Consider the following 55,977-nt stretch of genomic DNA (forward strand, 5'->3'; position numbering starts at 1 on the left):
GCGCTGCGGATCCTCCGTCGGCGGCCGGGAGTGGATACGGAACTCGAGACGCTGCTGGGACTGTACGAATCCGTGCGCTTCGGAGGCGTGCAGGCCGACGAGAGCGGGCGTGCGACCGCGCGCCGGTGCCTCGCGATCGTCGAGGAGGCGTGGAGGTGAGGCGCTGGATCGTGTTGATCGTCCTCTGGATCGTGCTCGGCGTTCCGGTCGCTCTGCTGCTCGATTTCCTCGGCGTCCCGCTCCCTTTCGGCATCGCCTGGATCCTCGTCTTCGCGGCCGCGCTCCTCATCGCGCAGCAGAGCTTCCTCGACGAGTCCGGCCCCTGGCCCCCTCCCGCCCCGGAGCAGTTCGCCCGCGGGTCCGACGTGTCCCGGCTCGCCTGGGCCATCGACGCGCGCACGGGGGTCGTGGGGATGCCGCTGCGCCGCCGGATCTCCGTGCTCGCGGACCGACGACTGCGCGAGCACGGCCTGTCCCTCGAGCAGGTCGACGCCGCAGCGGTCGATGCGATCCTCGGTCCCGGAGCGCACGCGGCACTCATCGTCACCGAGATGCGCAGTGCCGACCTCGAACGGGTCCTGCGTGCCCTGGAATCCCCGCCCGTCCCGTCGACCCCGGAGAGAGCATGAACATCGATCAGACCAGCGACGGCGACATCGCCGCCATCACCCGCACCGCAGCCCGGGTGCTCGACGGCGTGCGCACCGCGGTCGTCGGGATGGACGAACCGCTCACGCTCGCCCTGGCCACGATCCTCGCCGGCGGTCATGTGCTCTTCGAGGACGTCCCCGGTCTGGGCAAGACGCTCGCCGCACGCAGCCTCGCGGCGGCGCTCGGGCTGGAGTTCCGCCGGCTGCAGTGCACGCCGGACATGCTTCCGGGAGATGTCACAGGATCCTTCGTGTACGCGCCGGACTCCGGGGATTTCCGTTTCCGTCCCGGACCGATCTTCACGGGCCTGCTCCTTGCGGACGAGATCAACCGCACCACCCCGAAGACCCAGTCCGCGATGCTCGAGGCGATGGCGGAGCGGCAGGTGACCGTCGAAGGCCATCGATATCCGCTGCCCGAACCCTTCCACGTGATCGCGACGTCGAATCCCATCGAATACGAGGGCACGTACGCGCTGCCCGAAGCCCAGCTGGACCGCTTCATGGTGCGCCTGGCCGTGGGCTATCCCGAACCCGAGGACGAGGCGGGGATCGTCGAACAGCGCATCCGGCGCCAGCGCGAGCACACGGACGTGGACGCTGTGATCGACGCGACGGAGTTGATCGCGCTGCAGGCGGCGGTCGAGCGGATCCACGTCGACGACGACCTGATCCGCTACGCGGTGCACCTCGTCCGGGGCACGCGCACCGCGACGAACGTGGCGGTCGGCGCCTCTCCGCGCGGGTCCCAGGCGCTGATCCTGCTGGCACGGGCCGTGGCGGCCATCGAGGGACGCGGATACGTGCGTCCCGACGACGTCAAGCGCATTGCGATCCCCGTGCTCGCGCACCGGCTGACCCTGACCCCTCAGGCATGGGCGCAGGGTGTCGATCCGGCGGGCGTCGTCAGCGCGGTCGTGAACACGACGCCCGTGCCGCCCACGGTGGCCGAAGCGGTCGCGCTCCGCCCATGACCGAGACCCGCTCGACGCTGCGCGCCCCGCTGTCGTGGCAGCGCACACCGGTTCTCGCCGCGGCGTTCTGCGGTGCCGTGCTCCTGGCCGGCGCGGGGCTCGTATTCGGCCGCCCCGATGTGATCGCCGCAGGGCTCCCGCTCGCACTCGCCGGGGTGTGGGCGCTGCTCCGGCCGCCGCGCGCATCCTCTGCCGAGATCATCCTGAGCCTGGACGCCGCGGCGGACGCGGACTCGGTCGCGGGCGTGGTCGACGTCACCACGGACGCGGAGTGGGCGCAGCTCGCGGTCGATCAGGGCGGCGAGCGCACCGGCGAGGTGGAGACGAGCGCCGGAGAGGCGGCGCGCACCCGTAACCGCATCCTGCACTCCGGTCCGTCCGAGGCGCTCGCCGTCACGGCCCGCGCACTGCACCACGACGCCGCCTGGGCGAGCGCGCCGACACCCCGCGTGTCCGCGGTGTGGGCCGCGTCCCCTCGCGCCAGGCGGATCGCCGAGCTCCCGCTCTCGCCGCGGCTGATCGGGCTGCACGGCGGTCATGACGGGCAGCGCGGGGGCAGCGGTGGAGACTTCCGCGACATCCACCCGTTCGCGCCGGGCGATGAGCTGCGCCGGGTGGACTGGCGGGCGACGGCACGGATGGCGCGGCGCCCTGGCGATCTGCTGGTGCGCCGGACCAACGCGCTGAGCGACAGCGCGGTGGTGATCGCACTCGACACCGCCGACGATCTCGGCGCGGTGGTCGCGACGTGGGGGAGCGGCGCGACGGCGCGCAGCGGACCCACCTCGATGGACCTCGGACGGGAGGCGGCACTTTCGGTCGCGGCCTCCGCGATCGGGGCCGGCGACCGCGTCGCGTTCCACGCGCTCTCGCCCGGCGGCCGCACGCTGCGCAGCGGATCCGGAGCCCGCCATCTCGAACGGCTGCGCGGCGTGATCGCCGGCACCGGCGCGGACGGCGACGGCACGCGGTACCGGCGCACGCCGCCCGTGCCCCCTGGGTCGATCGTGTTCGTGCTGTCGACGTTCTTCGACGGGGCTGCGGCCGATCTGGCGCTGCGGTGGAGCGCCGGAGGGCAGGCGGTCGTCGCGATCGACGTGCTTCCGACGCCGCGCACGCAGCGGCTCAGCGCCGCGCAGAGCCTCGCGATGCGGACCCTCCTGCTCGAGCGCGCCGGTGTGCTCGACGACCTGAGGGGCGCGGGGGTCGAGGTGGTCTCCTGGGATGCGGACGATCCGACGGCCGCGCTGCGGATCGCGGCGCGCATCGCGCGGCGCGATCGAGGACGCCGGGTGCCCAGATGAGAGGCCCGCACGAGCTGACCGCGCCGGGGTCGGTGCCGGCGCCGGTGCTCCGCATCGGTGCGGCCGTCGTCATCCTCGGCGGTGTGCTGCTGCTGAACCCGTATCCGATGTGGTGGTGGGTCGCCGGTGCCGCATCCCTGCTCTCCGTCTTCCTCCCGCGGTCGATGGGCTCGTGGCTCGGCATCGCCTGCATGGCCCTGGGAGTCGTCCTGACCGAACCGTCGACGGGACACACCGCGCTGGCCGTGCTGCTGATCCACGCCGCGCACGTGATCGCCTCGTGGGCCTGGGCGGTGCCATGGCGCTCGCGGATCCGGCCGGCGGTTCTGCTGCCCGGCGTTCGCCGGCTGCTGGTGATCCAGGCCATCGCGCAGGCGGTCGCGGCGCTCATGGCGCTCGCGGTGCCGCCGCTGCACGGGCCGGGCTTCGCCTGGCTGGCGCCGCTCGGCGCCGCCGTGCTGACGGGAGTCAGCGCGGTCGCTCTGCGGGTCTCGCTGGGGCCTGATCCGGGGCAGCGGACCGCGTCGCGCACCGCGGTCGGCTCCGATGCGGGGCCCTCCGCGAGCACCCCCGGAGCCAATGTCGGTGGCCGCTCCTAGACTTGACGGGTGCCGATCGTACCCGTAACCAGCCCCGGAAGACTCAGCGTCCGAGGCGCTCGTGTCCACAATCTCCGCAACGTCGACCTCGAGATCCCGCGTGATTCCCTGGTGGTCTTCACCGGCCTCTCCGGATCCGGGAAGTCGAGCCTCGCCTTCGACACGATCTTCGCCGAGGGGCAGCGCCGCTACGTCGAGTCCCTCAGCGCCTACGCCCGTCAGTTCCTCGGCCAGGTCGACCGCCCAGACGTCGACTTCATCGAGGGCCTGAGCCCTGCGGTGTCGATCGATCAGAAATCAACCAACCGCAACCCGCGTTCCACGGTCGGCACGATCACCGAGATCTACGACTACATGCGCCTGCTCTGGGCGCGCATCGGCGTGCCGCACTGCCCGCAGTGCGGTGAGCGGATCCAGCGTCAGACCGTGCAGCAGATCGCCGATCAGCTCATGGAGCTGCCCGAGCGCACCCGCTACCAGATCGTCGCACCCGTCGTGAGCCAGAAGAAGGGCGAGTTCGTCGATCTCTTCCGTGAACTCGGCGCCAAGGGCTACGCGCGCGCGATCGTCGACGGAGAGCTCGTGCAGCTCGCCGAGCCGCCGGTGCTGAAGAAGAGCTACAAGCACGACATCGGCGTGGTCGTGGACCGCCTCGTCGCCGCCCCCGACATCCTGGGCCGCGTCACCGACTCCGTCGAGACCGCGCTCGGCCTTGCCGGCGGCGTCATCCAGGTGAACTTCGTGGACGGGGAGGGGGACGACGCCTGGCAGTCGTTCTCCGAGAAGCTGGCCTGCCCCAACGGGCACGCGATCACGCTCACCGAGATCGAGCCGCGGACGTTCTCCTTCAACGCGCCGTTCGGCGCGTGCCCCGCCTGCTCGGGCCTCGGGACCAGGATGTCGGTCGATGCCGACCTCATGCTCGGCGACGAGTCGCTGTCGATCCGCGAGGGCGCCATCATCCCCTGGACGACCCAGGGCAAGGGGCTGTTCCAGTACTACGAGCGCCTGCTCGAGGGGCTCGCCGCGGATCTCGACTTCTCGCTCGACACGCCCTGGCAGGATCTGCACTCCGATGTGCGGGAGGCGGTGCTGCACGGCGAGAACTACAAGGTCACCGTGAAGTGGAAGAACCGGTACGGGCGCGAGATGCGGTACTCGTCCGGCTTCGAGGGCGTGGTGCCGTACATCGAGCGCCAGTACCAGCAGGCGGAGAGCGACACCCAGCGCAGCCGCTGGGGCGAGTACCTGCGCGAGGTGCCCTGCCCGGTCTGCGACGGCGACCGGCTCAAGCCCGAGGTGCTCGCCGTACAGGTGCACGGCCACTCGATCGCCGAGGTCTCGCACAAGAGCCTCGCCGAGGCGCAGGAGTTCATGCAGCTCCTGGAGCTGACCCCGCGCGAGGCGAAGATCGCGGCGCAGGTGCTGCGCGAGATCCGCCTGAGGCTCGACTTCCTGCTGCAGGTCGGCCTGTCGTACCTGAACCTGAGCCGCTCGGCCGGTTCCCTCTCCGGCGGGGAGGCGCAGCGCATCCGTCTTGCGACGCAGATCGGATCCGGACTCACCGGCGTGCTCTACGTGCTCGACGAGCCGTCGATCGGCCTGCACCAGCGCGACAACCGCCGACTCATCGAGACGCTGCTGACGCTCCGCGACCTGGGCAACACGCTCATCGTGGTCGAGCACGACGAGGAGACGATCGAGGCGGCCGACTGGGTGGTCGACATCGGCCCCGGCGCCGGTGTGAACGGCGGTCTGGTCGTGCACTCCGGTCCGTACGACGCGCTGCTCCGCGAGAAGGCCTCGATGACCAGCGACTACCTCGCCGGCCGCCGGGAGATCGTCACGCCGAAGAAGCGTCGCCGGATCGACCGCAAGCGCATGCTCAGCGTGGTCGGTGCGAAGGAGAACAACCTCCGCAACGTCACGGCGGACTTCCCGCTCGGGGTGCTGACGGCGGTCACGGGTGTCAGCGGATCCGGGAAGTCGTCGCTCGTGAACGACATCCTCTACCGCGTGCTCGCCTCGCGGCTGAACGGGGCGCGGACGGTTCCCGGCAAGCACGTCAGGGTCACCGGGCTCGACAACCTGGACAAGGTCGTGCACGTCGACCAGGCGCCGATCGGTCGCACCCCGCGGTCGAACCCTGCCACCTACACGGGCGTGTTCGACCGCATCCGCACGCTGTTCAGCGAGACGCCAGAGGCCAAGGTGCGCGGCTACCAGCCTGGGCGGTTCAGCTTCAACGTCAAGGGCGGGCGCTGCGAGGCGTGCTCCGGCGACGGCACGATCAAGATCGAGATGAACTTCCTGCCCGACGTCTACGTCGACTGCGAGGTCTGCCACGGCAAGCGGTACAACCGCGACACGCTCGCCGTACACTACAAGGGCAAGAACATCGCCGAGGTGCTCGAGATGCCCATCGAGGAGGCCGCGGAGTTCTTCGAGCCGATCCAGGCGATCCACCGCTATATGAAGACGCTCGTCGACGTGGGCCTCGGCTACGTGCGGCTCGGCCAGTCGGCGACGACGCTCTCCGGCGGCGAGGCGCAGCGCGTCAAGCTCGCCACCGAGCTCCAGCGCCGCAGCAACGGCCGCTCGATCTACGTGCTCGACGAGCCGACGACGGGTCTGCATTTCGAGGACGTGCGCAAACTCCTCGAGGTGCTGAACGGGCTCGTGGACAAGGGCAACACGGTCATCGTGATCGAGCACAACCTCGACGTCATCAAGTCGGCGGACTGGGTCATCGATCTCGGACCCGAGGGCGGATCCGGTGGCGGGCAGATCATCGCGACCGGCACACCGGAACAGGTCGCGCGCAACGCCGACAGTCACACGGGTGCGTTCCTCGCGGAGGTCCTCGACGCCGCCATCGCCGCAGGACGCCCCGGAGCGCGGCGGGTGCTCGAGCGCAAGGCGGGTTGATGGCAGAACAACTCCCGTACAAGCCGAGACCGGGGGAGATCCCGACCGACCCCGGCGTGTACCGGTTCCGTGACGCGCAGGGGCGGGTGCTGTACGTCGGCAAGGCGAAGAACCTCCGTCAGCGGCTGTCGAACTACTTCGCGCCGCTGCGGACCCTGCACGAGCGCACCCGGCGGATGGTCACGACGGCCGCTTCCGTGGAGTGGACCGTGGTGCCCACGGACGTCGATTCGCTGCAGCTCGAGTACATGTGGATCAAGGAGTTCGATCCGCCGTTCAATGTGCGCTACAAGGACGACAAGTCCTACCCGTTCATGGCGATCACACTCTCCGACGAGGCGCCGAGGGTGATCGTCACCCGCAACCGACGGATCCCCGGGGCCAAGTACTTCGGGCCGTATCCCAAGGTGTGGGCGGTGCACGACACCATCGACCTGATGATCAAGGTGTTCCCGATCCGCACGTGCAGCGACGCCAGCTATCGCAAGGCGATGCAGACCGGGCGCCCGTGCTTCCCCGGCCAGATCGGGAAGTGCGGCGGACCGTGCTCCATGAAGGTGTCGATCGCCGAGCACCGCGCCATGGTCGACGACTTCATCGCGTTCATGGAGGGCGGGGATGAGCGGTTCACCCGGGACCTCACGCGGCGCATGCACGAGGCATCGGCGGCGATGGACTACGAGAGCGCGGCGAAGTACCGCGACCAGCTCGCGTCGATCGACGCGGTGCTGGGCCGAAGCGCCCTGGTGCTCCCGCAGGACGAGGACGCGGATCTGTTCGGCATCGCGGAGGACGAGCTGTCCGCCGCGATCCAGCATTTCGTGATCCGCGGAGGACGCGTGCGCGGTGTGCGGGCGTCGACGCTCGACAAGGAGATCGACATCTCGGGCGCCGAGCTCGTGGACCAGATCCTGCAGCGCACGTACGGCGAGGCGAGCGGGGAGCAGGTGCCCCGGCGGGTGCTGGTGCCGGCGCTGCCGGACGACGCCGCGGAGCTCGAGGAGTGGCTGCGCGCACGACGCGGCAAGAAGGTCGAGATCGCGGTCGCCCAGCGCGGTCAGCGGGCGGAGCTCATGCGCAACGCCACGCTGAACGCGCAGCAGGCGCTGATCCGCCACAAGACGCGGCGCTCCAGCGACTACTCGACGCGCACGCAGGCGCTCACCGACCTTCAGGACGCGCTCGGCCTCGACGACGCGCCGCTGCGGATCGAGTGCTTCGACATCTCGCATCTCGGCGGCACGAACGTGGTGGCCTCGATGGTCGTGTTCGAGGACGGCCTGCCGCGCAAGGACCAGTACCGGTCGTTCAACATCGCCGAGACCAGCGACGACACCGACTCGATGTACCAGGTGCTGCGTCGCCGTCTCGCACACATCGACGCGCCGGAGGAGGTCGAGGCGACGACGGTGATCGCCGAGGCCGGCGACGCTCTCGGAGACGCAGAGGATCTGGTCGTGACGGAGCGCCGCAAGCCGCGCTTCGCGTACCCGCCGCAGCTGCTCATCGTCGATGGCGGCAAGCCGCAGGTCGAGGCGGCGGCGCGTGCGCTCCGCGACGCCGGTCGCACCGGGATCGGCCTGTGCGGCATCGCCAAGCGGCTGGAGGAGCTCTGGCTGCCGGGGGAGGAGTACCCCGTCATCCTGCCCCGCACGAGCGAGGCCCTGTACCTCGTCCAGCGTCTGCGCGACGAGGCGCACCGGTTCGCGATCACCCATCAGCGCAAGCGCCGCAAGCGCGACATCGCCTCGATCCTCGGAGAGGTCCCCGGCCTCGGCGCGGCACGGATCAAGACGCTGCTGCGGCACTTCGGATCGGTCGCCGCATTGCGACGCGCGGGTTCCGCGGAGATCCAGGAAGTGCAGGGGATCGGGCCGGCCCTCGCGGAGGCGATCCGCGCCCACCTCGCCGGACCTTCGGCGACTCTCGGATCCACGGACGGCTTCGATTCCGTGCTCGTCGGCGCGGGATCCGATTCCGATGCCTCACTGGCCCCGCCTACTGGCTAGGCTGGACGCGAGCGAGGAGGAGAGCAGATGAGCGCCGACCAGGGTGAGTTCCTGATCGTCACCGGAATGTCGGGCGCCGGGCGCTCGACCGTCGCGAACGCTCTCGAGGACCTGGGCTGGTACGTGGTCGACAACCTACCGCCGCAGATGCTCCGGCCCCTGCTCGATCTCGCGAACCTCGGCGGTGCGGCGCTGCCCAAGGTGGCCGCCGTCGTGGACGTGCGGGGGCGCGATCTCTTCGACGGCTTCCCTGGCGTGGCGCGTGCGCTCCGTGAGCACGGATCCGTGCAGGTGGTGTTCCTCGATGCGGTCGATGACGTGCTGGTGCGACGGTTCGAGTCCGTCCGACGCCCGCACCCGTTGCAGGGCGACGGCACCCTGCTCGACGGGATCCGCACGGAACGGACCAGGGTCGCGCCGCTGCGCGAGGCCGCCGACATCATCATCGACACGTCGAGCCTGAACGTGCACCAGCTGGCCACCAAGGTCAACGAGGTGTTCGCGGAGGAGGGGGCCGCGCGCCACAAGCTCACGGTCATGAGCTTCGGCTTCAAGTACGGCCTGCCCTCGGACGCCGACCTCGTGGCCGACATGCGCTTCCTGCCCAACCCGTTCTGGATCGACGAGCTGCGCGGTTCCACCGGCCTCGATTCCGAGGTCCGCGACTACGTCCTCACCCGCGACGGCGCGCAGGAGTTCCTCGACGCGTACACGGCTGCACTGCGCCCGGTGCTCGAGGGCTACCAGCGCGAGAACAAGAGCCACTCGATGGTGGCCATCGGCTGCACGGGCGGAAAGCACCGTTCGGTCGCGATGGTCGAAGAGCTCGCGGCGCGTCTGGGACAGATCCCGGGCGTCGCGGTGACCGTCCGTCACCGCGATCTCGGGCGAGAGTGAGGCCGGCCCGGCCGGTGGTGAGCGCCGCGGCCGGGTAAGCTGATCCCTTGTGCCGAGATCCGGCGCCGCCCGTGAGAAGGAGACCCGTGGCACTCACCACCGACGTCAAGGCCGAGCTCGTCAGCATCCGGAACGCACCCCCCTCGGTGCGCGTCGCGGAGGTGACGGCGGTGCTGAGGTTCGCCGGGGGGCTGCACCAGATCGCCAACCGCATCGCGGTCGAGGCCGAGGTGGATGCGGAGCTGCTCGCACGTCGCGTCGCCCGCGACCTCGCGGAGCTGTTCGGGGTCCGTCCCGAGATCGCCCCGATCCAGGGCGCATCCAGCCACGACGGCGCCAAGTTCGCCGTGCGCGTGATCGCGGCCGGCGAGACCCTCGCCCGCCAGACCGGTCTGCTCGACCAGCGCCGCCGGCCCGTACGCGGCCTGCCGAACCGTCTCACCACCGGATCCAGGGAAGAGCTCGCCGGCCTGTGGCGCGGCGCGTTCCTCGCCGCCGGCTCGCTCAGCGAACCCGGCCGGTCCGCCGTCCTCGAGGTGGCCTGCCCGTCCTCCGAAGCCGCCATGGCGCTCGTCGGCGCCGCGCACCGGATCGGCATCGCCGCGAAGGCGCGCGAGGTCCGCGGCATGCCCCGCGTCGTGATCCGCGAGCCCGAGGGCATCCGCGCCGTGCTCGCCCTGATGGGCGCGTCCAAGACCGCCGCCGCATGGGAGGAGATGCGCCAGCGCCGCGAGGTGCGCGCGGGCGTCAACCGTCTCGTGAACTTCGACGACGCCAACCTCCGCCGCTCCGCGCAGGCCGCGGTCGCCGCCTGCGCCCGCGTCGAGCGCGCACTGGAGATCCTCGGCGAGGATGTGCCGGAGCACCTGCGCACCGCCGGCGCTCTGCGCCTCGCGCACCGCGACGCCAGCCTCGACGAACTCGGCCACCACGCCGACCCGCCCCTCACGAAGGACGCCGTCGCAGGCCGCATCCGCCGCCTTCTCGCGATGGCCGACAAGCGCGCGCAGACCGAGGGCATTCCCGGCACCGAGGCCGCGGTTCCCGCCGGTCTCGACGTCTGAGACGCCGTATCGAGGGCCTGCGTTCCGGTCTGTGGAAACACGCCCGGACGCAGGCCCTCGATGCCGTCACATCCGGAAGGATCCGGACAATCCGCGCGTTGCCGTCATTAGGATGAAAGACGTCCGCCCCGTGCGCACCACCGCGCTTCGGGGGACCGGCAAGCGCCGCGAGCGCGGCGCGGATTGGATGAAATCGACATGGCGATCTACACGCTGCCCGACCTTCCGTACGATTTCGCGGCCCTCGAGCCGCACATCAGCGGCAAGATCATGGAGCTGCACCATGACAAGCACCACGCCGCCTACGTCGCCGGAGCGAACGCGGCGCTGGAGCAGCTGGCGGAGGCCCGTGAGACCGGGAACTTCGCCAATGTGAACCGGCTCGAGAAGGACCTCGCGTTCCACCTCGGCGGCCACGTCAACCACTCGATCTTCTGGACCAACCTGTCGCCGAACGGCGGCGGTCAGCCCGAGGGCGAGCTGAAGGCGGCCATCGACGAGTTCTTCGGCTCGTTCGAGAAGTTCCAGGCGCACTTCACCGCCGCGGCCATGGGCATCCAGGGCTCCGGCTGGGCAGTGCTGAGCTGGGACCCGATCGGTGCCCGCCTGATCATCCAGCAGCTGTTCGACCAGCAGGGCAACACCGCGCAGGGCACGGTTCCGCTGTTCCAGCTGGACATGTGGGAGCACGCCTTCTACCTGGACTACCTGAACGTCAAGGCCGATTACGTCAAGGCCGCGTGGAACATCGCGAACTGGGAGAACGTCGCCCAGCGCTTCGCCGCCGCGCGCGAGAAGACCAACGGACTGCTGGTACTGTCGTAAAAGATGGGCGTCCTGATGGGCGAAAGTCCCATCAGGACGCCGTTGTCCGTGCAATCCGCAAGAATCACGCCCTTCCTTGAGTAAGAACCAGGAGACTTTCGTGTCTGTCAAGATCGGTATCAACGGCTTCGGCCGAATCGGACGCAACTACTTCCGCGCAGCCCTCGAGCAGGGTGCCGACCTCGAGATCGTCGCGGTCAACGACCTCACCGACAACAAGACCCTCGCGCACCTGCTGAAGTACGACTCCGTCGGCGGCGTGCTGAAGGCGGACGTGAGCTACGACGACGAGAGCATCACCGTCGACGGCCACCACATCAAGGCGTTCGCCGAGCGCGACCCCGCGAACCTGCCGTGGGGCGAGCTGGGCGTCGACATCGTCATCGAGTCGACCGGGTTCTTCACCAAGGCCGAGCTCGCGAAGAAGCACATCGAGGCCGGCGCCAAGAAGGTGCTGATCTCCGCTCCCGCGACCGGCGACGACGCGACCATCGTCATGGGCGTCAACGAGGAGACCTACAACCCGGAGACCGACCACATCATCTCCAACGCCTCCTGCACGACCAACTGCCTCGCGCCGCTGGCCAAGGTGTTCAACGACGAGTTCGGCATCGTCCGCGGCTTCATGATGACCGCGCACGCCTACACCGCCGACCAGAACCTGCAGGACGGCCCGCACGGCGACCTGCGCCGCGCCCGCGCCGCCGCGATCAACATCGTCCCCGCCTCCACCGGCGCCGCCAAGGCCATCGGCCTCGTGCTGCCGGAGCTCAACGGCAAGCTCAGCGGATCCTCCTACCGCGTGCCCGTCCCCACCGGCTCGATCGTCGACCTGACGCTCATCACGGACCGCGAGGACCTGACGGCCGACGAGGTCAACGCCGCGTACGCGAAGGCCGCCGCCGAGGGTCGCCTCAACGGCTACCTGCAGTACAACGAGGACCAGATCGTCTCGAGCGACATCCAGGGCAACCCCTTCTCGTCGATCTTCGACTCGACCCTCACCAACGTCTCCGGCAACCTGGTCAAGGTCTCCAGCTGGTACGACAACGAGTGGGGCTACTCGAACCGTCTCGTCGACCTCACCGAGTACGTGGCCGAGCGGCTCTAAGCTCATATCCATGACTCTGCGCACCCTCGAATCCCTGAAGGAATCGGTCGGTTCGCTCGACGGAAGACGCGTCATCGTCCGTTGTGACCTCAACGTCCCCTTGCGGGACGGGGTCATCACGGACGATGGCCGTGTTCGAGCGTCGGTGCCGACCCTCAAAGCCCTCATCGACCAGGGGGCCCGCGTGATCGTGTGCTCCCACCTCGGTCGTCCTGAGGGCGCCCCCGACCCGCAGTACAGCCTGGCGCCCGTCGCGGCGCGCCTGGGCGAGCTGCTCGGGCAGCCGGTCGCGTTCGCGGCCGACACCGTCGGCGCCTCGGCGCAGGATGCCGTGGCGGCTCTGCAGCCCGGTGGCGTCGTCGTGCTCGAGAACCTCCGCTTCAACCCGGGGGAGACCTCGAAGGACGACGCAGAGCGCCGCGCCTTCGCGGAGCAGCTCGCCGCCCTCGGCGACGCGTTCGTCTCCGACGGGTTCGGCGTCGTGCACCGCAAGCAGGCCAGCGTCTACGACCTCGCGCAGATCCTGCCGTCCGCGGCCGGTCTGCTCATCGAAGCCGAGCTGAAGGTCCTCGACCGCCTCACCGAGAACCCCGAGCGCCCCTACACGGTGGTGCTCGGTGGATCGAAGGTCTCCGACAAGCTCGGCGTGATCTCGCACCTGCTGCCTCGGGTCGACCGCCTCCTCGTCGGCGGCGGCATGCTGTTCACGTTCCTCGCGGCCCAGGGCCACGCGGTCGCCGCCAGCCTGCTGGAGAAGGATCAGCTCGACACCGTGCGCGGGTACATCGCAGAAGCGGCCGAGCGCGGCGTGGAGCTCGTGCTCCCCACTGACGTGGTTGTCGCGGCGTCGTTCTCCGCGGATGCGGCCCACGAGGTCGCCGCCGCCGACGCGATCGAGGCGACGTCCTTCGGCGCCTCGGGCATCGGGCTCGACATCGGACCCGACAGTGCGGCACGCTTCGCGGATGCGATCCGCGGATCCAAGACCGTGTTCTGGAACGGGCCCATGGGCGTGTTCGAGTTCCCCGCGTTCGCCGCCGGCACCAAGGCCGTCGCGGAGGCGCTGACCGAGACCGACGGCCTGAGCGTCGTCGGTGGCGGAGACTCCGCTGCAGCCGTGCGTCAGCTCGGTTTCGCGGATGACCAGTTCGGTCACATCTCGACGGGCGGGGGCGCGAGCCTCGAGTTCCTCGAGGGCAAGAAGCTTCCCGGACTGGAGGTCCTCGGATGGGCATGAACAGCAGAACCCCGCTGATCGCGGGCAATTGGAAGATGAACCTCGACCACCTGCAGGCGGTCGCGTTCGTGCAGAAGCTGCACTGGACGCTCAAGGACGCGAAGCACGAGGACGGAACGGTCGAGGTGGCGGTGTTCCCGCCGTTCACCGATCTGCGCAGCGTGCAGACGCTGATCGACGCGGACAAGATCCCGTTCGCGTTCGGCGCGCAGGACCTGTCGCAGCACGACTCCGGCGCGTACACCGGTGAGATCTCCGGCGCGTTCCTGGCCAAGCTCGACGCGAGCTACGTCATCATCGGCCACTCGGAGCGGCGCGAGTACCACGCCGAGAGCGACGAGATCGTGGCGGCCAAGACCAAGGCCGCGCTCAAGCACGGCCTGGTGCCGGTCGTCTGCGTCGGCGAGACGGCGGAGGACCTGGAGAAGTTCGGCGCGAGCGCGGTTCCCGCCGGTCAGCTCGAGACGGCGCTGCAGGGTCTCGACGCGAAGGCGGACATCGTCGTCGCGTACGAGCCTGTCTGGGCCATCGGCTCGGGTCAGGCCGCGACCCCGCAGCAGGCGCAGGACGTCTGCGCGGTCCTGCGCGGTGTGATCGCCAAGGTTCTCGGCGACGAGGCGGCAGCACGCACCCGGATCCTCTACGGCGGATCGGTGAAGTCGACGAACATCGCCGGGTTCATGCGCGAGCCCGATGTGGACGGTGCGCTGGTCGGCGGGGCGAGCCTGGTCGTCGACGAGTTCGCCGCGATCGTGCGTTATCAGAAGCACGTCGGAGTGTGACACGCGTCCCCGGCCGAAGGGGCGGGGACGTCTCGACGTATAATTGACCGTTACCCGGGATCCCGCACGCCCGTGCGGGCCCGAGCGAAAGGCCGATCCGTGGATATTCTCCAGTTCATCCTGCAGGTGCTGCTGGGCATCACCAGCGTCCTGCTGACCCTTCTGATCCTGCTCCACAAGGGGCGCGGCGGAGGCCTCTCCGACATGTTCGGCGGCGGCATGTCCTCCGCCGTCGGGTCCAGCGGTCTTGCCGAGCGGAACCTCAACCGGTTCACGGTCGTGCTCGCGCTGACCTGGTTCGTCGCGGTCGTGGGACTCGGCCTGATCACGAAGTTCGAGGCGATCTGATGGCGACCGGCGGCAACGCGATCCGAGGGACGAGGGTCGGCTCCGGCCCGATGGGCGAGCAGGACCACGGCTACCACGCCGACCGCATCGCGATCTCGTACTGGGACGGACTCGGCAACGAGACCGTGCGGTACTTCGCGGCGGGCCTGCCCGAGGAGGAGATCCCGGACATCATCGACCACCCGCACTCCGGCCTGCCGGCCGGACGCGACAAGGAGAACCCGCCGGAGATCGCGAAGGCGGAGCCCTACAAGACGCACCTCGCGTACGTGAAGGAGCGCCGCACCGACGAGGAGGCCGAGCAGCTGCTCGGCGACGCGCTCGCACAGCTGCGCGAGCGTCGCGGCCAGTCCTGACGACTCCCGCGTCTGCACGACGAGAGCCCCTGCTTCGGCGGGGGCTCTCGTCGTATCCGCGAGATGCGAACGCCGGCCTCAGAGGTACGCGACGAAGGCCTCGGGCCGGGTCACGTTCGCGGGGAGTCCGATGAAGAGCGGTGCGACCTGGGCCGGCGTGTAGCCTGCGATCCCGCACCCCACCGGAGTGAGCAGGAACCGCAGTGCGGGATGCGCGGACGCGTACGCCACGAACGTCGCCGCCTCGGCGGCGAGGACATCGAGGCCGCTCATGGTGTCGATCGCGTACGTCTGGCCGTGATGACCGTGGCCCTCGCCCCAGACGGCGCCGAAGCTCTCGTATGCGATGAGCGCCGCACCGCCGCCGTGGAGCCCCTCGGCGTTCGACCCGAAAACGAAGACCTGGTCCGGTTCGAGCGACGCGATGCGCGACGGAGTGATCTCCATGCCCGTTCCCTTCGACGCTGCGACTCTACGCCGTGGACGGGGGTGCGCAATGGTGCCGGAGAAGGAAGAAAAACGTGGAGGGGCTGACGAGAATCGAACTCGCATCATCTGTTTGGAAGACAGAGGCTTTACCACTAAGCTACAGCCCCGGACCGCTCGCGGAGCGAGGGACCGGCCCGCGATGGAACGCTGCGGGACTTCCACGAGCATACCTGACTGACGGGGGTGCTCTGTTCCGTTAGACTCGTGAAGGCCGTTCCCGCGCGCGCGGGTTCCTACCCGGGGCGTAGCTCAGCTTGGTAGAGCGCCCGCTTTGGGAGCGGGAGGTCGCAGGTTCAAATCCTGTCGCCCCGACAGCAGTGACGAGAGCGATCCGACGGATCGCTCGCTTCACTGCCCTCAGACCTCACAACCGCGTCGCGACACACGCGGGACATTCACAAGGAGAGCACACCAGCATGGCGAACAGCACCGTCGAGAAGCTTGCCCCGACCCGGGTCAAGCTGCACATCACGGTCACCCCCGAGGACCTCAAGCCCAGCATCGCGCACGCTTACGAGCACATCGCGCAGGACGTGCAGATCCCCGGCTTCCGCAAGGGCAAGGTGCCCGCGCCGATCATCGACCAGCGCGTCGGCCGCGGCGCCGTCATCGAGCACGCCGTCAACGAGGGTCTGGACACCTTCTTCCGCGAGGCGTCGCTCGAGCACAACCTCCGCATCGTCGGCCGTCCCTCGGCCGAGGTCATCGAGTGGCCGAACGAGAAGGACTTCTCCGGCGACCTCAAGGTCGAGGTCGAGGTCGATGTCCGTCCCGAGATCGAGGTCCCGTCGCTCGACGGCATCACCGTGACCGTCGACGCCATCGAGGCCGATGAGGCAGCCCTGGACGCAGAGCTCGACCGCCTGCGCGCCCGCTTCGGCACCCTGGTCCCCGTCGACCGTCCCGCGAAGGCGGGCGACTTCGTCGAGCTCGACCTCGTCGCCGCGATCGACGGCGCAGAGATCGACCGCGCGGAGGGCGTCTCCTACGAGGTCGGCTCCGGCGAGCTGCTCGAGGGCATCGACGACGCGATCGACTCGCTCACCGCCGGTGAGGACACCACCTTCCGCTCGAAGCTGGTCGGTGGCGACCACGCGGGCGAGGACGCCGAGGTCTCCGTCACGGTCAAGGCCGTCAAGGAGCGCGAGCTGCCCGAGGCGGACGACGACTTCGCGCAGATCGCGAGCGAGTTCGACACGATCGCGGAGCTGCGCGACAGCCTGCGCGAGTCGGTCGAGCAGCAGGGCGTGTTCACCCAGGCCTCCTCGGCACGCGACAAGCTCGTCGAGACCCTGCTCGAGAAGGTCGAGATCCCGGTTCCGCCGCAGCTCATCGAGGACGAGGTGCACAACCACCTCGAGGGCGAGGGCCGCCTGGAGGACGACGAGCACCGCGCCGAGGTCACCGAGGCGAGCACCAAGCAGTTCCGCACCCAGGTGCTGCTCGACTCGATCGCCGAGGACGCGAACGTCCAGGTCTCGCAGGACGAGCTCAGCCAGTACCTGATCCAGTCCGCCGCGCAGTACGGCATGGCTCCGCAGGACTTCGTCGAGGCGCTGCAGTCCCAGAACCAGCTGCCCGTCCTGGTCGGCGAGGTCGCCCGCAACAAGGCTCTCGCGGTCGCCCTGGGCAAGGTCACCGTCGTCGACTCCAACGGCAAGGCCGTGGACCTGACCGGTTTCATCGCCACCGACGACGAGGCCGAGGATGCGGCCGAGGCCCCGGCCGAGGAGAAGCCCGCCAAGAAGGCTCCGGCCAAGAAGGCTCCGGCCAAGAAGGCCGCGGAGGCCGACGAGGCTGCCGTCGCCGAGGCCCCCGCCGAGGAGAAGCCCGCCGCCAAGAAGCCGGCCGCGCGCAAGGCCCCGGCCAAGAAGGCCGCCGACAAGGCTGCTGACGCCGAGTAAGCATCGGATCCACGATCCGGAAGAGGGCGGGTGCATCATGCACCCGCCCTCTTCGCATCCATCGCGCACGAGACAGAGGACAGACATGAATGACTGGCAGGAGCGGATCGACGCCGTCTGGGAAGCCGCCGCGGGCGGTCTCGTCGACGACGAGGTGATCACGCGGATCGATGCGATCGCGGCCGAGCGAGGCCCGGATGACGCCGAGGCCGCCTTCGAACGCGCCGGCGCCCGCGACTCCGCGGGGCGGCCGGACGAGGCGGTGCCGCTCTATCGCCGCTCGCTCGGGCTCGGGCTCGACGACGACCGCCGCGCCCAGGCGACGATCCAGCTGGCGAGCTCGCTGCGCAACCTCGGCGACGTGCAGGGCGCGCTCGAGCTCATCGAGGCGGAGCGCGACGCCCACCCCGACTCGGTCTACCGCGACGCGATCGCGGCGATGCATGCGCTCGCGCTGGCCAGCGCCGGTCATCCGGAGCGCGGGCTGGGCGTCGCGATCCTGGCCCTCGTGCCGCACATGCCCCGTTACCACCGGTCCATGACCGCGTACGCCCATGAGATCGCGGGCGACGACGCCTGATATGCCGACGGCGAACACGGCCGGGCGCGCGCGTTGTCGCCGGTAGATTCGAAACACCGAACACGGAAGCAGGAGCGGAAATGGCTGAACCCCTGGTCGCGACGAGCGTCTTCGACAGGCTGCTCAGGGATCGCATCATCTGGCTGGGATCCGAGGTGCGGGACGAGAACGCCAACGAGATCTGCGCCAAGATCCTTCTTCTCGCCGCCGAGGACCCAGAGAAGGACATCTACCTCTACATCAACTCGCCCGGCGGGTCCATCACCGCGGGCATGGCGATCTACGACACGATGCAGTTCGTGCCGAACGACATCGTCACGGTCGGCATCGGCATGGCGGCCTCGATGGGACAGCTGCTGCTGACCAGCGGCACCAAGGGCAAGCGCTACATCACGCCGAACGCGCGCGTGCTGCTGCACCAGCCGCACGGCGGCTTCGGCGGCACGTCCAGCGACATCCAGACGCAGGCGCAGCTCATCCTGTCGATGAAGCAGCGTCTCGCCGAGATCACCGCCTCGCAGACCGGCAAGACGGTGGAGCAGATCAACGAGGACGGCGACCGGGACCGCTGGTTCACCGCCGCCGAGGCACTCGACTACGGCTTCGTCGACCACATGCGCGAGCACGCCAGTGACGTGCACGGCGGCGGCGGCACGGGCGCGGACAAGTAAGGGCTGGAGAGGACACCCATGTACACACCCACGTTCCGGTCCGCCGGCGACCTGCCCTCGAGCCGCTACGTCCTTCCTCAGTTCGAGGAGCGCACCGCTTATGGCTTCAAGCGCCAGGACCCCTACAACAAGCTGTTCGAAGATCGCGTGATCTTCCTCGGCGTCCAGGTCGACGACGCATCCGCCGATGATGTGATGGCGCAGCTGCTGGTCCTGGAGAGCCAGGACTCCGAGCGCGACATCACGATGTACATCAACTCGCCCGGCGGATCCTTCACGGCGATGACCGCGATCTACGACACGATGCAGTACGTCGCGCCGCAGATCCAGACGGTCGTGCTGGGTCAGGCCGCTTCGGCGGCCTCGGTCCTGCTCGCCGCAGGCGCGCCCGGCAAGCGTCTCGCCCTGCCGAACGCACGCGTGCTGATGCACCAGCCCGCGATGGGCGAGGCCGGCCAGGGTCAGGCTTCGGACATCGAGATCCAGGCCGCGGAGATCCTGCGCATGCGCACCTGGCTCGAGGAGACGATGGCCAAGCACACCGGGCAGCCGGTCGCGAAGGTCCACCGCGACATCGATCGCGACAACATCCTCTCCGCCGAGCAGGCGAAGGAGTACGGCATCGTCGATCAGGTGCTGACGAGCCGCAAGCGCCAGTCGCTGAGCTGACCTGCTGCATCCTCGAGAGGGCGGCCCGGATCCGATTCCGGGCCGCCCTCTCGCGTCCCCGCTCCGGTTGCGCGGGTGAGCGATGGCGTTTGCTCATATGAGCACATTCGTGCGCGTGCGTGTGGTGAAGGGTACTCTCGGAGCATGCCCCGATCCGCCATCGACGATGACGAGCTGCTCGCCGTCCGCGTGGCGGAGCTGTACTACGACGAGGACAAGACTCAGGACGAGATCGGCGGCCTGCTCGGGATCTCGCGCTGGAAGGTCGGTCGACTTCTGCAGCAGGCCCGCATCGACGGGATCGTGCGGATCGAGATCGTGCACCCGCGCGCTCGCAAGCTCGGCATCGAGCGAGAGCTGCGCGAGCGCTTCGGGCTCGCCGACGCGGTCGTGGTGCCGAACGGGCCGAGCGACACCGAGACCCTCGGCCGAGTCGCGCAGGGCGCCGCGGATCATCTCGCGGCCCTCCGCCCGGTGCCGAAGACCCTTGCCGTGAGCTGGGGGCGCACGCTCACGGCGATCGCCGACCGAATGGCCGAGGGGTGGGCTCGCGGCGTCACCGTGGTGCAGATGAACGGCGGAGTGAGCGTGAACCGCCGTCCAGGAGGCGCCGCCTCGCTGGCGGCGACGATCGCGCAGCGCGCTGCGGGGCATGTCGCGCTGCTGCCCAGCCCCGCGATCCTGGAACGACTCGAGACCAAGCAGGCGATCGAGCGGGACCGCACCGTCGCGGGCGTGCTCGATCAGGCCGCGCAGGCGGACGCGTACCTCTTCACGGCGGGCGTCTGCGATGCCGGATCCGCGCACGTCGAGAACGGCTATCTGAGCGTCCGGGACATCGACGAGCTGGCCCGCCGCGGCGCGGTCGGCGATGTGCTGGGCCGCTACATCGACGCGGACGGCAACGTCGTCGATCCCGAGCTCGACGCCCGCACGGTCGGGCTGAGCCTCGAGCGGCTGCGCGAGGCGCGCACCGCCGTCTTCGTCACGGCCGGAGAGGCGAAGCACGACATCGCCCGCACGGTCGTGACCGCGAACCTCTGCACGATGGTGGTCACCGACGAGGCGACCGCCCGGACCCTCTTGGAGGACCAGTGACGACGACCGAACTCGCACGGCGCACCGCGCTGGAGGTGCTCGGCGGCGAACCCGACGACCTCACGCTGCGCCGATTCCTGCACGGGCTCCCCGGCGTGGACGCGGTGGGCCTGGAGCAGCGTTCCGCCGCGCTCGGCACGCGCTCGATCAAGACGACGTCGAAGGCCTGGGCCCTCGACACGATCGTGCGCCTCATCGACCTGACGACCCTCGAGGGCGCCGACACCCCGGGCAAGGTGCGCTCGCTGGTGTCCAAGGCCAAGCTGCCAGACGCCTCCGATCCGTCCTGCCCCTCGGTCGCCGCGGTCTGCGTGTACGGCGACATGGTGCCGTACGCGGTCGAGGCGCTCGGCGCCCGACACGGCGACCCCGACGACGGCGGCATCTCCGTCGCCGCCGTCGCGACCGCGTTCCCGAGCGGGCGGGCGTCGTTGGCAGTGAAGCTCGCCGACACCCGCGACGCGGTGGAGGCCGGCGCCGATGAGATCGACATGGTCATCGACCGCGGTGCGTTCCTCTCCGGGCGCTACGGACAGGTGTTCGAGCAGATCGTCGCGGTCAAGGACGCCTGCCGCCGGGGGGACGGCACGTCCGCCTCGCTCAAGATCATCCTCGAGACGGGCGAGCTGAACACCTACGACAACATCAAGCGCGCCTCGTGGCTCGGCATGCTGGCGGGAGGCGACTTCATCAAGACGTCCACCGGCAAGGTCGCGCCCGCCGCCACGCTGCCGGTCACGCTGCTCATGCTCGAGGCCGTGCGCGACTGGCACCGGCTCACCGGCGAGAAGATCGGCGTGAAGCCGGCCGGTGGGATCCGCTCCTCGAAGGACGCGGTCAAGTACCTGGTTCACGTCGCCGAGACGGTCGGGGAGGAGTGGCTGCAGCCGCACCTGTTCCGCTTCGGCGCCTCCAGCCTGCTCAACGACGTGCTGCTGCAGCGGCAGAAGCTGACCACCGGCCACTACTCCGGCCCCGACTACGTCACGATCGACTGACGGAGGACCACGCATGGGATTCCTGGATTACGCACCCGCGCCCGAGTCGCGGAGCATCCTCAACCTGAAGGACGAGTACGGGCTGTTCATCGACGGCGAGTTCGTCGAGGGCCGCGGCGCCTCGTTCGCCACGATCTCGCCCGCGGACGAGTCGCGCATCGCCACGATCGCGCACGCCTCGGATGAGGATGTCGACCTCGCCGTCGCCGCCGCGCGCCGCGCCCACACCAAAGTGTGGTCGAAGATGAGCGGCCGCGACCGCGGCAAGTACCTGTTCCGGATCGCGCGCCTCGTGCAGGAGCGCGCCCGCGAGCTCGCCGTGGCGGAGAGCCTCGACAACGGCAAGCCGATCAAGGAGTCCCGCGACGTGGACGTGCCTCTCGTCGCCTCGTGGTTCTTCTACTACGCCGGCTGGGCGGACAAGCTCGACTACGCCGGTGCCGGACCGAACCCGTCGGCGCATGGCGTGGCGGCGCAGGTCATCCCGTGGAACTTCCCGCTGCTCATGCTCGCGTGGAAGGTCGCGCCGGCCCTCGCCGCCGGCAACACGGTGGTGCTGAAGCCCGCCGAGACCACGTCGCTCACGGCGCTGATCTTCGCCGAGATCCTGCAGCAGGCCGATCTTCCGGCCGGCGTGGTGAACATCATCACGGGCGCCGGGGCCACCGGCGCGGCGCTGGTGCGCCACCCCGACGTCGACAAGGTCGCGTTCACGGGGTCGACCGCGGTAGGCCGCGAGATCGCCCGCACCGTCGCCGGCACGGGCAAGGCGCTCACCCTCGAGCTCGGCGGCAAGGCCGCGAACATCGTGTTCGACGACGCCCCGATCGACCAGGCCGTCGAGGGCATCGTCAACGGCATCTTCTTCAACCAGGGCCACGTCTGCTGCGCCGGCAGCCGCCTGCTCGTGCAGGAATCGATCCACGACGAGGTCATCGACCGGCTGAAGTCCCGCCTGTCGACCCTGCGGCTCGGCGACCCGCTCGACAAGAACACCGATATCGGCGCGATCAACTCGGCCGAGCAGCTGGCGCGGATCCGCGAGCTCAGCCAGGTCGGCGAGGACGAGGGCGCGCAGCGCTGGACCGCCGACTGCGTGATCCCGGAGAAGGGGTTCTGGTTCGCCCCGACGATCTTCACCGGCGTCGAGGCGTCGCACCGCATCGCCCGCGAGGAGGTGTTCGGCCCCGTGCTGTCCGTACTGACCTTCCGTACCCCGGCCGAAGCGATCGCGAAGGCGAACAACACGCCGTACGGCCTGTCCGCCGGGGTCTGGAGCGACAAGGGCTCTCGGATCCTCGCCGTCGCCGACCGCCTGCGTGCGGGTGTCGTGTGGGCCAACACATTCAACCGGTTCGATCCGTCCAGCCCGTTCGGCGGCTACAAGGAGTCCGGCTACGGGCGTGAGGGCGGCAAGCAGGGTCTGGCGGCCTATCTGCGTCCCGCGGCGGTCGCCCCGAGGGCGCTGGGCCAGAACGAGACCAAGACCGAAGCCAAGGCGCTGAAGAAGGGATCCGCGGCATGAGCGCGCGTCTGACCGTTCCCAAGACATACAAGCTCGCGATCGGCGGCGCCTTCCCGCGCAGCGAATCGGGACGCACCTACGAGGTCGCGAGTCCGAAGGGCGTGTTCCTCGCGAACGCCGCCCAGGCCTCGCGCAAGGACGCCCGCGATGCGGTCAAGGCCGCGCGCACCGCGCAGGCCGGCTGGGCCAAGGCGACCGCCTACAACCGCGGCCAGGTGCTGTACCGCGTGGCCGAGGTCCTGGAGGGACGTCGCGCCCAGTTCGTCGAAGAGATCGTCGCCCAGCAGGGCGTCTCGGCGGCCGTCGCGGGCGCGCAGGTCGACGAGGCGATCGATCTGTGGGTCTGGTACGCGGGCTGGTGCGACAAGTACGCCCAGATCGCCGGCAACCTGAACCCGGTCTCGGGGGCTTACTTCAACATCTCGGCTCCCGAGCCGACCGGAGTCGTCGCGATCGTCGCGCCGCAGGAGTCCGCGCTGCTGGGTCTCGTCTCCGTCGTCGCTCCGGCGCTCGTCGCCGGCAACGCGGTGGTCGTCGTGGCGAGCGAGCAGTATCCGCTCTCGGCGATCAGCCTCGCCGAGGTGCTCGCCACGAGCGATGTGCCGGGTGGCGTGGTGAACGTGCTGACCGGTTCCCCGGCCGAGCTCGCGCCGTGGCTCGCGGCGCACGCCGACGTCAACGCGCTGGACCTGGCAGGGGCGGGTGGGATCGACTGGGTCGATCTGCAGATCGCGGCCGCCGACACGCTCAAGCGCGTGCTCGCCCCGGGCGAGGTCGTCGCCTCGCCGCAGCGGATCGCCGCGTTCACCGAGGTGAAGACGGTGTGGCACCCGAAGAGCATGGTCTGAGCGCGGCCCCTGAGCGCATCGAAGGACCGAACGGCCCGCCCCGCATCGCGCGGAGCGGGCCGTTCGCCATGAAAGCCCGGATCCGGCGCGTGTTCGCCGTGCGCGGAGCGGCGCGTCGCGGGGGATCCGTGGCGATGCGGCCGGATGTCGGATGCAGCGGTTAGGCTCGAACAGCGGCAACGCCGCACGGTGTTCCCACACCGTGATCGCCCGTCGTGACGCCACGCAGGCGACCGCGGACCCCGTCTCGAAGGAGGACGCACATGGCACGCATCGGTGAGAGCGCCGACCTGTTCAAGTGCTCGTTCTGCGGCAAGAGCCAGAAGCAGGTCCAGCAGCTCATCGCCGGGCCCGGCGTCTACATCTGCGACGAGTGCGTCGAGCTCTGCAACGAGATCATCGAAGAGCGCATGGCGGAGTCCGCGAACGGCGAGGTCGCCGAATTCGATCTGCCCAAGCCCCGCGAGATCTTCTCCTTCCTCGAGGAGTACGTCGTCGGGCAGGAGCAGGCCAAGCGCGCCCTCTCGGTCGCGGTCTACAACCACTACAAGCGCGTGCGCGCCCGTGGAACGCTGCAGCCGGCCGAGCAGAAGGCCGACGAGATCGAGATCGCGAAGAGCAACATCCTCATGATCGGCCCCACGGGCTGCGGCAAGACCTACCTCGCGCAGACCCTGGCGAAGCGCCTGAACGTGCCGTTCGCCGTGGCCGATGCCACCGCGCTCACGGAGGCGGGCTACGTCGGCGAGGACGTGGAGAACATCCTCCTCAAGCTCATCCAGGCCGCCGACTACGACGTCAAGCGCGCCGAGCAGGGCATCATCTACATCGACGAGATCGACAAGATCGCGCGCAAGGCGGAGAACCCGTCGATCACGCGTGACGTCTCCGGTGAGGGCGTTCAGCAGGCGCTGCTGAAGATCCTCGAGGGAACGGTCGCCTCGGTGCCCCCGCAGGGCGGTCGCAAGCACCCGCACCAGGAGTTCCTGCAGATCGACACCACGAACGTGCTGTTCATCGTGGCCGGTGCGTTCGCAGGCCTCGAGGACATCGTCTCCTCCCGCGTCGGCAAGCACGGCGTCGGTTTCGGCGCACCGCTGCACGACAAGGGCAAGGACCTGGATCTGTTCAGCGAGGTGCTCCCGGAGGATCTGCACAAGTTCGGCCTCATCCCGGAGTTCATCGGCCGGCTTCCCGTCGTAGCCTCGGTCTCGCCGCTCGACCAGGCCGCCCTCATCGACATCCTCACCGGGCCGCGCAACGCCCTGGTCAAGCAGTACCAGCGCATGTTCCAGCTCGACGGCGTGGAGCTCGAGTTCGAGGAAGACGCGCTGCAGTCGATCGCCGACCTCGCCGTGCTCCGCAAGACGGGGGCACGCGGACTCCGCGCGATCCTCGAGGACGTGCTCGGACCGATCATGTTCGAGATCCCCTCGACCGAGGACGTGCAGAAGGTCATCGTGACGCGCGCTGCCGTCGACGAGGGCGCGCCCCCCACGCTGGTCCTCGCGCGCAAGCGCAAGAGCGCCTGAGCGGCGTCCGTACTCAGTGCTGAACCGGCAGGATCAGGTCTGTCCGCAGTTCGGCGGCAGGCGTGACGCTCGGGTCGGACACGTAGACCTCGATCCAGACGCCGGCAGGGCTGTGCCCGAGCGCAGTGTTCTCGCCGGCGAGGCGCCCCCACGCCTCGCCGAGCCCGTCGTACGGCCCGATCACGGTCGTCGCCAGCGCGGGTCCGCTCGGCAGTTCCGCGGCCTCGATCTCGACATCGTCGATCGTGAGCGGTGCCGGCAGCGCCTCTTCGACCGGGAATCCGACGTCGAGGTCGAAGACATCCATGGGATCGCCGCGATAGATCGCGACCGCCGGACCTGAGGGCGTGAAGGCTCCCGCAGCGATCGCCTTTCCGAGCGCGCCGAAAGCGAGATCGAACGTGGATCCGAGACCGTCGATGCGCAGGCCGGTCCGGTGGACCGCGGCGAGCGAGGCAGGCGGCAGATCGAGCGGGGTCGTGGCGTCGTAGGGCTCTTCCGAGAATACGGACATCGGTTCCCCTCGCTGCCGGCGGCATCCATCGCCGCATCCGTCACCAGCCTAGGTCGGGAGACTCCTCCCCGACAGGGGCTCAGCCGATCGCCTGCAGCCGGTCAGTGATCGAGACCTCGTCGCTGGAGCAGCGGGGCGATCTCCGCATCGCGTCCTCGGAAATCGCGGTAGGCCTCGAGCGGATCCTTGGATCCGCCCACACCCAGCAGACGCCGCCGGAACCGCTCGCCGTTGGACCGCTGGGCGCCGCCGTTCTCACGGAACCACTCGACGGTGTCGGCGTCGAGGACCTCGCTCCAGATGTACGAGTAGTAGCCCGCGCTGTAGCCGCCCGAGAACACATGGGCGAAGTACGCGGAGGAGTACCGCGTGGGCACGGCGGGATCGTCCAGTCCGATGTCGGCGAGCGCCGCGGCCTCGAACGCCGCGACGTCGTCGATCGCGTCGCCTGAGGGCAGCGCGTGCAGGGCCTGGTCGAGCCAGGCCGCCGCGAGGTACTCGCTGGTCTCGAAGCCCTGGTTGAAGGTCTCGGTCGCCCGCAGACGTTCGACGAGGCCCGCGGGAAGCGGCTCGTCGGATTCATGATGCCGCGCATAAGCATCGACGATCTCGGGCCAGAGCATCCACATCTCGTTGACCTGGCTCGGGAACTCGACGAAGTCGCGGAACACGTTCGTGCCGGAGAAATGCGGATAGGTCACCTCGGAGAACAGACCGTGCAGGGCGTGCCCGAACTCGTGGAAGAGCGTGTTCACCTCGTCGAGCGTGAGCAGCGCGGGCTCGCCGTCGGCGGGCTTCGACACGTTCAGGTTGTTCGCGACGACCGGGAGCGTGCCGCGCAGCGCGGACTGGCTCACGATCGGGTTCATCCACGCCCCGCCCCGCTTGCTGTCGCGCGTGTACAGATCCAGCACGTACAGGCCGAGCGCGGATCCGTCCTCCTGGAACACCTCGAATGTCCGCGCGCCAGGGTGGTAGACCGGCAGGTCGGGGCGCTCGGTGAAGGAGAGCCCATACAACCGGCCGGCCGCCGCGAACACGCCGTCGTGCAGGACGCGCTCGGCCTCGAACCACGGCCGCAGCGCTGCGGTGTCGATGTCGTACTGCGCCGTGCGCAGCTTCTCCGTGTAGAACGCCCAGTCGTGCGCTTCCAGGGGGAAGGGCTCCGGCTCGGTCTCGTCGATGAGTCGCTGCAGGGCCGCGCGCTCGGCGGCCGCGTTGCGCGCCGCCGGGGCGGCGAGGTCGCGCAGCATGCGCTCCACGGCTTCGGGCGTGCCCGCCGTCTCATCGGCCGTCACCGCAGCCGCGTGGGACGCGTAGCCGAGCAGCGCCGCACGTTCGGCGCGGAGGCTCGCGATCTCGGCGAGGACGCCGCGATTGTCGTGCTCGCCGCCGCGTGCACCGCGCGAGCGCGACGCCTCCATGACCCGGCGACGGCTCTCCCTATTCGTGAGCGCCGCGAGCGCCGGGTGGCCGGTGAACAGGGGGAGCGCGAGCAGGTGCTTGCCCTCGAGACCGCGCTCGGAGGCCGCGCGGGCCGCGGAGGACAGCTCCCCGGCGCTCAGGCCGTCGAGGTCGGCCGCGTCGTCGAACACGACCGCCAGCTCGTTCGTGTCGGCAAGCAGGTTCTTCTCGAAGGTGGTGCTGAGCGAGGAGATCCGCTGGTTCAGCTCGGTGAGCCGGGTCTTGGCCGACTCGTCGAGCGCTGCGCCGGCGAGGGTCATCTCGCGATGCCAGCGTTCGACGAGGCGTCGCTGCTCCGGCTCCAGCGGCAGGGCGTCGATCTGGTCGTGGAGCTGCGAGACCCGCCAGTAGAGCGCCGCGTCGAGCAGGATCGCATCCTGGTGCGCCGCCATCAGCGGCGCGAGCTCCTCATCGATCGCCTGGATCTCAGCCGTGGCGTCCGCAGAGGCCACCGTGTAGAACGCGTGCGAGGCCCGGTCCAGCAGCTCTCCGCTGCGCTCCAGGGCGACCATCGTGTTCTCGAACGTCGGCATCGACCGCACCATCGTGATCCGGCGGATCTCCGCCAGCTGCTCCTCGAACCCCTGCCGGAACGCGGGGAGGTAGTGATCCGCACGGATGCGGCCGTAGTCGGGCAGCGCATAGGGGAGGGCGGAGGGCGTGAGCAGCGGGTTGGTCTCGACCGTCATCCTCCGAGCCTAGAAGATCGCTCCGCTCCGAGGGAGGGAGGCTGCGGGGCGCAGGCTCAGCCGGTCAGATCCGCCATGACCGTGCGCAGCGCGTCCGAGACGAGGCGCACGGACCGTCGGCGCAGGTTCTCCGGCCGGGCGAGCACATCGATCATCCGGTTGGTGCTGACGTACTGCAGCGGGCGGCGCACGACGGCGTCGGTGCCCGGCGAGGTGTAGCGGGGGAGCACACCGATGACGTCTCCCGTCGCGATCACCGAGGCGGCGACGCCGTAGTCGTTGATCCGGTGCACGATGTCGGCCGGCCGGTTGGTGATGGCGGAGATCGTGCGCAGCACATCGTCGGGGGAGTAGCCCGCCCGGCTCGTCACCCAGCGCTCGCCCACCACGTCGGCGGGGCGCAGGGATGCGCGCTGGGCGAGCGGATGCTCGGGGGAGAGCGCCACGTCGAGCGGCTCGGCGGCGAGGGTGAGCACGCGGATCCCGGTCTTCGGCCACGGCGGGCTGTGCTCCATGCGGTGCGCGAGCACGAGGTCGTAGCGGGCGGTGAGGGCCGGGAAGTCGCTCTGCGCGACGTCCTCGTCGGTGAAGCGGATCGCCGGGACGTCGGGGCCGGATCCGAGCGCGCGGATGAGAGGGCCGAACAGCGCCTGCGCCGCGCTGAGGAACCCGCTGATCGTGACGATTCCGCCCTCCGCGGCCTCGAACTCGTCCACGGCGGAACGCGCGGCGGCCATGGCGTCGAGCGCGGCCGCCCCGGCCTCGGCGAGTGCTTCTCCGGCCGGCGTCAGCACGAGGGTGCGGCCCTGCTTGCGCGTCAGCGGCGCACGCACGCCGCGCTGCAGCGCCGCGAGCTGCTGGGACACGGCGGACGGCGTGACGCGCAGGGCCTCCGCGACGGCCGTCACACTGCCGAGTGCGCCGAGCTCGCGGAGGATCTGAAGCTGCGGCAATTGCATATGTCCAGTCAAGCATGTAGCGATGCTTAAAGCTCTGTCCAGACAGTGGGGATTGATCTACAGGGTTGTTCGCGGTGGGATCGAAGCATGAAGGCTCTCTACAAGGACGGCCCCCACGCGGGCCTCGAGCTCGTCGACCGGCCGGACCCCGTGGCCGGACCCGACGAGGTGGTCATCCGCGTGCTGCGCACCGGCATCTGCGGCACCGACCTGCACATTCAGCGCTGGGACGACTGGGCCGCCTCCGCGGTGAAGGCGCCGTTGATCCCCGGGCACGAGTTCTACGGAGAGGTCGTCGAAGTCGGCCCTCTGGTGCACGACATCTCAGTCGGAGACCGGGTCTCCGGCGAGGGGCACATCGTGTGCGGCATGTGCCGCAACTGTCGTGCCGGCCGCCGCCAGATGTGCATCCGCACGATCGGCCTCGGCATGCAGCGCGACGGCGCATATGCGGAGTACCTCACCCTGCCCGCGACGAACGTCTGGGTGCATCACGCCGATGTGACGCCCGAACTCGGCGCGATCTTCGACCCGCTCGGCAACGCCGTGCACACCGCGCTCGCCTTCCCCCTCGTCGGAGAGGACGTGCTCGTCACGGGCTGCGGCCCGATCGGGCTCATGGCCATCGCGATCGCCCGCCACGTGGGCGCCCGCTTCATCACCGCGACCGACGTGAGCACCCCGCGATTGGAGCTCGCCCGCGAGATGGGCGCCGACGCGGTCGTCGACGTCTCCCGCGAGGACATCGCGGACGCGCAGCGCGCCCTGGGCATGCGCGAAGGGTTCGACATCGGCTTCGAGATGAGCGGCGCGCCGAGCGCGCTGCCCGCGATGATCGACAACATGAACCACGGCGGACGGATCGCGATGCTCGGCCTGCCGACGGGGCCGTTCAGCGTGGACTGGGGCAAGATCGTCACGCACATGCTCACCGTGAAGGGCATCTACGGCCGCGAGATGTTCGAGACCTGGAACGCGATGGGGGCGATGCTGCAGACCAGCCCGGTGCTGCGCGACTCCATCACCCGCATCATCGCCGAGGTGCTCCCGGCGCGCGATTGGGAGAAGGGCTTCGCGGCCGCCGCGTCGGCGGGCACGGGCAAGATCATCCTCGACTGGACCGAACTGTAGGAGACGACGATGTACGGATCATTCCAGCAGCACCTCGCCGACGAGCTCACCGGGATCGACGAGGCGGGCCTGACCAAGCACGAGCGCGGGATCCGCGGTCCGCAGCGCGCGGAGATCGTCGCGGACGGCGCCGAGGTCCTGAACTTCTGCGCCAACAACTACCTGGGCCTCGCCGATGACGAGCGCCTCGTGGAGGCGGCCAAGGGCGCTCTCGACGAATGGGGCTACGGCCTGGCGAGCGTGCGATTCATCTGCGGTACGCAGGAGCAGCACCTCGAGCTCGAGCGACGGCTGTCGTCGTTCCTCGGCACGGACGACGCGATCCTGTTCTCGTCCTGCTTCGACGCGAACGGCGGCGTCTTCGAGACGCTGTTCACCGCCGAGGACGCGATCATCTCGGACGAGCTCAACCACGCATCGATCATCGACGGGATCAGGTTGTCCAAGGCGCGCCGGCTGCGTTACCGCAACCGCGACATGGCGGACCTCGAGGAGCAGCTGAAGGCCGCCGCCGACGCCCGCTTCCGGGTGATCGTGACCGATGGCGTGTTCTCGATGGACGGCTACATCGCCCCGCTCGCCGACATCTGCGACCTCGCGGAGCGCTACGACGCCCTGGTCTTCGTGGACGACTCGCACGCGGTCGGTTTCATCGGGGACCACGGCCGAGGTACGCCGGAGCTGTGCGGCGTCGAGGGCCGTGTCGACATCTACACCGGCACGTTCGGCAAGGCGCTCGGCGGCGCGAGCGGCGGCTACGTCGCCGCGCATCGCGACATCGTGGCGCTGCTGCGCCAGCGCGCCCGTCCGTACCTGTTCTCGAACACGCTCGCCCCGTCGATCGTCGCGGGCACCCTGCGCGCGCTCGACCTCGTCGAGGGATCCGGATCCCTGCGCGCGCAGCTGCAGGAGAACGCCGCGCTGTTCCGCCGCCGCATGACCGAGGAGGGCTTCGACCTGCTCCCGGGCGAGCACGCGATCGTGCCCGTGATGTTCGGCGACGCCGCGCTGACCGCGCGGGTCGCTGCGGAGATGCAGAAGCAGGGCGTGTACGTGACCGCGTTCAGCTTCCCGGTGGTGCCGCGCGGTCTCGCGCGCATCCGGGTGCAGCTCTCGGCCGCGCATACCCCGGAGCAGGTCGAGCGCTGCGTCGCCGCGTTCGTCGCCGCGCGCGCAGCCGCCTGAGTTTTCTTCGTCGACGCCCCCTTGTAGCCCCGGCGCCCCCTCTGAGCGCCGCTCCTGCGAGGGGGCGTCGGTGCGTAGAGGGGGCGTCGACGAAAAGTACTCCGCGCGTTCCTGGGCAACCGAGAGGATTGCGCGCCAGACTTCGCTCATGACGCACTCTGCAGAGGTGAGCTGGACGCTCGACGGCATCGACATGTTCGGCACGATCACGGCGCCGGCCGGGGACGGGCCGTTCCCCGCGGTCGTCCTGGTCGCCGGCAGCGGGCCGACCGACCGGGACTGGAACTCCCCGATGCTGCCAGGGACGAACGGATCCGGCCGACTTCTCGCCGAATCCCTGGCCGAGCACGGCTTCGCCTCGCTGCGCTACGACAAGCGGGCATCGGGTCCGCACGTCGTCGAGAACCTGCCGCGCCTCGCGGGGACGTTCAGCATGGCGTCGCACCTCGCCGAACTCACCGCCGCGCTGGAGGTGCTCGTCGCGGACCCCTGCGTCGATCGGGGCCGGGTGATCGGCCTCGGCAACAGCGAGGGCTGCGTGCACGTGCTGCACTACGGACTCGCGCAGGCGGCAGGGGGCATGGCGGTTCCGCTCCGCGGGCTGGTGCTGGCCGCGCCTCCTGGACGCAGCGTCGGCACGGTGCTCGACATGCAGCTGAGCGCGCAGCTCGCCGCCGCGCCAGGGGGAGACGGGATCCTCGCTCTCGTGCGGGAAGCGACGGCGCGCTTCTCGGCGGGCGGGGCGATGGATCCGGACGGATCCATCCCCGACCCCGTCGCCAATGTGCTGCGGAGCTTCGACAGCCCGGTCAACCTCCCGTTCGCGCGCGAGCTGTGGAACGAGAGCGCCTCGGACGGCATCGGGGGCGTCGGGATCCCCACGCTCGTGCTGATCGGGGAGAAGGACCTGCAGATCGATGCCACGGCCGACGGGGAGCCGCTGCAAGCGGCGGCCGCGGACAATCCGCTCGTGACGTTCGCGTTCCCGTCGGACGCGAACCACGTGCTCAAGCACGAGCCCCGCCCGCGCGCCGAGATCGTGCCAGGCACCAACTACAACGAGGAGGGGACGCAGTTGGATCCTGCGGCGGTGGAGACCATCCTGACCTGGATGGAGCGCGTGACAGCAGGCTGAGGTCTTGCGACGCCCCCTCGCAGCACCGGCGCCCCCTCTGAGCGGCGCTCCTGCGAGGGGGCGTCGGTGCGCAGAGGGGGCGTCGACTCGAATGTTGCAAAGAAGTGCTTGCAAAGACTCTCTTGCAAAGGTATCTTTGCAATCATGACCGAGAACGAAACACCCCGAGGGGATGCGCAGCCCGAGGAGCGCACGCTCGACGCGGGCGCCCTGAAGGCGCTCGCGCACCCGCTGCGGGTGCGGATCCTGGATCTGCTCGCAGAGCGCGGGCCGCAGACGGCGAGCTCGCTCGCGACGATGATCGGGGAGAGCTCCGGCGTCACCAGTTATCACCTGCGAGCGCTTGCCTCGCGTGACCTCATCCACGAGGTCGCGGGGCGCGGCACGGCACGCGAGCGGTGGTGGGAGCGCCCCCGTGGACGCATGTCGTTCTCCGGGCCGAACGACGCGATGACGCCGTCGGGCCGGGCCGCCGCGCAGATCGTGGAGGACGAGTTCTTCCGCAACAGGCACCAGCGCCTCATGGACCACCTGCACCGGCCCCAGGCCGAGGTGCCTCAGGAATGGCGCGATGCGGCGCACCACATGACGACGATGCTCGACATGACGGCGCCCCAGCTGCAGGAGCTCGCGCAGCAGATCGACGAGCTCGTCGAGGCGGCCGTGCTGCGCTACCGGGACCAGACCGGTCCAGGGGTGCGCCGCGTCACGATCCGCGCCGATCTGTTCGACCTTCCCGATGGCCGCCCGCAGGGCGCCGCCGAACACCGCACGACCGAGACCGAGGAGCTGTCATGACCGCCGCAACGCTGCACATCGCCGCGCCCACGTTCGCCGAGCGCACGGGACTCCGCGTCGCCGATGCGATCACCGGGCACGTCCGCCGGCGCATGGAGCGTCGTGCGGAGCGGCGCGCGCTCGCCATCGACCTGCTGCGCGAGCAGCAGGCGCGCAAGACGGCGGATCCTTTCCTCCTGGAGCATGCGCTGCAGATGATCGGATCCCGGTCGCGCTGAGGCCGCGCGGGGCGCGCCCCGCGCGAACGACCGGGTGGGTCAGTCCTCGAACGGACGGACCACGACCTCGCCCGAGGCGGTGCGCGAGACCTCCCAGCCGGTGTCGAGCTCGGCGATCGGCCGGCCCTCCAGCCAGGTGAGGGTCCACGTGCCGCGGAGCAGGTTCAGGACTCCGGTCTGCAGGCTCAGCGTGCCGCCGGCCACGCTCCGGGCCTCGGCGTCCGCGATTCCGGGGCGCAGGGCCGCGGGAACCGATGCGGGCGGCTCGGATCCGGCGGCCCAGCGCGTCCCGAGCTGCATCATGCCTCCACGGCCGGCGCGAGCTCGATCGCGGTGACGACGAGCTCCTCCGCCTCGACGAAGCCGAGCTCGGTGATCCGGCCCACGGCGCGGAGATCGTCGGCCGCGGCCTGGAGCGCCGCGATGTCGGCTGCGGGGGCGGCGATCGTCGCGGACGACACGGGGGTCTTCTGGGAGGCCTTCGCCTCGGTCTTCGCCCGGCGGATGCCGATCAGCGCCTTGCTCGACGTCGCGAGGATCGCGGGGTCGCCTTCGCCGCCGCGAGGCTCCGGCCATGCCGCGTTGTGCACCGAGCCGTCCTCGAACCAGCTCCACGCCTCCTCGGTCGCGAACGAGACGACCGGCGCGAGCAGGCGCAGCAGGCTCGACAGCGCGAGGCGCAGGGCGAGCGCCGCGGAGGCCTGACCCACGTTCGTGCGGTCGTAGGCGCGCTCCTTGACGAGTTCGAGGTAGTCGTCGCAGAACGTCCAGAAGAACGCCTCGGTGATCTCGAGCGCGCGGGCCTGGTCGTAGTTCTCGAACGCAGCCGTCGCGTCGCGCACCACGCCGTCCACGGTCGCGAGCATGGACGCGTCCAGCGCGTGCGTGATCTCTGCGCCCTCGGGAACGGGGAATGAGAGCACGAACTTCGCCGCGTTGAGGATCTTGATCGCGAGGCGACGGCCGATCTTCACCTGCGTCGGGTTCTGCGGGTCGAAGGCGGCGTCGGCGCCCAGGCGGCTGGAGGCGGACCAGTACCGCACCGCGTCGGATCCGTGCGTGTCGAGGATGTCGGCCGGCGTGACCACGTTGCCCTTGGACTTGGACATCTTCTTGCGGTCGGGGTCGACGATGAATCCGCTGATCGCGGCGTTGCGCCACGGGGTGCGGCCGTCCTCGAGGGTCGAGCGCAGCATGGTGGAGAACAGCCAGGTGCGGATGATGTCCTGGCCCTGCGGGCGCAGGTCCATCGGCGACACCACGTCCCACAGCTCGGCATCGCGCTCCCAGCCGCCCGCGAGCTGCGGGGTGAGCGACGAGGTCGCCCAGGTGTCGAGGATGTCCGCCTCGGCGTCGAAGCCCCCCGGCACACCGCGCTGCTCGGCGGTGTAGCCGGCCGGCACCTCGCTGGTCGGATCGATCGGCAGGCTCGCGTGATCGGGCGTCAGCACACGGTCGTAGTCGCGCTCGCCGTTCTCGTCCAGGGCGTACCAGAGCGGGATCGGCACGCCGAAGAAGCGCTGCCGGGAGACCAGCCAGTCGCCGGTCAGGCCGCCCACCCAGTTCTCGTAGCGGACGCGCATGAACTCGGGGTGCCAGTTCAGCTCGGCGCCGTGGGCGATCAGCTGGTCGCGGAGGTCCGCATCGCGGGCGCCGTTGCGGATGTACCACTGCCGGGTCGACACGATCTCGAGCGGGCGGTCGCCCTTCTCGAAGAACTTCACCGCGTGGTTGAAGGGCTTGCCGACGGCGGTCATCGCGCCGGTCTCCTGGAGCTTCTCCACGAGCGCCTTGCGGGCCGAGAAGACGGTCTTGCCGGCCATGTTCTCCACGTACCACGCGGCCGCGTCCGCGTCGCCCACCGAAGCGGGGGCGTCGGGGAGGAAGCGGCCGTCGAGGCCGATCGTGGTCATGTTCGGCAGGTCGCGCCCGTCGGTCGTGCGCAGCTCGCGCCACCACACGATGTCGGTCACGTCGCCGAACGTGCAGACCATCGCCGCTCCCGTGCCCTTGTCGGGCTGGGCGAGGTGGTGGCCGTGGATCTCGATGTCGGCGTCGAAGAAGGGCGTACGCACCTTCGTGCCGATGAGGTGCTTGTACGGACCCTCGGGGTGGGTCACGATCGCGACGCATGCGGGCAGCAGCTCGGGACGGGTCGTCTCGATCGTGATGTGGCCCGAGGCGTCCGCGAAAGGGAAGTCGATGGTGTGGTACGAGGCCTGCTGGTCGCGGTCCTCGAGCTCGGCCTGCGCGATCGCGGAGCGGAAGTCCACATCCCAGAGGGTCGGCGCGAGGGACTGGTAGGCCTCGCCGCGCTCGATGTTGCGCAGGAACGCCAGCTGGCTCTGGCGGATCGACTCGTTCGAGATCGTGCGGTAGGTCTGGGTCCAGTCGACGCTCAGGCCGAGCTGGCGGAACAGCGCCTCGAAGTGCTTCTCGTCCTCCTCGGTGAGCTTCTCGCAGAGCTCGATGAAGTTGCGACGGCTGATGGGGAGCTGGTCGGCCGCGCGGGAGGACTTGTTGTCTCCTCCTTCGAACGGGGGAGTGAAGTCGGGGTCGTAGCCCAGGGAAGGGTCGCAGCGCACGCCGTAGTAGTTCTGCACGCGGCGCTCGGTCGGCAGGCCGTTGTCGTCCCAGCCCATCGGGTAGAACACGTTCTTGCCGCGCATGCGCTCGAAGCGCGCCTTGATGTCGGTGTGCGTGTAGGAGAACACGTGGCCGATGTGCAGGCTGCCGCTCGCTGTCGGCGGCGGGGTGTCGATCGAGAAGACGCCGTCACGGCCGCTCTGGGCGGCCCGGAGGCGGTCGAAGAGGAACGTGCCATCCGTCGACCAGCGCTCACCCCACTTCGCTTCGAGGCCTTCCAGCGCCGGCTTGTCGGGAATCGGGTTCGCCTGTGACATGGGTCTCTCCTCGTGCGATGTGTGCGGCACCGTGTGAGCGTGCCTGAGTGTGGGGTGTGGCGACAGTCTACCGGGCAGGCCCTTGCGCCCGGCCACCGATAGATCCACCCTGTCCACAAACCGGTAGCCTGGAGTGTCCCGCACTCAGCACCCCTCACCGCACCCCGAGGATCCTCATGCCTTCTCCGCTTCGGCGTCGACTCCTGCCCCTCACCGCGCTCGCCGCGGCCGCCGCGCTCGCGCTCAGCGCCTGCTCCGCCTCGACCGGATCCGGATCCGGATCCGGAGATGCGAACGGCGAGATCGTCTGGGGCGTCGACGGCAGCCTGCTGTCGTCCGGGAAGATGGATCCGCAGACCAGCCAGCTCGACGTGACGGCGATGGTTCAGCGCGCCGTGCTCGACTCGCTCGTCTTCCAGAAGGCGGACGGATCCTTCGTGCCGTGGCTCGCGAAGAAGTGGGAGGTCTCCGCGGACGGCACCGCCTACACGTTCCACCTGCGCGACGACGTGACGTTCACGGACGGCGAGACCTTCGATGCCGCCGCCGTGAAGGCCAACTTCGACCGGATCGCGGATCCTGCGACCAAGTCGGCGCAGGCCGCGAGCATGCTCGGCGGCGAGCTGTACAAGGGCACGGAGGTGATCGACCCGACCACGGTCAAGGTCTCCTTCTCGCAGCCCTATGCGCCCTTCCTGCAGGCGGCGAGCACGGCGCAGCTCGGCTTCTACGCGCCGAAGGTGCTCAAGGAGCACTCCGCCGACCTGGCCGCGGGCGGCAAGGACGTCACGGTCGGCACCGGTCCGTTCCGGATCTCGTCGTACACGCCGGATCAGGAGATCGTGTACACCCGCAACGCGAAGTACGCGTGGGCCCCCGAGGGGGAGAAGGCGCCGGCCTTCAAGACCCTGCGCGTCCAGATCCTGCCGGAGGCGTCCGTGCGCAGCGGCTCCGTGTCGTCGGGTGAGATCGATCTCGCCTCGCAGCTGCCGCCGAACCTCGTGTCGCAGGTCAAGGGATCCGCGACCGTGAAGTCCGTGCAGGTGCCAGGGCTCCCGTACTCGCTGTTCCTGAACGAGAAGAACGGGGTGTTCGCCGACCAGAAGGTGCGCGAGGCGTTCACCCGTGCGATCGACGTCGACACCGCGGTGGACAAGATCTTCTTCGGCCAGTTCCCGCGCGCGTGGAGCATCCTCGGCCCGACCACTCCCGGCTACGACAAGAGCCTCGAGAAGAGCTGGCCCTTCGACAAGGAAGCCGCGAACAAGCTCCTCGACGAGGCGGGGTGGACGCAGCGCGGAGCCGACGGCATCCGCACCAAGGACGGACAGCGGCTCACCGCGAACTGGATCGCGTGGACCCCGGTCTCCGACGACCACGCCGCACTCGCGAACGCCGTGCAGTCCGACCTCAAGGCCGTCGGCTTCGAGGTCACGCGCGAAACGCTCGAGCCCGGCGCGTACAACGCGAAGTACGGTCCCAAGACGTTCGACATCACGGACTGGGACTTCTCCGGGGTCGACCCCGACCTGCTGCGCAGCCACCTCGCGACGGACGGCTTCCAGAACGCGTCCTCCGTGAGCGATCCGAAGCTCGACCAGCTCCTGAAGGAGGGCATCGCCACCACCGACGCGGCGAAGCGCGCCGACGTCTACGCGCAGATCCAGAAGTGGAACGCGAAGGACGACGCGATCGTGCCGCTCTACGTCACCTCGGCGATCACCGCGGTCGGCGACAAGGTCGCGGGCCTCGGCTTCGACATCTACGGGCGGCCGCTGTTCTTCGGCGCCAGCGTGAAGTGAGCGCGGTTCGCGGTATCGTCCGCTCGTGAGGGATCGTCCGGGGCAGTCGCCGACGAGCGTCTCGCCGCGATCCGGCGCACTCCTGCGCCGGATCGGCGGTGCGGCGCTCTCGCTCGTGCTCGTGCTGTGGGGCGCGGCGACGCTTTCGTTCCTCGCGTTCCGCGTGCTGCCAGGCGACCCGGTGAGCGTCATGCTCGGTCCGCAGGCCCAGGTGAGCGAGGCCGTCAAGGCCGGGATCAGGGCGGACCTGGGACTGGACCGACCGATGTGGCAGCAGTATCTCTCGATGCTGGGGGACCTGCTCCGCGGGGATCTCGGCACGTCCTACCAGCTGCGGATGCCGGTGAGCGAGGTGATCGGGCGTCAGCTCGGCGCGACGCTGCAGCTCACGGCCGTCGCCCTCGCGATCGCCGTGCTGCTCGCGCTCGCCGGAGTGCTGATCGCGCGCCGACCGCTCGCCCGCGGGCTCCTCGCGGCGGCCGAGCTGATCGTGCTGTCCTCGCCGGTGTTCTGGATCGGGCTGCTGCTGCTCACCGTGTTCGCCTTCGGGCTGGGCTGGTTCCCCGTGGCGGGCTCACGGACCGGAGCCGGCCTCGTGCTGCCGGCGGTCACCCTCGCGCTGCCCGTCGCGGCCCTGCTCGGCCAGGTGCTGCGCGACGGCGTGGAGGCGGCGGAGCGCCAGCCCTGGGCGCTGAGCGTTCGCGCCCGCGGCGCGGACCACACCAGGCTGACGCTGCGGCACACCCTGAGGCATGGCTCGCTCGGGGCGATGACGCTGAGCGCGTACCTCGTCGGATCGCTGCTCGGCGGCGCGGTGCTCGTGGAGACGGTGTTCGCCCGGCCCGGCCTCGGCCGGGTGACGCTCGCGGCGATCACGGGCCGCGATCTGCCGGTCGTCACCGGGATCATCCTGTTCAGCGCCCTCGTCTTCGTGATCGTGAACACGCTCGTGGAGCTCGCCGCGCCGTTCCTGGATCCGCGGCTGCGCACTTCGGCCACGCCCGTCGCAGACGCCGCACCCGCGCGTCCGGAGGCCGGTCGATGAGGCTGCTGCGTCGCATAGTGCTCGCGCTCGCCGTGCTGGTGCTGGCGGCGGTCGTGATCGCCGCGCTCGCGCCGGGGCTGCTCGCCCCCGCCGATCCGCTGCAGACCCACGTGCGCGACGCGTTGCTGCCGCCCGGTCCAGGGCATCCGTTCGGCACCGACCAGAGCGGGCGCGACGTGTACGCCCGCGTGGTGCACGGTGCAGGGCGCTCGCTCGGCATCGGCGTCCTGGCGACGGGACTGGCCCTCGTGGTCGGCCTGGTGATCGGCTCGCTCGCCGGGGTCTCGCCGCGGCCGGTGGACGCGGTGCTCATGCGGACGAACGACGTGCTGATGGCGTTCCCGGAGTTCCTGCTGGCGCTCGTGGTCGTCGCGATCCTCGGTCCAGGCATAGCCAATGTCGCGATCGGAGTGACGCTCGCCGCGATCCCCGTGTACGTGCGGCTCGCCCGTGCCCAGACGCAGGTGCTGCGCCGCGCCGAGCACGTGGAGGCGGCGCGGATCCTCGGCGTCGGACCGTTCACGGCCTTCCGCCGGCACGTCGCACCGGGCGTGCTCGGAGCGCTCAGTGTGCTCGCGACGATCGGGCTCGGATCCAGCATCCTCGCCGCCGCCGGTCTCAGCTTCCTGGGTCTCGGGCCCACCGAGCCGTCTCCGGAGTGGGGGCTCATGCTCGCGGGCGGGAGGAACGTGCTGGGCCAGGCGTGGTGGATCGCCGTGTTCCCCGGACTCGCGATCACCCTGACCGTGCTCGCGGCGACATTCCTCGGTCGCACGCTTCGCGCCCGTGCCGAGGGGAGGAGCGCATGAGCGCCGCGGAGTCCGGGGGCGTTGGCCCGCCGGGTCCCGGCCCTTCCTCCCCACTCGCTCTTCGGCCTGCGCTTCTCGTGGAGGGGCTGCGGATCGGCATCGACCGGCGGGTCCTGGTCGACGACGTCTCGTTCGCGGTCGCGCCGGGGGAGTGCGTCGCGCTGGTCGGGGAGTCGGGGGCGGGGAAGTCCCTCACCGTTCGCGCCCTGCTCGGCCTGCTTCCGGAGCATGCCGATGTCTCGGCGGAGACCCTCGAGGTGGACGGCGTCGATGCGAGGAGGCTGCCCGAACGCGAGTGGCGCGCGCTGCGGGGAGCGCGCATCGCCCTCGTCTCGCAGGACGCCCTCGTGTCCCTGGATCCGCTGCGACGCATCGGCGCCGAGGTCGCGGAACCGCTCGAGATCCACGGATCCCTCACCCGCGCAGAGCGCGCGGATCGCGTGCGCGAGCTCCTCGCCGACGTGGCCATGCCGGATCCCGAGCGACGAGCCAGGCAGCGCTCGCACGAGCTGAGCGGAGGGCTGCGGCAGCGGGCGCTCATCGCGAGCGCGCTCGCCGCGGATCCCGCGGTGCTGATCGCGGACGAGCCGACCACGGCGCTCGACGCGACCGTGCAGGCCAGGGTGCTGGCGCTGCTGCGCGGGATCGCCGACGACGGCACCGCGGTGGTGTTCGTCAGCCACGACATGGCGGCGGTGCGCAGGATCGCGGACCGCGTCGTGGTGCTGCGGGACGGACGCGTGGTCGAGCAGGGACCGGCTTCCGAGCTGCTCGCCGTACCGCAGGACGCCTACACGCGGGAGCTGGTGCTCGCGTCCTCGCGGACTCCGCGCACCCCGCCCGCGGGGGATGCGCCCGTGCTCGCCACGGTGACCGGAGTCGGGAAGAGCTTCGATCGTCCGGTGCTGCGCGATGCGTCCTTCGTGCTGCGCAGTGGACGGACTCTCGGCGTCGTGGGGGAGTCCGGATCAGGGAAGACCACGCTGGCGCGGATCCTGCTCGGCGTCGAGCGTGCCGACACCGGCACGGTCGCATGGGCCGGCGGCGTGCGACCGCGGATCCAACTCGTGCATCAGAACCCGCTGGGCGCGTTCGATCCGCGCTGGACGATCGGACGATCGCTGCGGGAGGCGCTCGCGGCCGGCGGCGTCCCCCGCGGGCTACGGGCGTCGCGCGCCGACGCTCTGCTGGGCGAGGTCGGACTGGATCCGGCGCTCGCGGGCCGGCGTCCCGCGGCGCTGTCGGGCGGGCAGCGCCAGAGGGCCGCGATCGCGCGCGCGCTCGCCGCGGATCCCGAGGTGCTGGTGCTCGACGAGCCGGTGTCGGCGCTGGACGCGACCGTGCGCGCGCGGATCCTCGCGCTGCTGGATCGCCTGCAGCGCGACCGCGGACTGACCATGCTCCTCGTCTCGCACGACCTCGGCGTGATCGCTTCGGTCGCGGACGACCTGCTCGTGATGCAGGACGGGGCGATCGTCGAGCAGGGTCCGGCCGCGCAGGTCCTCGACGCTCCCCAGCACCCCTTCACACGCGAACTGCTCGCCGCCTCCGATCCCTCCGTCTGAGCGTGCCCTCTCCTATCCTCCGAGTCGTCCCCGTGAGCGGAGCCCACAGCGTGCGCTGATGGGGACGACTCGGAAGTAGGAGGGTCAGTCCTGGACGTCGATGCCGGCGGTGCGGGCGAAGACCGGGGCCAGCAGCTCGACCTGCCGGGAGGACAGGGTGGTGCCGCGCAGCGAGGTCACGTCGAGGAACGCCAGGGCGTCGAGACCCCGCAGGTCGAGGGCGTCCGCCCGAAGGCCGCGGGTATCGACCTCGTCCGCGCTGCTGCGCTCGAACCGCACCCGGGTGACCGTGGCCGCGGGGACGTCCACGGTCACGAGCGTGCAGTCCGCGATGAGCGAATCCTGGATCTTCGCGGCAGCGAGGGAGAGGTAGTCGATGCGGGCATGCTCGATGATCAGCTCGGCGACGTGCGCTCCGGACAGGTCGAGCGTGCCGATCCTGCCACCGGCGATGCGGAGCCGGCGGATCGTCGCGTCCTTGAGCGACAGCACGGGCGTGCGCGCATCCACGATCTCCACGTCCAGCAGGGTGGCGCCGGCGAGGTCGACGCGGTCTGCGGCGCCGGACAGCGAGCACTGCTCGAACTGCGCATGCGCGAGATCCTCGGTCAGCGGGATCCGCAGGCCGATGTGGTCGCCGTGACGGCGTCCCGCTCCGTCGTCGAGCTCGTCCGGCAGATCCGGCGGCGAGACGCGGGGCGGCTGGGGGCGTTCGGTGCTGCGGGCCATGCCATGACCTTAGGGCCGGTCGCCGACAGCGCTTCATCGTTCGATGCCCTACACGCCCGCCGGAGCGGACGCGGATCCGGCGGCGTTAGACTGGACGGCACGAGCATCGATCCGGCCATCACCGAGGAGCTCTCGGAAGAAAGCTTCGACCAGCTCAGCGCATGCACGACCGGCTGAGCGACCGGAGCAAGTAGAACCGAGCGGGGCAGGCCCGTCACAGCCGCAGTGAGAGTGGCAGTTCGGCCTCTGGACAGGCTCAGGGACCGAACCGCACGCGAGGTGGTACCGCGGTCCCCATTGCCGGAACGGCACAGGGATCGTCCTCGCAGCAGCATCCGCCCGCCACCGACACTGCGAGATACGATGACCTACCCGCGCACGTCCTCCGCCGGATCCTTCGGCCCCGCCGCCGACGCCCTTCGACAGGCACAGGGACCGATCTCCCCGAGCCCGCGCTTCCCCGAGATCGAACGCGACGTGCTCGCGTTCTGGGAGGCCGACGACACCTTCCGTGCCTCGATCGCGCAGCGCGAAGGCGCAGAGGAGTGGGTCTTCTACGACGGCCCTCCGTTCGCCAACGGCCTGCCGCACTACGGCCATCTCCTCACCGGGTACGCGAAGGACCTGTTCCCGCGCTTCCAGACCATGCTCGGCAAGAGGGTGGACCGCGTGTTCGGGTGGGACACGCACGGCCTTCCCGCCGAGCTCGAGGCGATGAAGCAGCTCGGGATCACCGAGAAGGACGAGATCGAGCAGATGGGGATCGACGTCTTCAACGCGAAGGCGCGCGAGTCCGTGCTCGCCTATACGCACGAGTGGCAGGACTACGTCACCCGGCAGGCCCGCTGGGTCGACTTCGAGCGCGGCTACAAGACCCTCGACCTCGGCTACATGGAGAGCGTGCTCTGGGCCTTCAAGACCCTGCACGACAAGGGCCTCGCCTACGAGGGCTACCGCGTGCTCCCGTACTGCTGGCGCGACGAGACGCCGCTCTCGGCGCACGAGCTGCGCATGGACGACGACGTCTACAAGGAGCGCCAGGATCCGTCCGTCACCGTGAGCTTCCCGCTCGCGGGGGAGAAGGCCGCCGCCCTGGGACTGGAGGGCGTGCGCGCACTGGCGTGGACCACGACCCCGTGGACCCTGCCGACCAACCTCGCGCTCGCCGTGGGGCCGGAGATCGTCTACGCCGTGCTGCCGGTGGGGCCGAACGGCGCGTCCGAGGGCGCGCAGGGCGACCGCTTCCTGCTCGCGCGGGATCTCCTCGGCGGCTACGCGAAGGACCTGGGCTACGAGAGCGCTGAGGACGCGCTCGCCGCGGTCTCCGCGACGGTGACCGGCGCCGAGCTCGGCGGGGTGACCTACGAGCGTCTCTTCGAGTACTACGCCGACACCGAGACCTGGGGCACGCAGAACGCCTGGCAGATCCTCGTCGACGACTACGTGACCACGAGCGACGGCACGGGCATCGTGCACCAGGCGCCCGCCTACGGTGAGGACGACCAGCGCGTCGCCGGCGCGGCGGGGATCCCCACGATCCTGTCGCTCGACGAAGGCGGCCGCTTCCTGCCGAACGTCACCGACGTCGCCGGCGAGCTCTGGATGGACGCGAACACGCCGCTCGTGCGCCTGCTGCGCGCGAACGGCCGCCTGCTGCGCCTGCAGAGCTACCTGCACTCGTACCCGCACTGCTGGCGCTGCCGCAACCCCCTCATCTACAAGGCGGTTTCCAGCTGGTTCGTGCGGGTCACGGACTTCAAGGACGACATGCTCGCGAACAACGAGCAGATCACCTGGGTGCCGGAGAACGTCAAGCACGGCCAGTTCGGCAAGTGGCTCGAGGGTGCGCGCGACTGGTCGATCAGCCGCAACCGGTACTGGGGATCCCCGATCCCGATCTGGAAGAGCGACGACCCCGAATACCCGCGCGTGGACGCCTACGGATCCCTCGCCGACATGGAGCGGGACTTCGGCCGGCTGCCGCGCAACACCGAGGGCGAGGTGGATCTGCACCGCCCGTTCATCGACGAGCTCACCCGGCCGAACCCGGACGACCCCACCGGCAAGAGCACGATGCGCCGCATCGAGGACGTCTTCGACGTGTGGTTCGACTCCGGATCCATGCCGTTCGCGCAGGTGCACTACCCGTTCGAGAACCAGGAGTGGTTCGACTCGCACTCGCCGGCCGACTTCATCGTCGAGTACATCGGGCAGACCCGCGGCTGGTTCTACCTCATGCACGTGCTGTCGACCGCGCTCTTCGACCGTCCCGCGTTCACCGGAGTGAGCTGCCACGGCATCGTGCTCGGATCCGACGGCTACAAGATGTCGAAGTCGCTGCGCAACTACCCGGACGTCTCCGAGGTGTTCGATCGCGACGGATCCGACGCGATGCGCTGGTTCCTGATGTCGAGCTCGGTGCTGCGCGGCGGCAACCTCTCGGTCACCGAGGAAGGGATCCGCGCGGGCGTGCGCGAGTTCATCCTGCCGCTGTGGAACTCGTGGTACTTCTTCGCGACCTATGCGAACGCCGCGGGCGGCCCCGACGGCGCCGGCTACCAGGCGCGCTGGCGCACGGACTCGACCGACGTGCTGGACCGGTACATCCTGGCCCGCACGGGAGACCTCGTCCGCGGCGTGCAGGAGGACCTCGAGGGCCTCGACTCGACCACGGCCGCCTCGCGCCTTCGCGACTTCGCCGAGGTGCTCACGAACTGGTACATCCGCCGGTCGCGTGACCGGTTCTGGGTCGGCATCGACCCTTCGACCGGCTCAGGGACCGATTCGGGCACCGAGGCCTTCGACACGCTGTACACCGTGCTCGAGACGCTGACCCGCGTGGCGGCTCCCCTCGTGCCGCTCATCGGCGAGCGCGTGTGGCAGGGACTCACCGGCGGGCGCAGCGTGCACCTGACCGACTGGCCCGACGCCGAGCTGTTCCCGCACGCGGATGACGTGCGCGACGCGATGGACGCCGTGCGCGAGCTGTCCAGCGTCGGCAATGCGCTGCGCAAGAAGGAGAAGCTGCGCGTGCGGCTGCCCCTGGCGCGTTTCACCGTGGTCACCCCTCAGGCGGACGCCCTGGCGCCGTTCGAGGACATCCTCCGCGATGAGCTCAACGTCAAGGCGGTCGAGCTCGTCGCGCAGGGCGAGGCCACCGCGGCCGAATACGGCATCAGCCACCGCCTGAGCGTCAACGCCCGTGCCGCGGGCCCGCGCCTCGGCAAGGAGGTGCAGCGCGTCATCCGCGCCGCGAAGGACGGCTTCTGGACCGAGGAGGACGGGGTGGTGACGGCAGACGGCATCGCCCTGGAGCCGCACGAGTACGAGCTCGCCCTGGAGACCACGGGCCGGCCGGAGGGCGAGGCGCTCGCCGTCGTCCCGACCGGCGGCTTCGTGCTGCTCGACACCGCCACCACGCCCGAGCTCGAGGCGGAGGGCCTGGCACGCGACGTGATCCGCGCCGTGCAGGACACCCGCAAGAACGCCGGGTTCGACGTGAGCGACCGCATCCGCCTGCAGCTGCGCTTCGAGGACGCCGAGGACGCCGCGGCGGTCCGTGCGGCGTTCGCCGTCGCCGGCGTCGCCGAGGAGACGCTCGCCGTCGAGGCGGACGTCGTGGAGGCGGGTGTCGAGCTCGCCGCCGCCGAGTTCGTGGCGGACATCGACAACGGCACCTACGCCAACCGCGGCGGCTTCGCCGTCGCCGTGAGCCGGATCGGAGACGCATCGTGCGATGCGCTGAGCGAGCGGAGCGAGACGAAGTGACAGATGACCGGGAGCGCGCGGACGCGGTCTACTCCGCGCTCATGGAGCGCGCCGGGGAACGCTGGGTGCAGCCCCGCAAGGAGCGCACGGCGCGCCTGCTCGAGCTCATGGACGACCCGCAGAAGACCTACCGCGTCGTGCACCTCACCGGCACGAACGGCAAGACGTCGACCGCGCGCATGATCGAGAGCCTGCTGCGCGCGCACGGACTGCGCACCGGCCTGTTCACGAGCCCGCACCTCGAGCGGTTCACGGAGCGGATCATGATCGACGGCGAGCCCATCGCCGACGCCGCCGTGGCCGACGCGTGGGAGGAGATCGAGCCCTTCGTGGGCATCGTGGACGCCGAGCTCGAAGCCGCGGGCGATGCGCCGCTGACCTTCTTCGAGCTGCTCACCGTGCTCGCCTTCGTGGCCTGCGCGGACGCTCCGATCGACGTGCTCGTGCTCGAGGTCGGGATGGGCGGATCCTGGGACTCCACGAACACGGCCGACGGGGACGTCGCGGTGTTCACGCCGATCGACCTCGATCACGCCGACCGCCTCGGCGACACGATCGCGAAGATCGCCGAGGTGAAGGCCGGGATCATCAAGGACGGCGCCGCCGTGGTCTCCTCGCGGCAGACGCCGGAGGCCGAGGCCGTGCTGCGCCGCGTCGCGACGGAGCGCGGTGCGAGCATCGCGTTCGAAGGTCAGGACTTCGCCCTCGTCGAGCAGCGCCTCGCCGTCGGCGGTCAGCAGCTCACCGTGCGGGGGCTCGCGGGGCAGTACGCCGAGGAGTACCTGCCGATGTACGGCGAGCACCAGGGCTTCAACGCCGCTCTCGCGATCGCCGCCGTCGAATCGCTCATCGGGGGAGCGCAGCACGCGATCGTGGGTGACGTGCTCGCGGAGGGCCTGACGGGCGCGACCTCGCCGGGCCGCCTGCAGCTGCTCGGCATCGCGCCGACCGTGATCGTCGACGCCGCGCACAACCCGCATGGCGCGCGAGCCCTCGCGGCTGCGCTGAAGGACAGCTTCGACTTCGACGAGTGGGGCCTCGTGCTCGGCGTGCTCGGCGACAAGGACGCGACGGGCATCGTCGAGACGCTGCTGCCCTCCGTGGAGCACGTGTTCGCGACCGCTCCCGATTCCGACCGCGCGAGCGACCCCGATGCCCTCGCCGACCTGGTGGAGCGCGCCCGCGGTCGGGCCACCGTGCACCCGACCCTGACGGAGGCGGCGGACGCCGCGCGCGAATGGGCGGCCTCGGCCGACCGCCGCGCGGTGATCATCGCCGGATCCGTCGTGCTGGCGGGCGAGGCGATCTCGCTCTCCGCCGCCGAGGACTGGAAGAGCGGATGGCGCGCGTGACCGACGAGACCGCATCCGGATCCGCCACCGCGAAGCCGCGCCGGGCCCGCCCGCCGCGCGGCCTCGCCCAGAAGCTCGGATCGATCATCCTCGCGTTCGAGGCGATCGTCGTGGGCCTCGCGGGGCTGACCGTCTTCGGTTTGAAGGCACTCGGCCCGGGCATCGAGCCGTGGTGGGGCATCGTGGGCGGCGCCGTCGTCGGCGTCGCGATGCTCGTCGCGGCAGGGCTGATGGGCAGCAGAGCCGGAATCGTGATGGGATGGATCCTGCAGGTCATCGTCCTGCTGTCCGCCATCCTGGTGCCCGCGATCCTGCTGGTCGCGATCGTCTTCGGCGGCATGTGGGCCTACGCGATGATCGTGGGCGGACGCGCAGACCGCGCCGCCCGCTCGGCCGGCGCTTCGCTGCCGTCCGCGGCCCCCGCCGCCCCCGACTCCTCCACCGACACCCCTGGAAACGACCACAGAGAGTGACTGACATGCCCACCGAAGAGACCCTCGTCCTGGTCAAGCCCGACGGCGTCGCGCGCGGCCTGACCGGCGCGATCCTGGCCCGCATCGAGGCCAAGGGATACGCCCTCGTCGACATCCGCCTCGTCGACCCCGACCGCGACCTCCTCGCCGCGCACTACGCCGAGCACGAGGGCAAGCCGTTCTACGAGCCGCTGCTCGAGTTCATGCTCTCTGGCCCGTCCGTGGCGATCCGCCTGGCAGGCAATCGCGTCATCGAGGGCTTCCGCTCGCTGGCCGGCACGACGGACCCGACCACCGCTGCCCCCGGCACGATCCGGGGCGACTTCGGCCGCGACTGGGGCCTGAAGGTGCAGCAGAACCTGGTGCACGGCTCCGACTCGCCCGAGTCCGCCGCGCGCGAGCTCGGCATCTGGTTCGGCTGAGCCGCCGACACGCAGAACGCCCCCATCCGGCCTCGGCCGCGATGGGGGCGTTCTGCGTCGACGGGGTTCAGCGGAACAGGCGGACGACCTCGCCGACCAGGTCCACGCCGGCGGACTGCGCCAGCAGGATGACGATCACGAACGCGACGATCGAGGCGAGCGGGACCCAGATGCCGAGCCGCTTCGCGCGCTCCTGCGCGCTGCGGCTGATCGGGAAGGTCCCATTCGCGAACAGCTGGAGCACCGTCGCCAGGAACGTCGGGATCACCACGATGTAGGTCAGCCCGCACCACGGGCACAGGGTGTGCAGGGCGAAGAAGCTCTGTCCGATCAGCCAGCAGATGAACACGAACGCGCCGGTGATGCCGAGGCTGAAGAGCCCCCAGAACCAGCGCGGGAAGCGGGCGCCCGCGAGGATCGCGACCCCGACCACGAGCGGGGCCATCCATCCGGTGAGGCCGATGAGGGGGTTCGGGAAGCCGAACACGGAGCCCTGCCACGAATCGAGGTTCGCGCCGCACTGCACGAAGGCACTGATATCGCACCCCAGGGCGGCCTTGGGATTGGCTGCGGTGGCGAACTTGTCGAGGGTGAGCTGGAAGGCGGCCCACCACCCCACGACGCTCGCGATGATGAGCCAGATGGCGTAGCCGACGGGACGGGTGCGCTGTGCGGACATGCCGCGATTATGGCAGTCGCGCTTCTGTGCGACGTGCATGCGGGCGGTCCGGTTCGCGTCGAGTCGGGCATCTTGCCCTGATGGTGCGATAATGGACGGGTCGAACCACCATGATGGCGGTCGACGGATACAGACTTCGGGGGCCCCGGCCCCCAGCGATCAGAGCACATGCCGATCGCAGACCGATTGAGTTCGCGGCGCCGAGTGCGCCGCACGAGAGAATTCACGACGGCCGGGCCGTCGTGCAGGGAGTACGCCAGAGATGGCCGACGAGAACAATGACAACGCCCCCACCCTCGATCTCGACGCGCTGCAGGCGCCGGTAGCTTCCGAGCCCGCAGAGCCGGCGCCCGCGCCGACGGACGAGGACTCCGCTCCCGCCGAGGTCGTGGACGCCGATGCACCCGCCGACGCCGAGAGCGTCGCGGAGCCCGAGGCTGAGACCGAGCCCGCGCTCGAGGTCGAGCCTGCTCCTGAGGCGGAGGCCCAGCCTGCCGCCGAGGCGGAGTCGGCCGCTGACGCGGAGCCCGAGGCTGCGACGGCCGTCGCCCCCGAGGCCGCGATCGAGACGACCGCTGAGGCCGAGCCTGCTGCCGCAGAGCCCGAGGTCGCCCCGGCGGCCGAGCCCGAGCCCGCCCCCCAGGCGGAGCCGGAGGCCGCGACCGCCGTGAGCCTCGGTCTGCTGCCGGAGATCTTCGTCTCGCGCGTCTCGACGCAGCTGCACTTCCACGCTCCCGCGTTCGTGCCGTTCCCGGTCCGCACGCGCGACAGCGGTCAGGACGGCGAGGACAACCGTCGCACCCGCGGGCGTGGCGGCGACAGCGAGCAGCCGCGTCAGCGCCAGCGCGTCGTCGAGTACATCACCGAGCCGAAGGCGATCAAGGGATCCACCCGGCTCGAGGCCAAGAAGCAGCGCCGCCGCGACGGCCGTGACGCCGGCCGACGTCGCCCCGTGGTCACCGAGGCCGAGTTCCTCGCCCGCCGCGAGGCGGTCGACCGCGAGATGATCGTGCGATCCAAGAACGGCCGCACCCAGATCGCCGTTCTCGAGGACAACGTGCTCGTCGAGCACTACGTCGCCCGCAACCAGGACGCCTCGCTGATCGGCAACGTGTACCTGGGACGCGTGCAGAACGTCCTGCCCAGCATGGAGGCGGCGTTCGTCGACATCGGCCGCGGCCGCAACGCCGTGCTGTACTCCGGCGAGGTGGACTGGGACGGCGTCGAGACCGGCAACCAGCCGCGTCGCATCGAGCTCGCCCTCAAGGCGGGCGACCGGGTGCTCGTGCAGGTCACGAAGGATCCGGTGGGCCACAAGGGCGCCCGCCTCACCAGCCAGATCTCGCTGCCCGGCCGCTACCTCGTGTACGTGCCCAACGGATCCATGAACGGCATCTCCCGCAAGCTGCCCGACACCGAGCGCGCGCGCCTCAAGCGCATCCTCAAGGAGGTGCTCCCCGAGTCCAGCGGCGTGATCGTGCGCACCGCGGCCGAGGGTGCGACCGAGGAGCAGCTGACCAACGACGTGCAGCGCCTCACCGCGCAGTGGAGCTACATCCAGAAGCAGGTCGAGAGTCAGCAGGCGCCCGCGCTGCTGCACGCCGAGCCCGACCTGCTCGTCAAGATCGTGCGCGACGTCTTCAACGAGGACTTCACCCGGATGCGGATCCAGGGCGCCGACGCCGGTCACACGATCCGCACCTACCTCGAGGGTGTCGCCCCCGACCTGCTGGACCGGGTCGAGGCGTACGAGGACGTCCGCGATCCGTTCGACGTGTTCCGCGTGACCGAGCAGATCGAGAAGGCGCTGGACCGCAAGGTCTGGCTGCCCTCGGGCGGATCGCTCGTGATCGACCGCACCGAGGCGATGACCGTGGTCGACGTCAACACCGGCAAGTTCGTCGGCTCGGGGGGAAACCTCGAGGAGACCGTCACCAAGAACAACCTCGAGGCCGCGGAGGAGATCGTCCGCCAGCTGCGTCTGCGCGACATCGGCGGCATCATCGTCGTCGACTTCATCGACATGGTGCTCGAGTCCAACCGCGATCTCGTGCTGCGCCGTCTCGTCGAGTGCCTGAGCCGTGACCGCACCAAGCACCAGGTCGCCGAGGTCACCTCGCTCGGCCTCGTGCAGATGACCCGCAAGAAGCTCGGTCTGGGCCTGCTGGAGACCTTCAGCGAGCCCTGCGAGGTGTGCGCGGGCCGCGGTGTGATCGTGCACCACGACCCCGTCGTGAAGCACCGTGCCGCCGCGCCTCAGCAGAGCTCCAACCGTCGTCAGCGCGGTGGGAACGGCTCCGCGAACGCCGGCGCCCCTGCTCCGGCACCGGCTGCGGCGCCGGCGAACGGCGGTACGCACGTCATTCCGGAGGGCGCCAAGTCCGCCCTCGCCCAGATCGCCGCGTCCAGCCGTGCCGCGGGGGAGACGCCGGCGGCAGCCGGTGAGACTCCGGTCGAGCCCGCCGCGGAGGCTCCGTCCGAGCGTGCGGGGCAGGAGCGTGCCAAGAAGCCGCGCAAGAAGCGCGGCTCCGACCGCGGCAAGGCGCCCAAGACGGAGGCGGAGCAGCTGCTCGACTCCGTGCTGGACGCGCTTCCCGAGCCGAAGGCGCCCGGACAGGGCCGCAACCGTCGCCGGGTGACCACCGCCGCGCTGTCCGCGGGCACCGCGATCGTGCACACGACCGAGGCCGCGCCGCAGGCGGACCAGGGCTGACAGCCCCGCAGGACCACGTCAGGAGGGCTCGGCGCTACGGCGCCGGGTCCTCCTCGCCGTTCCCCGCCGGGACCGCGCCGTGGTGCGCGCGCAGGTAGCGCTCGACGCGCCGGTCCGGTGCGAGCCAGATCACGGCCACGATCACGAACGGCACCAGGCCCAGCCACGGCACCACGAACGACAGCGCAAGGCCCGAGAGGTACAGCACGACGGACGCGATCCCCTTCACGTCGCGCCCGAACGCCTCGCGGAACCTCTCGCCGCCGGGCTGCCGCGCGATGGTCCGCTGCAGGATCGTGTAGGCGAGGGCGGCACCCAGCAGATTCAGTCCGTAGACGATCGTCGGCACCTGGGCGACGCGGGTCTCGGTCAGCCACGCGGTGGTGAACGGGTAGAGCGAGAGCCAGAGCAGCAGGTGCAGGTTGGCCCAGAGCACCGTGCCGTTCACGGCGGGGCGCAGCTGGAACAGGTGGTGGTGGTTGCTCCAGTAGATCCCGACGTACACGAAGCTGAGCAGATAGGTGAGCAGCCCCAGTCCCGAGGTGTGCACGAGGTCGGTCCAGGTCGACCCCTTCGGCACGGCGAGTCCGAGCACCATCACCGTGATGATGATCGCGAGGACGCCGTCGCTGAACGCCTCCAGCCTGCTCGAGGTCATCGCGGGAGCCTCGTGTCGTGGTCGTGCCCTTCGGTGCGGTCACGGGCCGGGACGCGGAGGCCTGATGCGATCAGCCGGCGGGTGAGCTCCTTGCCGCCCACGTGCTCGGCGCCGCCCGCGACGAGCCGGTCCAGCGCGTCGGCGGGGACGTCGTAGTGGTCCAGGTCGAACGCCCGGCGGGGGATGTCGTGGCGTGCGGCGAAGGCATGCAGCTCGGCGACGCTGGCGTCGCTCACGAGGTGCGCCCAGAGGCGGCCGTGCGCGGGCCAGATCGCGTCGTCCACGAGGATCGCCATTCCGCGATCCTAGACGCGGGGAGAGGCGTGGAGGCCGATCCGCCCCGCGATCGGATCCGGGATCCCGACACGGCGGCGCTCGCTTTGCGAGGGGACGCCGCATCCGGTAAAGTAGCTCCTTGGTGCACCGCGCCGGACGTCCCACTCGGCCGCCGCGGGATCATGCAACTCGCGCCCGCCACTGCGGATCCCTCTGCTGTGGCGCGATGCAAGCACAGTCTTCCCGTGAGATTACGGAGCGGTTCCGCTCCCCAACGAAACAGGTATGAAGTGGTTTACGCAGTAGTGCGCGCCGGTGGACGCCAGGAGAAGGTCGAGGTCGGCACGATCGTTCAGCTCGACCGCCTGAAGGCGGCCCAGGGCGACAAGGTCGAGCTCGCCGCGGTGCTCCTCGTCGACGGTGACAAGATCACCACCGACGCCGACAAGCTCGCGAAGGTCAAGGTCACCGCCGAGGTCGTCAGCCACCTCCGCGGCCCGAAGATCGTCATCCAGAAGTTCAAGAACAAGACCGGTTACAAGAAGCGCCAGGGTCACCGTCAGGACCTCACGCGCCTCAAGATCACCGGCATCAAGTAAGCACGAAGAGGAGCTGAGAAATGGCACACAAAAAGGGTGCGAGCTCGACCCGCAACGGTCGTGACTCCAATGCACAGCGACTCGGCGTGAAGCGCTTCGGCGGCCAGGCCGTCAACGCCGGCGAGATCCTCGTCCGTCAGCGCGGCACGCACTTCCACCCCGGCGTCAACGTCGGCCGTGGTGGCGACGACACGCTTTTCGCCCTCGCCGCCGGTGCGGTCGAGTTCGGCGCGAAGGGCGGCCGCAAGGTCGTCAACATCGTCGCGGCTGCCGAGTAAGGCTTCCACAGGCCCAGCCTCGGCTGGGCACTGTTCGGAAACGGGGCGGGCTTCGGCTCGCCCCGTTTCCATATTTCCGGGCACGTCCCTTCCCGCCCCCAATCCAGGAGGATCCGCATGGTCACGTTCGTCGACAGGGTGACGCTGCACCTGCGCGCGGGCAAGGGCGGCAACGGCTGCGTGTCCGTGCACCGTGAGAAGTTCAAGCCCCTCGGCGGTCCGGACGGCGGCAAGGGCGGTGACGGCGGCGACATCGTGCTCGTCGCCGACCCGCAGACCGGCACGCTGCTGTCGTATCACCACTCGCCGCACCGCACGTCGCAGAACGGCGGATTCGGCATGGGCGACCACCGCTCCGGCTACGACGGCGAGGACCTCGAGCTGCTCGTGCCGGTGGGCACGGTCGTCAAGACACCGGACGGCGAGATCCTGACCGACATGGTCATCCCGGGGGAGCGCTATGTGGTCGCCGCGGGCGGACACGGCGGCCTCGGCAACGCCTCGCTCGCGACGCCGAAGCGCAAGGCGCCCGGTTTCGCGCTGCTGGGAACGCCCGGCTTCGAGGGCGACGTCGTACTCGAGCTCAAGACCGTCGCCGATGTGGCGCTGGTCGGCTACCCGTCCGCCGGCAAGTCGAGCCTGATCGCGGCGATCTCCGCCGCACGGCCGAAGATCGCGGACTACCCGTTCACCACGCTGCATCCGAACCTCGGCGTCGTGCAGGCCGGAGAGTCGCGCTACACCGTCGCCGACGTCCCCGGTCTCGTCGAGGGCGCGAGCGAGGGCCGCGGCCTCGGGCTGCAGTTCCTGCGGCACGTGGAGCGGTGCTCCGCCCTCCTGCACGTGCTCGACTGCGCCACGCTCGAGCCCGGCCGTGATCCGCTCAGCGACCTCGACGTGATCCTCGCCGAGCTCGCCGCCTACGAGGTGCCCGAGGGACAGGTCCCGCTGCTCGAGCGCCCCCAGGTGATCGCGCTCAACAAGATCGACGTCCCGGAGGCCCGCGAGCTCGCCGACTTCGTGCGTCCCGAGCTCGAGGAGCGCGGCTTCCGCGTGTTCGAGATCTCCACCGTGTCGCACGAGGGGCTGCGGCCGCTGACCTTCGCCCTCGGCGAGATCGTCGACGAGCACCGCGCCGAGCTGGCTGCGGCCGCCGCCGCGCCCAAGGAGCGCGTCGTCATCCGACCGCGCGGCTCGAAGCGCGAGTTCGAGATCCGCGTCGAGGGCGGCAGCTACGGCAACGTGTACCGAATCCTCGGCGACAAGCCGGTGCGCTGGGTGCAGCAGACGGACTTCCAGAACGAGGAGGCCGTGGGCTTCCTCGCCGACAGGCTCGAGAAGCTCGGCGTCGAGGACGAACTGTTCCGCCTGGGCGCCGAGCGCGGATCCACCGTCGTGATCGGCCCCGGCGAGAGCATCGTGTTCGACTGGGAGCCGCAGATGTCGTCGGCCGCAGAGCTCATCACCTCGCCGCGCGGTCTGGACTCGCGCTTCGACCCGAACACCCGCCGCACCACGAACGAGCGCCGCGAGCGGTACCACGAGCGCATGGACGCGAAGGCGGCCGCCCGGGCCGAGCTCGAGGAGCAGCGCCTCGCCAGGGGCGCCGCAGCGGGGGAGGACGCCGGCATCGAGGACATCGAGTGACGGCGCTGACCAGGGCCGATCTGCCGACGGCGGCGCGGATCGTCGTCAAGGTCGGATCCTCCTCGATCAGCGGTGAGGCGGCCTGGCGGATCCCGCTGCTCGTAGAGGCGCTCGCAGAGGCGCACGCGCGCGGCACCGAGATCGTCCTGGTGTCCTCCGGCGCGATCGCGACAGGGATCCCGTTCCTGCAGCTCGACGCCAGGCCCACCGACCTGGCCACGCAGCAGGCTGCGGCCGCCGTCGGGCAGAACGTGCTGATCTACCGCTACCAGGAGGCCCTGCACCCGCACGGCATCGTGGCGGGGCAGGTGCTGCTGACCACGGGCGACCTGGAGCATCCGACATCGCGCAGCAACGCGCGCCGTGCCATGGAACGCCTGCTCGGCCTGCGCGTGCTGCCGATCGTGAACGAGAACGACACCGTGGCCACGCAGGAGATCCGTTTCGGGGACAACGACCGGCTCGGCGCACTCGTGGCGCAGCTGACCGGGGCCGATGCGCTCGTCCTCCTCAGCGATGTGGAGTCGCTCTACACCCGGCCGCCGTCCGACCCGACCGCCGAACCGCTCGACATCGTCGCGGCGGGCGCGGACCTGTCCGGACTCGAGTTCGGCGCGACCGTCGTGAACAGCGTCGGCACCGGCGGGGCGGCGACCAAGGTCTCCGCCGCCCGCCTGGCCGCCGCGAGCGGCATCGGCGTGCTGGTGACCAGCGCGGATCTGGTCGCGGAGGCGCTCTCCGGCGCCGAGATCGGCACCTGGTTCGAGC

General features: G+C 70.2%; 52 protein-coding genes and 2 tRNA genes (2 of these 54 only partly in view). 43 read left to right on the forward strand and 11 right to left on the reverse strand.

Annotation, left to right across the window (positions count from 1 at the left end; genetic code table 11):
* The 15 genes from RS86_RS12145 to RS86_RS12215 form a co-directional block, all read left to right on the forward strand.
* Positions 1 to 159, forward strand: partial view of a DUF4129 domain-containing protein gene (locus RS86_RS12145; RefSeq protein WP_052680236.1) — the 3' end only. It extends 552 nt beyond the left edge of the window; only the last 159 of its 711 coding nucleotides appear in the window; the start codon falls outside the window, past its left edge; the stop codon is at positions 157 to 159.
* Positions 156 to 629, forward strand: a complete 474-nt coding sequence (locus tag RS86_RS12150) for a hypothetical protein (protein WP_152642154.1) — start codon at positions 156 to 158, stop codon at positions 627 to 629. Before RS86_RS12145 ends, RS86_RS12150 begins: the two co-directional genes overlap by 4 nt.
* Positions 626 to 1,624, forward strand: coding sequence for an AAA family ATPase (locus tag RS86_RS12155; protein ID WP_045272516.1), 999 nt, complete (start codon positions 626 to 628; stop codon positions 1,622 to 1,624). Before RS86_RS12150 ends, RS86_RS12155 begins: the two co-directional genes overlap by 4 nt.
* On the forward strand, positions 1,621 to 2,928 hold the full coding sequence (locus tag RS86_RS12160) for a DUF58 domain-containing protein (protein ID WP_045272517.1): 1,308 nt from the start codon (positions 1,621 to 1,623) through the stop codon (positions 2,926 to 2,928). Before RS86_RS12155 ends, RS86_RS12160 begins: the two co-directional genes overlap by 4 nt.
* Positions 2,925 to 3,527: a hypothetical protein gene (locus RS86_RS12165; RefSeq protein WP_045272518.1), complete on the forward strand. Its 603-nt coding sequence runs from the start codon at positions 2,925 to 2,927 to the stop codon at positions 3,525 to 3,527. The genes RS86_RS12160 and RS86_RS12165 overlap by 4 nt, the downstream gene beginning before the upstream one ends.
* 9 nt (positions 3,528 to 3,536) lie before the next feature.
* Complete coding sequence (gene uvrA / locus RS86_RS12170; RefSeq protein ID WP_045272519.1) at positions 3,537 to 6,455, forward strand: excinuclease ABC subunit UvrA; 2,919 nt, start codon at positions 3,537 to 3,539, stop codon at positions 6,453 to 6,455.
* Positions 6,455 to 8,464: an excinuclease ABC subunit UvrC gene (uvrC, locus tag RS86_RS12175; RefSeq protein ID WP_082076748.1), complete on the forward strand. Its 2,010-nt coding sequence runs from the start codon at positions 6,455 to 6,457 to the stop codon at positions 8,462 to 8,464. The genes uvrA and uvrC overlap by 1 nt, the downstream gene beginning before the upstream one ends.
* Positions 8,465 to 8,491: 27 nt before the next feature.
* The gene (gene rapZ, locus RS86_RS12180) at positions 8,492 to 9,361 is read left to right on the forward strand and encodes an RNase adapter RapZ (RefSeq protein WP_045272520.1); all 870 of its coding nucleotides are present in this window, start codon (positions 8,492 to 8,494) and stop codon (positions 9,359 to 9,361) included.
* Positions 9,362 to 9,447: 86 nt separating this feature from the next.
* On the forward strand, positions 9,448 to 10,425 hold the full coding sequence (gene whiA, locus RS86_RS12185; protein WP_045272521.1) for a DNA-binding protein WhiA: 978 nt from the start codon (positions 9,448 to 9,450) through the stop codon (positions 10,423 to 10,425).
* A gap of 198 nt (positions 10,426 to 10,623) precedes the next feature.
* Positions 10,624 to 11,250, forward strand: a complete 627-nt coding sequence (locus RS86_RS12190) for a superoxide dismutase (RefSeq protein ID WP_045272522.1) — start codon at positions 10,624 to 10,626, stop codon at positions 11,248 to 11,250.
* A gap of 100 nt (positions 11,251 to 11,350) precedes the next feature.
* The gene (gene gap, locus RS86_RS12195) at positions 11,351 to 12,361 is read left to right on the forward strand and encodes a type I glyceraldehyde-3-phosphate dehydrogenase (RefSeq protein WP_045272523.1); all 1,011 of its coding nucleotides are present in this window, start codon (positions 11,351 to 11,353) and stop codon (positions 12,359 to 12,361) included.
* A gap of 10 nt (positions 12,362 to 12,371) precedes the next feature.
* Positions 12,372 to 13,598 (forward strand): phosphoglycerate kinase, encoded by a 1,227-nt coding sequence (locus RS86_RS12200; RefSeq protein ID WP_045272524.1) that lies wholly within the window; start codon positions 12,372 to 12,374, stop codon positions 13,596 to 13,598.
* Positions 13,589 to 14,380 carry a triose-phosphate isomerase gene (gene tpiA / locus RS86_RS12205; protein WP_045272525.1) on the forward strand — a complete coding sequence of 264 codons (792 nt, stop codon included), beginning with the start codon at positions 13,589 to 13,591 and terminating at the stop codon, positions 14,378 to 14,380. The genes RS86_RS12200 and tpiA overlap by 10 nt, the downstream gene beginning before the upstream one ends.
* 99 nt (positions 14,381 to 14,479) lie before the next feature.
* Positions 14,480 to 14,728 (forward strand): preprotein translocase subunit SecG, encoded by a 249-nt coding sequence (gene secG / locus RS86_RS12210; RefSeq protein WP_045272526.1) that lies wholly within the window; start codon positions 14,480 to 14,482, stop codon positions 14,726 to 14,728.
* The gene (locus tag RS86_RS12215) at positions 14,728 to 15,084 is read left to right on the forward strand and encodes an RNA polymerase-binding protein RbpA (protein WP_045272527.1); all 357 of its coding nucleotides are present in this window, start codon (positions 14,728 to 14,730) and stop codon (positions 15,082 to 15,084) included. The genes secG and RS86_RS12215 overlap by 1 nt, the downstream gene beginning before the upstream one ends.
* A 78-nt stretch (positions 15,085 to 15,162) precedes the next feature.
* Here RS86_RS12215 and RS86_RS12220 read toward each other — a convergent pair whose 3' ends face one another.
* Both RS86_RS12220 and RS86_RS12225 read right to left on the reverse strand, forming a co-directional pair.
* Positions 15,163 to 15,531: a hypothetical protein gene (locus RS86_RS12220; RefSeq protein WP_045272528.1), complete on the reverse strand. Its 369-nt coding sequence runs from the start codon at positions 15,529 to 15,531 to the stop codon at positions 15,163 to 15,165.
* Between the two features lie 75 nt (positions 15,532 to 15,606).
* Positions 15,607 to 15,680, reverse strand: a tRNA-Gly gene (locus RS86_RS12225).
* A 131-nt stretch (positions 15,681 to 15,811) separates the two neighbouring features.
* Here RS86_RS12225 and RS86_RS12230 point away from each other — a divergent pair.
* The 10 genes from RS86_RS12230 to clpX all read left to right on the forward strand — a co-directional run bounded on the left by RS86_RS12230 (position 15,812) and on the right by clpX (position 25,398).
* Positions 15,812 to 15,885, forward strand: a tRNA-Pro gene (locus tag RS86_RS12230).
* Positions 15,886 to 15,989: 104 nt separating this feature from the next.
* Positions 15,990 to 17,477 (forward strand): trigger factor, encoded by a 1,488-nt coding sequence (gene tig / locus RS86_RS12235; protein ID WP_045272529.1) that lies wholly within the window; start codon positions 15,990 to 15,992, stop codon positions 17,475 to 17,477.
* Between the two features lie 85 nt (positions 17,478 to 17,562).
* Positions 17,563 to 18,057, forward strand: a complete 495-nt coding sequence (locus RS86_RS12240) for a tetratricopeptide repeat protein (RefSeq protein WP_045272530.1) — start codon at positions 17,563 to 17,565, stop codon at positions 18,055 to 18,057.
* 80 nt (positions 18,058 to 18,137) lie between these two features.
* Positions 18,138 to 18,728 carry an ATP-dependent Clp protease proteolytic subunit gene (locus RS86_RS12245; RefSeq protein WP_045272531.1) on the forward strand — a complete coding sequence of 197 codons (591 nt, stop codon included), beginning with the start codon at positions 18,138 to 18,140 and terminating at the stop codon, positions 18,726 to 18,728.
* Between the two features lie 18 nt (positions 18,729 to 18,746).
* The gene (locus RS86_RS12250) at positions 18,747 to 19,397 is read left to right on the forward strand and encodes an ATP-dependent Clp protease proteolytic subunit (RefSeq protein WP_045272532.1); all 651 of its coding nucleotides are present in this window, start codon (positions 18,747 to 18,749) and stop codon (positions 19,395 to 19,397) included.
* A gap of 144 nt (positions 19,398 to 19,541) precedes the next feature.
* Entirely contained in the window at positions 19,542 to 20,495 is a 954-nt protein-coding gene (locus tag RS86_RS12255; protein ID WP_235281765.1) for a sugar-binding transcriptional regulator, read from the forward strand.
* A 29-nt stretch (positions 20,496 to 20,524) separates the two neighbouring features.
* Positions 20,525 to 21,493, forward strand: a complete 969-nt coding sequence (gene deoC / locus RS86_RS12260) for a deoxyribose-phosphate aldolase (RefSeq protein ID WP_374954848.1) — start codon at positions 20,525 to 20,527, stop codon at positions 21,491 to 21,493.
* A 13-nt stretch (positions 21,494 to 21,506) separates the two neighbouring features.
* Positions 21,507 to 23,018, forward strand: a complete 1,512-nt coding sequence (locus RS86_RS12265) for an aldehyde dehydrogenase family protein (RefSeq protein WP_045272534.1) — start codon at positions 21,507 to 21,509, stop codon at positions 23,016 to 23,018.
* Positions 23,015 to 23,866 carry an aldehyde dehydrogenase family protein gene (locus tag RS86_RS12270; RefSeq protein ID WP_045272535.1) on the forward strand — a complete coding sequence of 284 codons (852 nt, stop codon included), beginning with the start codon at positions 23,015 to 23,017 and terminating at the stop codon, positions 23,864 to 23,866. Before RS86_RS12265 ends, RS86_RS12270 begins: the two co-directional genes overlap by 4 nt.
* Positions 23,867 to 24,129: 263 nt before the next feature.
* The gene (gene clpX, locus RS86_RS12275; protein WP_045272536.1) at positions 24,130 to 25,398 is read left to right on the forward strand and encodes an ATP-dependent Clp protease ATP-binding subunit ClpX; all 1,269 of its coding nucleotides are present in this window, start codon (positions 24,130 to 24,132) and stop codon (positions 25,396 to 25,398) included.
* Between the two features lie 13 nt (positions 25,399 to 25,411).
* On the opposite strand, the gene RS86_RS12280 is transcribed toward clpX, so the two are convergent.
* The 3 genes from RS86_RS12280 to RS86_RS12290 all read right to left on the reverse strand — a co-directional run bounded on the left by RS86_RS12280 (position 25,412) and on the right by RS86_RS12290 (position 29,024).
* Entirely contained in the window at positions 25,412 to 25,912 is a 501-nt protein-coding gene (locus RS86_RS12280; RefSeq protein WP_045272537.1) for a GyrI-like domain-containing protein, read from the reverse strand.
* A 101-nt stretch (positions 25,913 to 26,013) separates the two neighbouring features.
* Complete coding sequence (locus tag RS86_RS12285) at positions 26,014 to 28,065, reverse strand: M3 family metallopeptidase (protein ID WP_045272538.1); 2,052 nt, start codon at positions 28,063 to 28,065, stop codon at positions 26,014 to 26,016.
* Between the two features lie 56 nt (positions 28,066 to 28,121).
* The gene (locus RS86_RS12290; RefSeq protein ID WP_045272539.1) at positions 28,122 to 29,024 is read right to left on the reverse strand and encodes a LysR family transcriptional regulator; all 903 of its coding nucleotides are present in this window, start codon (positions 29,022 to 29,024) and stop codon (positions 28,122 to 28,124) included.
* A gap of 87 nt (positions 29,025 to 29,111) precedes the next feature.
* Here RS86_RS12290 and tdh point away from each other — a divergent pair, with 87 nt between their 5' ends.
* From tdh to RS86_RS12315, 5 genes are all read left to right on the forward strand, one after another.
* On the forward strand, positions 29,112 to 30,155 hold the full coding sequence (tdh, locus tag RS86_RS12295) for an L-threonine 3-dehydrogenase (RefSeq protein ID WP_045272540.1): 1,044 nt from the start codon (positions 29,112 to 29,114) through the stop codon (positions 30,153 to 30,155).
* 9 nt (positions 30,156 to 30,164) lie between these two features.
* Positions 30,165 to 31,340, forward strand: coding sequence for a glycine C-acetyltransferase (locus tag RS86_RS12300; RefSeq protein WP_045272541.1), 1,176 nt, complete (start codon positions 30,165 to 30,167; stop codon positions 31,338 to 31,340).
* A gap of 148 nt (positions 31,341 to 31,488) precedes the next feature.
* Positions 31,489 to 32,475: an alpha/beta hydrolase gene (locus RS86_RS12305; RefSeq protein WP_045272542.1), complete on the forward strand. Its 987-nt coding sequence runs from the start codon at positions 31,489 to 31,491 to the stop codon at positions 32,473 to 32,475.
* 144 nt (positions 32,476 to 32,619) lie between these two features.
* Positions 32,620 to 33,273, forward strand: coding sequence for a winged helix-turn-helix domain-containing protein (locus RS86_RS12310; protein ID WP_045272543.1), 654 nt, complete (start codon positions 32,620 to 32,622; stop codon positions 33,271 to 33,273).
* Positions 33,270 to 33,491 (forward strand): hypothetical protein, encoded by a 222-nt coding sequence (locus tag RS86_RS12315; protein WP_045272544.1) that lies wholly within the window; start codon positions 33,270 to 33,272, stop codon positions 33,489 to 33,491. The genes RS86_RS12310 and RS86_RS12315 overlap by 4 nt, the downstream gene beginning before the upstream one ends.
* Before the next feature lie 39 nt (positions 33,492 to 33,530).
* Here RS86_RS12315 and RS86_RS12320 read toward each other — a convergent pair whose 3' ends face one another.
* A complete protein-coding gene (locus RS86_RS12320; RefSeq protein ID WP_374954847.1) occupies positions 33,531 to 33,794 on the reverse strand; it encodes a hypothetical protein in 264 nt (87 codons plus the stop codon).
* The gene (valS, locus tag RS86_RS12325; protein ID WP_045272546.1) at positions 33,791 to 36,394 is read right to left on the reverse strand and encodes a valine--tRNA ligase; all 2,604 of its coding nucleotides are present in this window, start codon (positions 36,392 to 36,394) and stop codon (positions 33,791 to 33,793) included. Before valS ends, RS86_RS12320 begins: the two co-directional genes overlap by 4 nt.
* Before the next feature lie 176 nt (positions 36,395 to 36,570).
* On the opposite strand from valS, the gene RS86_RS12330 reads away from it, so the two are divergent.
* Genes RS86_RS12330 through RS86_RS12345 form a run of 4 tightly spaced genes read left to right on the forward strand, consistent with a single transcriptional unit; the run spans position 36,571 to position 41,615 of the window.
* On the forward strand, positions 36,571 to 38,196 hold the full coding sequence (locus tag RS86_RS12330; RefSeq protein ID WP_045272547.1) for an ABC transporter substrate-binding protein: 1,626 nt from the start codon (positions 36,571 to 36,573) through the stop codon (positions 38,194 to 38,196).
* 25 nt (positions 38,197 to 38,221) lie between these two features.
* Positions 38,222 to 39,241, forward strand: coding sequence for an ABC transporter permease (locus tag RS86_RS12335; protein ID WP_082076749.1), 1,020 nt, complete (start codon positions 38,222 to 38,224; stop codon positions 39,239 to 39,241).
* Positions 39,238 to 40,050: an ABC transporter permease gene (locus RS86_RS12340; RefSeq protein ID WP_045272548.1), complete on the forward strand. Its 813-nt coding sequence runs from the start codon at positions 39,238 to 39,240 to the stop codon at positions 40,048 to 40,050. The genes RS86_RS12335 and RS86_RS12340 overlap by 4 nt, the downstream gene beginning before the upstream one ends.
* On the forward strand, positions 40,047 to 41,615 hold the full coding sequence (locus RS86_RS12345) for an ATP-binding cassette domain-containing protein (RefSeq protein ID WP_082076750.1): 1,569 nt from the start codon (positions 40,047 to 40,049) through the stop codon (positions 41,613 to 41,615). The genes RS86_RS12340 and RS86_RS12345 overlap by 4 nt, the downstream gene beginning before the upstream one ends.
* Before the next feature lie 84 nt (positions 41,616 to 41,699).
* On the opposite strand, the gene RS86_RS12350 is transcribed toward RS86_RS12345, so the two are convergent.
* Positions 41,700 to 42,344 (reverse strand): pentapeptide repeat-containing protein, encoded by a 645-nt coding sequence (locus RS86_RS12350; RefSeq protein ID WP_045272550.1) that lies wholly within the window; start codon positions 42,342 to 42,344, stop codon positions 41,700 to 41,702.
* A gap of 363 nt (positions 42,345 to 42,707) precedes the next feature.
* On the opposite strand from RS86_RS12350, the gene ileS reads away from it, so the two are divergent.
* The 4 genes from ileS to ndk are packed head-to-tail and all read left to right on the forward strand — an operon-like array spanning position 42,708 to position 48,359.
* Positions 42,708 to 46,112 (forward strand): isoleucine--tRNA ligase, encoded by a 3,405-nt coding sequence (ileS, locus tag RS86_RS12355; protein ID WP_045272551.1) that lies wholly within the window; start codon positions 42,708 to 42,710, stop codon positions 46,110 to 46,112.
* A 41-nt stretch (positions 46,113 to 46,153) separates the two neighbouring features.
* Positions 46,154 to 47,464 (forward strand): bifunctional folylpolyglutamate synthase/dihydrofolate synthase, encoded by a 1,311-nt coding sequence (locus RS86_RS12360; RefSeq protein WP_045272654.1) that lies wholly within the window; start codon positions 46,154 to 46,156, stop codon positions 47,462 to 47,464.
* Positions 47,452 to 47,937, forward strand: coding sequence for a DUF4233 domain-containing protein (locus tag RS86_RS12365; RefSeq protein WP_045272552.1), 486 nt, complete (start codon positions 47,452 to 47,454; stop codon positions 47,935 to 47,937). Before RS86_RS12360 ends, RS86_RS12365 begins: the two co-directional genes overlap by 13 nt.
* 5 nt (positions 47,938 to 47,942) lie before the next feature.
* Complete coding sequence (gene ndk, locus RS86_RS12370) at positions 47,943 to 48,359, forward strand: nucleoside-diphosphate kinase (RefSeq protein WP_045272553.1); 417 nt, start codon at positions 47,943 to 47,945, stop codon at positions 48,357 to 48,359.
* Between the two features lie 67 nt (positions 48,360 to 48,426).
* Here the strand turns inward: ndk and RS86_RS12375 are convergent, their stop codons facing one another.
* Positions 48,427 to 49,038: a vitamin K epoxide reductase family protein gene (locus RS86_RS12375; RefSeq protein ID WP_045272554.1), complete on the reverse strand. Its 612-nt coding sequence runs from the start codon at positions 49,036 to 49,038 to the stop codon at positions 48,427 to 48,429.
* A gap of 262 nt (positions 49,039 to 49,300) precedes the next feature.
* Here RS86_RS12375 and RS86_RS12380 point away from each other — a divergent pair, with 262 nt between their 5' ends.
* Entirely contained in the window at positions 49,301 to 51,751 is a 2,451-nt protein-coding gene (locus RS86_RS12380) for an Rne/Rng family ribonuclease (protein WP_045272555.1), read from the forward strand.
* 34 nt (positions 51,752 to 51,785) lie between these two features.
* Here the strand turns inward: RS86_RS12380 and RS86_RS12385 are convergent, their stop codons facing one another.
* Complete coding sequence (locus tag RS86_RS12385) at positions 51,786 to 52,409, reverse strand: TMEM175 family protein (protein ID WP_045272556.1); 624 nt, start codon at positions 52,407 to 52,409, stop codon at positions 51,786 to 51,788.
* Positions 52,406 to 52,705 carry a DUF4031 domain-containing protein gene (locus tag RS86_RS12390; RefSeq protein ID WP_045272557.1) on the reverse strand — a complete coding sequence of 100 codons (300 nt, stop codon included), beginning with the start codon at positions 52,703 to 52,705 and terminating at the stop codon, positions 52,406 to 52,408. Before RS86_RS12390 ends, RS86_RS12385 begins: the two co-directional genes overlap by 4 nt.
* A 270-nt stretch (positions 52,706 to 52,975) precedes the next feature.
* Here RS86_RS12390 and rplU point away from each other — a divergent pair, with 270 nt between their 5' ends.
* From rplU to proB, 4 genes are all read left to right on the forward strand, one after another.
* A complete protein-coding gene (gene rplU / locus RS86_RS12395) occupies positions 52,976 to 53,284 on the forward strand; it encodes a 50S ribosomal protein L21 (protein WP_045272558.1) in 309 nt (102 codons plus the stop codon).
* Between the two features lie 20 nt (positions 53,285 to 53,304).
* Positions 53,305 to 53,562 (forward strand): 50S ribosomal protein L27, encoded by a 258-nt coding sequence (rpmA, locus tag RS86_RS12400; protein ID WP_045272559.1) that lies wholly within the window; start codon positions 53,305 to 53,307, stop codon positions 53,560 to 53,562.
* Positions 53,563 to 53,679: 117 nt separating this feature from the next.
* The gene (gene obgE / locus RS86_RS12405; RefSeq protein ID WP_045272560.1) at positions 53,680 to 55,209 is read left to right on the forward strand and encodes a GTPase ObgE; all 1,530 of its coding nucleotides are present in this window, start codon (positions 53,680 to 53,682) and stop codon (positions 55,207 to 55,209) included.
* Positions 55,206 to 55,977 carry the 5' portion of a glutamate 5-kinase gene (proB, locus tag RS86_RS12410; RefSeq protein WP_045272561.1) on the forward strand. 11 nt of this gene lie beyond the right edge of the window, so only the first 772 of its 783 coding nucleotides appear in the window; it begins with the start codon at positions 55,206 to 55,208; its stop codon lies off the right edge, out of view. Before obgE ends, proB begins: the two co-directional genes overlap by 4 nt.

It is taken from the genome of Microbacterium azadirachtae, from assembly GCF_000956505.1.
GTDB classification, from domain to species: Bacteria; Actinomycetota; Actinomycetes; order Actinomycetales; family Microbacteriaceae; genus Microbacterium; species Microbacterium azadirachtae_A.

What these genes read in the sequence shown, in the direction of transcription:
- ndk (WP_045272553.1), top strand. Translation starts at nt 47,943, where the DNA reads ATGCCCACCGAAGAGACCCTCGTCCTGGTCAAGCCCGACGGCGTCGCG.
- RS86_RS12330 (WP_045272547.1), top strand. Translation starts at nt 36,571, where the DNA reads ATGCCTTCTCCGCTTCGGCGTCGACTCCTGCCCCTCACCGCGCTCGCC.
- ileS (WP_045272551.1), top strand. Translation starts at nt 42,708, where the DNA reads ATGACCTACCCGCGCACGTCCTCCGCCGGATCCTTCGGCCCCGCCGCC.
- RS86_RS12215 (WP_045272527.1), top strand. Translation starts at nt 14,728, where the DNA reads ATGGCGACCGGCGGCAACGCGATCCGAGGGACGAGGGTCGGCTCCGGC.
- RS86_RS12285 (WP_045272538.1), bottom strand. Translation starts at nt 28,065, where the DNA reads ATGACGGTCGAGACCAACCCGCTGCTCACGCCCTCCGCCCTCCCCTAT.
- RS86_RS12375 (WP_045272554.1), bottom strand. Translation starts at nt 49,038, where the DNA reads ATGTCCGCACAGCGCACCCGTCCCGTCGGCTACGCCATCTGGCTCATC.
- RS86_RS12360 (WP_045272654.1), top strand. Translation starts at nt 46,154, where the DNA reads ATGGAGCGCGCCGGGGAACGCTGGGTGCAGCCCCGCAAGGAGCGCACG.
- clpX (WP_045272536.1), top strand. Translation starts at nt 24,130, where the DNA reads ATGGCACGCATCGGTGAGAGCGCCGACCTGTTCAAGTGCTCGTTCTGC.
- obgE (WP_045272560.1), top strand. Translation starts at nt 53,680, where the DNA reads ATGGTCACGTTCGTCGACAGGGTGACGCTGCACCTGCGCGCGGGCAAG.
- RS86_RS12310 (WP_045272543.1), top strand. Translation starts at nt 32,620, where the DNA reads ATGACCGAGAACGAAACACCCCGAGGGGATGCGCAGCCCGAGGAGCGC.
- tig (WP_045272529.1), top strand. Translation starts at nt 15,990, where the DNA reads ATGGCGAACAGCACCGTCGAGAAGCTTGCCCCGACCCGGGTCAAGCTG.
- RS86_RS12200 (WP_045272524.1), top strand. Translation starts at nt 12,372, where the DNA reads ATGACTCTGCGCACCCTCGAATCCCTGAAGGAATCGGTCGGTTCGCTC.
- RS86_RS12365 (WP_045272552.1), top strand. Translation starts at nt 47,452, where the DNA reads ATGGCGCGCGTGACCGACGAGACCGCATCCGGATCCGCCACCGCGAAG.
- RS86_RS12160 (WP_045272517.1), top strand. Translation starts at nt 1,621, where the DNA reads ATGACCGAGACCCGCTCGACGCTGCGCGCCCCGCTGTCGTGGCAGCGC.
- RS86_RS12270 (WP_045272535.1), top strand. Translation starts at nt 23,015, where the DNA reads ATGAGCGCGCGTCTGACCGTTCCCAAGACATACAAGCTCGCGATCGGC.
- rapZ (WP_045272520.1), top strand. Translation starts at nt 8,492, where the DNA reads ATGAGCGCCGACCAGGGTGAGTTCCTGATCGTCACCGGAATGTCGGGC.
- RS86_RS12300 (WP_045272541.1), top strand. Translation starts at nt 30,165, where the DNA reads ATGTACGGATCATTCCAGCAGCACCTCGCCGACGAGCTCACCGGGATC.
- RS86_RS12265 (WP_045272534.1), top strand. Translation starts at nt 21,507, where the DNA reads ATGGGATTCCTGGATTACGCACCCGCGCCCGAGTCGCGGAGCATCCTC.
- valS (WP_045272546.1), bottom strand. Translation starts at nt 36,394, where the DNA reads ATGTCACAGGCGAACCCGATTCCCGACAAGCCGGCGCTGGAAGGCCTC.
- RS86_RS12320 (WP_374954847.1), bottom strand. Translation starts at nt 33,794, where the DNA reads ATGATGCAGCTCGGGACGCGCTGGGCCGCCGGATCCGAGCCGCCCGCA.
- RS86_RS12220 (WP_045272528.1), bottom strand. Translation starts at nt 15,531, where the DNA reads ATGGAGATCACTCCGTCGCGCATCGCGTCGCTCGAACCGGACCAGGTC.
- RS86_RS12190 (WP_045272522.1), top strand. Translation starts at nt 10,624, where the DNA reads ATGGCGATCTACACGCTGCCCGACCTTCCGTACGATTTCGCGGCCCTC.
- RS86_RS12390 (WP_045272557.1), bottom strand. Translation starts at nt 52,705, where the DNA reads ATGGCGATCCTCGTGGACGACGCGATCTGGCCCGCGCACGGCCGCCTC.
- rpmA (WP_045272559.1), top strand. Translation starts at nt 53,305, where the DNA reads ATGGCACACAAAAAGGGTGCGAGCTCGACCCGCAACGGTCGTGACTCC.
- RS86_RS12255 (WP_235281765.1), top strand. Translation starts at nt 19,542, where the DNA reads ATGCCCCGATCCGCCATCGACGATGACGAGCTGCTCGCCGTCCGCGTG.
- RS86_RS12340 (WP_045272548.1), top strand. Translation starts at nt 39,238, where the DNA reads ATGAGGCTGCTGCGTCGCATAGTGCTCGCGCTCGCCGTGCTGGTGCTG.
- tdh (WP_045272540.1), top strand. Translation starts at nt 29,112, where the DNA reads ATGAAGGCTCTCTACAAGGACGGCCCCCACGCGGGCCTCGAGCTCGTC.
- RS86_RS12240 (WP_045272530.1), top strand. Translation starts at nt 17,563, where the DNA reads ATGAATGACTGGCAGGAGCGGATCGACGCCGTCTGGGAAGCCGCCGCG.
- tpiA (WP_045272525.1), top strand. Translation starts at nt 13,589, where the DNA reads ATGGGCATGAACAGCAGAACCCCGCTGATCGCGGGCAATTGGAAGATG.
- RS86_RS12280 (WP_045272537.1), bottom strand. Translation starts at nt 25,912, where the DNA reads ATGTCCGTATTCTCGGAAGAGCCCTACGACGCCACGACCCCGCTCGAT.
- RS86_RS12380 (WP_045272555.1), top strand. Translation starts at nt 49,301, where the DNA reads ATGGCCGACGAGAACAATGACAACGCCCCCACCCTCGATCTCGACGCG.
- RS86_RS12250 (WP_045272532.1), top strand. Translation starts at nt 18,747, where the DNA reads ATGTACACACCCACGTTCCGGTCCGCCGGCGACCTGCCCTCGAGCCGC.
- RS86_RS12155 (WP_045272516.1), top strand. Translation starts at nt 626, where the DNA reads ATGAACATCGATCAGACCAGCGACGGCGACATCGCCGCCATCACCCGC.
- RS86_RS12245 (WP_045272531.1), top strand. Translation starts at nt 18,138, where the DNA reads ATGGCTGAACCCCTGGTCGCGACGAGCGTCTTCGACAGGCTGCTCAGG.
- RS86_RS12385 (WP_045272556.1), bottom strand. Translation starts at nt 52,409, where the DNA reads ATGACCTCGAGCAGGCTGGAGGCGTTCAGCGACGGCGTCCTCGCGATC.
- RS86_RS12290 (WP_045272539.1), bottom strand. Translation starts at nt 29,024, where the DNA reads ATGCAATTGCCGCAGCTTCAGATCCTCCGCGAGCTCGGCGCACTCGGC.
- RS86_RS12165 (WP_045272518.1), top strand. Translation starts at nt 2,925, where the DNA reads ATGAGAGGCCCGCACGAGCTGACCGCGCCGGGGTCGGTGCCGGCGCCG.
- uvrC (WP_082076748.1), top strand. Translation starts at nt 6,455, where the DNA reads ATGGCAGAACAACTCCCGTACAAGCCGAGACCGGGGGAGATCCCGACC.
- RS86_RS12345 (WP_082076750.1), top strand. Translation starts at nt 40,047, where the DNA reads ATGAGCGCCGCGGAGTCCGGGGGCGTTGGCCCGCCGGGTCCCGGCCCT.
- RS86_RS12305 (WP_045272542.1), top strand. Translation starts at nt 31,489, where the DNA reads ATGACGCACTCTGCAGAGGTGAGCTGGACGCTCGACGGCATCGACATG.
- RS86_RS12350 (WP_045272550.1), bottom strand. Translation starts at nt 42,344, where the DNA reads ATGGCCCGCAGCACCGAACGCCCCCAGCCGCCCCGCGTCTCGCCGCCG.
- RS86_RS12315 (WP_045272544.1), top strand. Translation starts at nt 33,270, where the DNA reads ATGACCGCCGCAACGCTGCACATCGCCGCGCCCACGTTCGCCGAGCGC.